The following is a 47397-nucleotide window of genomic DNA, read 5'->3' as shown; positions in this document are numbered from 1 at the left end:
GCGGGAGTAGCTCAGCTGGTAGAGCACTACCTTGCCAAGGTAGATGTCGCGAGTTCGAATCTCGTCTCCCGCTCCACCCTCACCCCACCCGCCCCGGTGGGGCTTTTTGGTTGAACTTGCCGGGAAGCCGCGGCTCAGGCGTGAGTGCGCCTTCCTCGCTTCTCGGCTTCGATGGCCCGCTGGAGTTCGCCGATCTGACGCAGCAGGGCCATCTGTTCTTGTGCGGAGGCTCCGGCAACCTGACGCTTGAGCAGGTCCACCTCGGCGCGCAGGGAGTCGATGCTGATCCCGGTCTGGATGTCATCCACAGCGGCGGCGGCGTAGGCAGTGACTTTCTGCTCATAGAGTTCGTTGGCGGTGCGGGAGATCGCGCCCGTGTCCCGTCCCTCGAACATCAGGCGAATCAGGAGCTGTTCCTCGGGCTGGCCGCGAAAGACCTCCAGAATCTCGTCGGGGCTGCGGGCACCCTGGGCGGCGAGCATCACCCGGCGCACGGCCTCGTTGCGCCAGGGGGTCGTGCCGTCCAACTTGGCAAGCAGGCTGGGGTCCACGAGGAGCTGGCGCAGCAGGGCGAGTTCGCGGTCCTCCTCGGCGCGCACCGCGCTCATGCCCGCGAGGTGGGTGTCGGTCAGGGTGCGGCGCTTGGCCTTGCTGCCGATCCACTCCAGCAGCGCTTCGGGCTTGATGCTCAGGCGGTGGCAGGCGATGGTCCGCATCTGCTCGGCGCCCTCGTCCAGGGGGTCGAGATTTTGCATCCGGGGCAGCAGCGCCATCAGGACGCGCCTCTTGCCCTCCGCCGTCTCCGTTCCATAGGCCTCCACCGCCGCCTGCACGCGGTAGTGCACCTCATCCAGCCCGCTGCCGAGGGCGGTTCGCAGGCCCTCCTCGTCCCCGGCAAACAGGGCGTCGGCGGGGTCCTTGCCGCTCGGCACGCTCGTCGCGCGAACCCGGAACTTGGCCCCGAGCACTTGATCGAGCCCCGCGAGGGTGGCCCGCAGCCCCGCCTCGTCGCGGTCGAACATCAGGGTCAGCCGGGTGGCCCCCAGCCGTTCGAGCAAGGTGGCGTGTTCGGCGGTCAGGGCCGTCCCCAGGCTTGCCACCGCTCCCGTGAAGCCGTGCTGGTGCATGGCGATCACGTCCATGTACCCTTCCACCACGACGAGTTCGGCCCCGCCGCTCAGGCCTGAGCGCGCCTTGTCGAGCCCGTAGAGCAGCTCGCCCTTCTTGAACACCTCCGTCTCCGGCGTGTTGAGGTACTTGGGCTTGCTGTCGTCGAGCACCCGCCCGCCGAAGCCCACCAGGCGGCCCAGGTGGTCGCGGATCGGGAACATCACCCGGCCCCGGAAGCGGTCGTACACCCGCCCCGACTCGGGGTTCTCGGTCAGCAGGCCCGCCTCCAGCAGTTGCCGCTCGGCGAGACCCCGGCTGCGGGCCCGTCCCAGCAGACCGTCCCAGCCCCCCGGCGCGTAACCCAGCTCGAAGGCCTCGATGGTGGCGTCACTCAGGCCACGGCCGCGCAGGTAGTCGAGCGCCGGTCCAGTCAGGTGCTCACGGAAGTAGCCCAGCGCGAAGGCGTTCACCTCGTACAGGTCGCGGTTTCCGCGTTCGCCGTATTTCGCCTCGACCTGCACGCCCGCTTTTTCCGCGAGCTTACGCAGGGCGTCGCCGAAACTCAGGTTCTCGGCGCGCTGCACGAAGCTGAACACGTCGCCGCCCGCCTTGCAACCGAAGCAGTAAAAGTACCCCTGCTCGGTGTCCACCTGAAAAGAGGGGCTCTTTTCCTTGTGAAAGGGGCACAGGCCCTTGAGACGGCCCTTCCCGGCAGGGGAGAGGCGCACGTATTCCCCCACGACCTCCGCGATGTTCAGCCGCGACCGAACATCCTCCTTGGTTCCCACGTTGCCCCTCACCCCCTCCCGCGCGTCCCCTCGTCCCGGGGTCCCGGGAACGGAAGACCTTCAGTGTACTCGCCCCGACCCCACCCGCACAGTTCCCGAACGGTCGGACAGGAACGGCTCAGATCGGCCAGGGGAGCTCGACCATCCCCGTGAGCGGCGCGTGGTCGCTGAGCCTCACCGTGCGGTCTACCGAGAGGTCCCGGACGGTCACGCCCGCCGCGAGGAGATAGTCGATCCGCCAGCCCACGTCGTTGGCGTAGGCACCCGCGCGGTTGCTCCACCACGTATACTCCGCCCGCTCGCCGAGGTGCGCGCGGTGGGTGTCGGTCAGGCCGGAGGCGAGGTGGGCCGTCATCCACGCGCGCTCGTGGGGAAGGAAGCCGCTGCTGCCCCGGTTCGACCGCCAGTTCTTCAGGTCGACCTCGTGGTGCGCGACGTTGTAGTCGCCGCCGATGACGAGGGGCACGCCCTCCGCCAGGGTGGCCGCCGCCCACGCGTGGTAGTCGGCGAGCACGCGGTCCTTGAAGTCCTGGCGCCCCTGGCCGCTGCTCCCGCTCGGCAGGTAGACGCTGGCGAAGCGCACGCCCGCCAGGACGGCGCTGAGCACCCGGCCCTCGTCGTCCATCTCGGGGTGTTCCATGCCGACCCGCACGTCCGCGAGGGGATGCGGGCTCAGGAGAGCCACGCCGCTATATCCGGCCCGCCGGGCGGGAAACCACGCGCCCGCGTAACCCAGGTCCGCCAGGGCCTCGGGCATGGCGTCGGCCCGCACCTCCTGAAGCAGGAGCACGTCGGGCCGCTCGCGCGCCACCCAGTCTCTCAGGCCCTTGCGAAGGGCGCTGCGCAGCCCGTTGACGTTCAGGGTCGTGACCTGAAGGGGGAAAGGATCAGGCGCCATCGGCGGGAGGATAGCCCCACGGGCGGGGGCGGGCAAGCGGGAGCGGGGGCCTTTCGAACTGGCCTTTCCGGACATCATGGCCCCGGGCCAGCGGGCATCGGGTACGCTGGGGGTGTTATGGCCGAGATCAAGTTCCGCAACGAGCAGGACGGCAGCGAATTCGAGATGACCCACCCGAAGGCCGCCCGCGTCCTCGCGGACGTGCAGACCTGGGCGCAGCGCAACCAGTACGAACACGTCGTCTTCTGGCGCGACGAGGAGGACGCCCACAAGTTCTGGGTGCAGCTCGGCGAGCACCGCCTGAACTACTGGATTCACGACTCCACCTTCACCGAGGGCAAGCACGAGACGGTCGAGATGCAGCTCGACTACGCCCGTGGTGCCCAGCGCCGTAGTGCCGCCGGGTACGAGAAGTTCGACAAGTAAGTGGGAGGTGGGGGGTGCGCGACCACGCGCCTCCTCCCGAACGTCTCAGAACCGCGCCGCGCAGAGCGTCAGGTGCAAGGTGTCGTGGATGGGCGGGTCCGTCTGCGGCACGTCCTCCAGATGGGAGGCAGTCACCAACGCCGCTGTGTCCGCCGCCGCTAAGGTGACGGGAAGGCGGGCGTCGAGCCGCAGGGCCACCCCTCCCGCCTGGATGAGGGCACTCCGCAGCGCCTCTTCCGGCCCCGGCCCACCGGGGGGGCTCCCCAGCGCCCGCCACATGTCCCGCAGGTGTTCGTCCCCGTGGGCGGCCAGCACCTCCCGACCTCCGGGCCTGAGAACCCGTCTTGCTTCCTCTCATACTGCCTGAGTGTTCGGCAGGTGGCCCAGCACCCGCACCAGGGTCACCACGTCGAAGGCCCCGCCCGCGAAGGGGAGAGCGTTGGCCTCTCCCACCGGCACGTCCGAGCGACCGGGCTGCGGATCGAGGCCCACCGGGCGGCCGATGTGTCCCTGTGCCCACAGGGTCCGCAGCAACCGTCTCCCTCTGGCCCCCACGTCCAGCAGGTCGGCCGCGGGGGGAGGGTTGAGCAGACCGAGCAGGGGGCTGAACGGCCACTCCACCCCGACCAGACGCGAGAGCACCCTGTCGCGGGCCGCAAGAGCGGCGCTTTCACTGAGGCTGCACCTTCTCTCCATGTTCGTCATAGCGGCAATTTAAGCGGTCTTCAGAAGGCGGTAAAGGTCACTTTTCGGGAGGGGGGCGCACATCAGAGTCAGGACAGTTCGGGCAGAGCACTCAGGGTCCCACCGCTCGGTCCGGCCTCGTCGGTTTTTCCATCTCTTCCGTTCTTGCAGAAAGAGGTCTCGCATGAAGCTCTCGAACATCATGTACATCCTCGGCTTCGCCTCCATCCTCGCGTCGGCGGCCAACTTCGTCTCGGGCAACACCAAGAGCACCTCCAAGGAGGAGAGCGAGAAGGAGCGCGACGCCCTGTTCGTCGGCTTCTGGCCCCCCACGTTCTTCATCCTCGGCAAGATCATCGAGGACCGCGAGAACGCGGGCAAGAACATCATCACGGGCTGATTTCAGGACGGGAAAGGGACGTGGCAGCGACGCCGCGTCCCTTCTCTTTGGATGCTCCGGGCACCCTTAAACTTCCAGACGGGTCCTCAGAAAGTTCGTCATCACCGCGCCCCGGCGGTAAAAGGGATTGTCCATGATCTTGATGTAGAGCGGCACGGTGGTCTTGGGACCGTGGATGACGGTCTCCTCGAGCGCCCGCTTCATGCGAGAGATCGCCTGGTCGCGCGAGTCGTGCCACACGATGAGCTTGCCGATCAGCGAGTCGTAGTGGGGCGGGATCACGTAGCCGCTGTAGGCGTGGGAATCCACCCGCACGCCGGGGCCGCCCGCGAAGTGGATGTCCTCGATCTTCCCGGCCGCCGGGCGAAAGTCCTTGTCGGGGTCCTCCGCGTTGATGCGGCACTCGATGGCGTGGCCGCGCAGCCGCACGTCCTCCTGCCGCAGGGGCAGCCCCTCGCCCGCCGCGACCCCGAGTTGCAGCCGCACGAAGTCGAGCCCCGAGATTTCCTCGGAGACGCAGTGCTCGACCTGGATGCGGGTGTTCATCTCCATGAAGTAGTAGTTGCCGTCGCGGTCCACGATGAATTCGAGGGTCCCCGCCCCGGCGTAGTTCACGTGCCGTGCCAGCCGCACCCCTGCGTCCAGAATCTCCTGCCGCAGCGTGTCGGGCAGCGTCGAGGGCGCCTCCTCGATCAGCTTCTGGTTGCGGCGCTGGATCGAGCAGTCGCGCTCGCCGATGTGGATGACGTGGCCCTGCCCGTCGCCCATGACCTGCACCTCGACGTGGCGGAACTCCTCCAGAAACTTCTCCATGATGATGGCGGGGTCCCCGAAGTACAGCCGCGCCTCTTCCTGCGCCTGCCCGAAGGCCGAACGCAACTCCTCCTGGGTGCGCACGATCTTCTGCCCGCGCCCGCCGCCGCCCGCCGACGCCTTGAGGAGCACCGGGTACCCGATCTGCTTGGCGGCGAGGAGGGCCGCGTCCACGTTTTCGAGCACGCCCGTCCCCGGCACGACGGGCACGTTCGACTGCGCCGCGATCTCGCGCCCGCCCGCCTTGGAGCCCAGCGCCCGCATCGACTCGGGCGTGGGCCCGATGAAGACGATGCCGTGCTCGCGGCACATCTCGGCGAAGTCGGGGTTCTCGGCCATGAAGCCGTAGCCGGGGTGGATCGCCTCGGCACCCGTCATCATCGCCGCCGAGAGGATATTGGGGATGTTGAGGTACGAGGCGTTCGACGCGGGCGGCCCGACGCAAACGGCCTCGTCGGCGATGAGGACGGGCAGGCTCTTCTCGTCGGCGGTGGAGTGGACCACGACCGTCTTGACGCCCATCTCGCGCGCGGTGCGAATGACGCGCAGGGCGATCTCGCCCCGGTTGGCGATCAGGATTTTCTTGAACATGGGATGCCTCCGGCAAGGTTTTAGGAGTTAGGGATTAGGGGTTAGGAAGGCTTTTCCTAAGTCCCAACCCCTAACTCCTAACCCCTTTACTCGATGATGAACAGCGTCTGCCCGTACTCCACCGGCTCGGCGTTGTTCACCAGAATTTCGCGCACGGTGCCGCCGAGTTCGGCCTCGATCTCGTTCATCAGCTTCATCGCCTCGATGATGCACAGCACCTGCCCGGCCTGCACCGTGTCGCCGACCTTCACGAAGGCGGGCGCGTCCGGGCTGCTCGCCGCGTAGAAGGTGCCCACGATGGGCGCCTTGACGGGCGTTCCGGTGGAGCGGGCGGGGGTGCTGGGGGCCGCCGTCGCGGGCTCAGGCGCGTCGGTGGGTGGGGCGACCGGGGTGAGGGATTGCGTCGGGGCCGGGGTGGGGGCGGGCATGGGAGCAGGTTGGAAGGCCGCAGACGGCGCGGGGCTGCTCATGCTGCTGCCCGCCGTGGGGGTGCTGCCCCCCGCCGTCACCGGGCCGCGCTTGAGGTCGAGCGTGTAGCTGCCGGTCTGGAGGCTGAACTCGCGTACGTCGGCGGCGCTCAGGGCGTCGAGGATCTTCTTGAGGTCGTCTGGATTCATGGCCCCTCCTAGTGGTGAATTCACGGAAAGTCGCCCCCCATCATGACGCGGGCGGCGCGTCCATAGGCGGTCACCCGCCGCTGAACAGTCGTGAGGCTGCACCGAGTCTAAGGGCAAAAGGCAAGTGCCGCCCCTCCTGACACGGTGGGCGGCACGGGGACCGGCTTGCTCTTACGCGCGGCTGAGGTAGTCGCCCGTGCGGGTGTCCACCTTGACGTTGGTGTCCTGCTCGACGAACAGGGGCACCTGCACGACGGCGCCCGTCTCCAGCGTGGCGGGCTTGGTGCCGCCGGACACCGTGTCGCCGCGCACGCCGGGGTCGGTCTGCACGATCTTCAGGATCACCTGGTTGGGCAGGGTGATCTTGAGGGGCTTGTCGCCGTACATCTGGACCTCGACCTCGGTGTTCTCCTTCATGAACTTGGAGGCGTCGCCGACGAGGCGACCGGGCAGGTGCACCTGATCGTAAGTCTCCAGGTCCATGAACACGTAGTCCTGGCCGTCCTTGTAGAGGTACTGCATCGTCTTGCCGTCCACGTAGATGTCCTGGAGCTTCTCGCCGGAGTTGAAGGTGCGGTCCACGATAGAACCGCTTTCCATGTTGCGGAACTTGGTGACCACCTTGGCGCCGCCGCGCCCCATCTTGAGGTGGGAATATTCCAGGCACTCCCACAACCCGCCGTCCATCTCCACCTTCGTGCCGTTTCGCAGTTCAGTCACGCTGATCATGTCGCTCTGTCTCCTCGCTCGGGCCGGGGCGCGTGTCTCCCCGTGGGGGAATTCAGGGGGCCGCGCCGCGTCGGCAACAGGCACGATTCTAGCAGATGGGCTTGGAGGCGGCGGGCGCGGGAGCGCCGTCAGCCCTTTCCCGCCCTGGCCGGGATTTGCTACACTTCCAGGGTTGCTTGGCCCCCGCCCCGTTTCCCCGCGCTGCCGGGGCTTTCGGCGAGACAGAGGCGGCCACGGGCATTCGGAGGAAACCCCACATGGAACTGAGAGCCGTCCCCCGCAAGAGCCAGGAGAAGCTGGCCGAAGGCATGATCGCCGCCGTCGCCTACAACAAGGAGCACAACGTCTCCTTTGCCCTCGACCGCAAGGCCTTTGACCGCGCCTTCCGTCAGCAGGGCACCACCGGCCTGTTCGACATTGCCATCGAGGGCGGCGAGACCTTCCCCGCGCTCGTGAAGACGGTGCAGATGGACAAGCGCCGCCGCCAGCCCATTCACGCCGACTTCTTCATGGTGACGTACGGCGAGCCCATCGAGGTCAGCGTGCCCGTGCACACGTCCGGCAAGAGCCGCGGTGAGACGATGGGCGGCTTGGTCGATGTCGTCGTCCACAACCTCGCGGTGATCGCGCCCGGCCCCCGGCGCATTCCGCAGGAGATCACCGTGGACGTGACCCGCCTCGACATCGGCGACCACCTGACCGCCGGGCAGATTCGCCTGCCCCAGGGGGTCAAGCTCGCCGCCGCCGAGGACCTCGTGGTGATCAGCGTGCTGCCGTCCCGCCTCAGCGAGGAGGAGCTGGCCGCCGAGACCCAGGCCGCCCAGGTCGCCGGGCTGGTCGCCGCCGGCGAGCTCTCCGAAGAGGCCGCCGAGGCCGTGCTGGAGGGCGACGCCACCATCGAGGAGGCCCGCGCCGAGACCACGGGAGAGCCCGCGACCGACGAGGCCTCCGGGGAGGACGGCACCGTTCAGGAGCAGTAAGGGCAGGCGTCGGAGGCCGGGGCACCCAGACGGGGCTCCGGCCCTCCTTATGGCAGGCGAAGAGGCGTCCAATCCTGCGCGGGTTGAACGCCTCTGCCCTTGAGCCCCTATGCGCCGGGCGCCGGGCTGGCTCCGGGAGCCAGGGTGGGCCGGGGGGCCGGAACCTCCGCCTCGACCTCGCGCGGGGCGGGCTGGCCCTTCGCCGCGCGGCCCCGCTCGAAGAGGTAGAAGGCGGCGGGCACGACGTAGAAGGTCATCAGGGCCGAGACGCTGATGCCCCCCACGATGATGATCGACAGGCTCTTGCCGAACTCGCTGGCGCCGCCCGTGTTCAGCAGGAGGGGGATGCTGATCACGAGGATCGTCAGCGTGGTCATAATGATCGGGCGGAAGCGCAGTCGGCTCGCCTCGATCAGGGCTTCCCGCAGGGGCCGTTCCTGCATCTGCTCGACCACGAACTCCAGGTAGATGATCGCGTTCTTGGCCGACAGGCCGATGAGGAGCAGGAAGCCCAGCACCCCGAAGATGTCGAGCGTGCCGCCCACGAGGAAGATCATCCAGTAGGCCCCGGCGACCGCGAAGGGCACCGGCAGCAGCAGGTAGAGCGGATAGCGGAACGAGTTGAACTGCGCGCCCATCACGAGGTACACGAGCAGCATCGAGATGGCGAAGGCCTGGAGGCCGAGCGCCCCGATCCGGTTGCCGAGCGCGAAGGCGCTGTTGCTGTCGGCCGTGCCCACCGACACGAGGTTGTCGATCACGCCCGCCTGGGTCAGCGACGTGACGAGCTGCGTCTGAAGCTGGGCGTTCGTCAGCCCGCTCGCCGGATCGGGCTCGACCGAGAGGTCCAGGCTGTAGAGGCGGTTGGTGCGCTGCACGCTCGTCGGGGTGCTCGCCTGCACGATGCCGCCGAGCTGGCCGACCGTCACGCTGCCCCCTAGGGACGGGCTGGAGATCGGCAGCGACAGCAGCGACTGGTCGTCCTGAAGGTACTGGGGATCGAGCCCCACGGTGACGGGGTACGTCACCCCGCCGATCTCCACGTTGCCGCCGCTGCTGCCGCTGCCGTAGGTGGCGAGCGACTGGGCGACCGTGCTCGCCGTCAGCCCCGCCTGGGCGAGCAGGCTGGGATTGGGCACGAACTGGTTTTCCAGCGTCGTGTTGTCGAGGCTGCTGCTCGCGCTCAAGACGTTCGGGTTCCCCTCGATGACGTTCACGGCGGTGGCCGCCCGGCGCTTGAGCAGGTCGTAGTTGCTCGCCACCAGGGTCAGGCTTTGGGAATTGCCCTGCCCCCGGAAGCCGCCCCCGCTGAAGATGTTCGCCCGCACCTCGGGATAGTCGCTGAACATGCCCCTCAGCGCCTGCTGGTAGGTGGAGGTCAGGGCGGCGCTGCCCTCACGCTCCTCCTTGTCCTTGAGGGTGATGTTGAGGTTGGTGCCGTTCGAGGTCACCGACGCCTGCACCGTCTGCACCTCGGGCCGGGAGAGGAAGTAGCTTTCCATGCGGCTCACGAGTTCGTTGCGGGTGTTCAGCGACAGGCCGCTCGGCAGCCGCAGCCCCGCGCGCAGGGTGCCCGAGTCGGTGCTTGGGGTGAACGTGAAGTTCATGCGCGGCACGACGAGCAGCACGGTGGCGACGAGGAACGCGGCGGCGATCAGCAGCACGCCGACGCTGTTGCGCAGGGCGCCGTCCAGGCTGCGCGCGTAGCCTTCCCGCACGAACGAGAGCCCCCGGTCGGTGACGCCGTGCAGGGTGGTCGTCAGCGCCTCCAGCACGGCGAGCAGGAGGCCCCAGAGGTAGCGCACCACCATCAGCGCCACGGGCAGGAGCAGCAGGCCGAGCAGCAGCAGCCGGTTCTCCACCCGGGTCCAGATCAGAGCGGCGAGCCCGGCGGCGAGCACCCAGAACCACCACGTCCGCACCGAGGCGAGGCCCCAGCGCACGGCCTGCGGCAGCCGGGCAAAGGCGCGCGGCACGTCCCGCCAGCCCAGCGGCTCGGCGTCGGGCGTGTACGCCATGCGCACGGTGAGAAAGAGCAGCGCCTCCAGCCACGAGAGCAGCACCGCCGCCGCGAGCCCCAGCGCGAACTGCCGCACGTACTCGCCGATGATGCCGCCCAGGAAGCTCACCGGGATCAGCACGGCGAGCAGCGAGAGGGAGGCCGCCGCGACCGCGCTGAAGACCTCCGACGCCCCGCGCAGCACCGACTGAACGCGGTCAAAACCCATCGCCCGGTACCGCTCGACGTTCTCGGCGACCACGATGGAGTCGTCCACCACGATGCCGATGGCGACGATCAATGCGAGCAGCGAGACCTGGTTGAAGGTGAAGCCCAGCAGGCTGTAGAGGATCGGCGCGGCGGCGAGCGAGATCGGGATGGCGAGGATCACCGTGAAGGCGGTGTTCAGCCGCCCCAGGAAGAGCAGCGTGACGACGGCCACCACGAGCCCCGTGACCCACAGCTCGTGGGTGGTGGACTCGATGCTCGACCGGATCGGGCCGGTGGTGTCGTTGCTGAAGGTGACCGCGTACCCGGCGGGCAGGGTGGTCCCCGAGATGAGGGCCCTCACCCCGTCCACGACGGCGACGGCGTTGCTTCCCGAGGTCTGCTGGATGGAGACGAGCACCACGGGCAGGCCGTTCACGCGGGTGACCCCGGTGGTGGCGGTGGCGTCCCGCACGCCCGCCACGTCGGCGACGCGCACGCCCCTGTCCGCATCCAGAATCACGTTGGAGATGTCTTCGAGGCTGGTCAGCCGCGCGTTCGTCGTGTAGTTCAGGGTGTTGCCCTCGCGCGTGACCGTGCCGATGGAGGAGCGGACGTTGCTGCCGCTGATCGCCGAGGACACGCTCTGCGGGTTCAGGCCGTAGGCGGCGAGCTTGTTGGGGTCGAGCAGCACCTCGATCTCCCGCTGCGACCCGCCGCTGAGTTCCACGTCCGCCACGCCCTCGACCCGCTGGAGGCTGGGGACGAGCTGGTCTTCCACGTAGTCGTACACGTCGGCCTGACTCGCCGTGCCGCCCGAGACCCCGAATTCGAGGATCGCCTGCGCGTTCGGGTTGAAGGTCCGCACGCTGGGGCTGCCCGCGTCGTCCGGAAGCTGCCGGGTGGCCCCCGACACCAGCGAGGCGACCTGGTTGGCGGTGGCGTTCTGATCGGTGCCGTCCTCCAGTTGGAGGGTGACGCGGCTGCTCCCCGTGCTGCTCGTCGAGCTGATCGAGGTGACGTTGGGGACCTGCGCGACCGCGCTCTCGATGACCTGCGTGACCTCCTCGTCCACCGAGGTGGGGCTCGCGCCGGGATAGGAGGTGCTGACGTTGACGACGGGGATGTTCACGCTCGGCAGCAGGTCCACGCCCAGCGAGCGCATCGACACGACGCCGAACACCACGATCCCCACGAAGATGCCGATGGCGAAGACATACCGCGCGACCGAGAAGCCCACGATGGGATTCACGCGGTCGAAGACCTTGCGGCCCACGTTGCGGATCACGGCGCACCTCCGGGGGGCGGGCTGCCCGCGCCGGGTCCCGTCTGGCTGCTCCGCTGACTGCTGCCGCTCGCGGTCGTCACGCTCGCGCCGTCGAGCAGGCCGGTCGGCGGCTGGGTGATGACCGAAGCCCCCGCTTCAACCCCGTTCACGGCGGACTGGGTGCCCGCCTGTCCGAGGACGGTGACCTGCTGTTGCTGGGCCTTGCCGGCCTCGACCGTGAAGACGTACGTCTGGTCCCCGTCCACCTGGAGCGCGGTGCTGGGCACCAGGGCGCCCGTCGCCACCTTCGCGGTGTAGACCACCGAGCCGACCGCGCCCAGCGCGGGAGGGGTCGTCTCCACGAATCGCGCGACGAGCGGCACGCTGCCGCTGACGGGGGCGCCCGCATTCTGCGACACCTTGAGCGGGTACTTCTGCCCCCCGACGACGAAGGTCAGCGCCGCGCCCACGGGCAGCGAGGAAGCCTCCGTGGCGGGCACGTTCACCGCCACCTGCCGCTGGCTGCTGACAAGTGAGAAGGCCTCGCTGTTCGCCGGGAGGTACTGGCCCTCGCTGACATTCAGCGCCGTGACCTGCCCCGCGAAGGGAGCGGTCACGCGCACGGCCGCCGCCGCCTGCTGCGCCTGGTTGAGCGTGATCTGCGCCCGCTGGACGGCGAGGCGGGCCTCCGCCAGCCCCTCCGTCTGGGCGCGGGTGTTCTCGGCGAGGTTGGCCTGCGCGGTCGTGAGGGTCGTGCGGGCCGCCTCCACCTGCGCGAGCTGGTTGTTCACCTCCACCCGCGACGCCGCCCCGATGGCCGCGAGGCGCTGGAGGGCGTCGAGGTTTTGCTGGGCGTTGTTCAGGGCCGTCTGCGCCGCGTTGACCTGCTGCTGGAGCTGCGCCCGCCCGCTCTGCACCGTGTTCGTCTGGGTGCGGAGCTGCACCTGCGCCGTCTCCAGCGCGTTGCGCGCGCTCTCCACGCTGGTGTTGAGGTCGCTGTTGCTGAGCGAGAGGACCGTCTGCCCGGCGTTGACCTGCCCGCCCACGTCCACCGCGATGTTCGTCACGGTGCCCGACGTGCGTGCCGACACCGTGACCGCCTGCGCCGAGGCGACCGTGCCCGTCAGGCGCCGCTCGGTGCGGAGGGTGCCCGTCTGAACGGTCGTGGCCTGGACGGGGGTGACGACGCCGGTTCCGCCGGGCGTGCCGCCTGCCCCCTGTCCCTGGCCCGCCCCCCGGCCGCTCCCGGTGCCGGAGGCCCCAGCGGCGGCACTGCCCTGGCCTCCTGCGGCCTGCCCGGTACCTGCCTGTCCGCTTGTCCCGGTCCCCTGACCGCCTGTCCGGGCCCCTGCTCCCTGAGCCGAGCCCGCCTGCCCCTGCCGGGAGCTGGAACCTCCCGCACCACCTGCTGCAAAGCCTCCGCCCGCGCTTGCCGCGCTGCCCGCGTCGTCCTGCCCCAGCCGATAACCGACGTACCCGACCCCACCGAGCAGCAGCGGCACGAGCAGCCACCCCCAGGGGAAGGCACGGCGTTTCCGGTCGGTAGGAGCGGGCGAGCGGCCCGGCGAGGAGGCAGGCAGGCTCTCTGCGTCTTTGACTGGCCTCGATGCCTGATCCATGCTGTTTATGGAACCACCTTTTGACGAAGGAACATCGAAGAGGGGTCACCATGTTTGGTCGTCCTGCCTACCGTGGACCGCGGCCAACACGTCCAGCCCACCTCGCCGCCTCTTCGAGAAATCTTCACGGTGCGAGGTGACCCCCGAAGAGCCGCCTCTACCCTGGGTCATGGAGCCCGAACCCCTCACCCTGCCCCTCGGCGGCCCCGTCCCCAACAACCCCCTGCCCGCCCGGCTCTACCGCGCCGCCCTGAAAGGCCGCACGCCCGCGCAGATCGAGGGGCACCTCGCCGAACGCGGCTGGACGAACGCCTGGCGGAACGGCATCTACCCCTTTCACCACTACCACTCCACCGCCCACGAGGTGCTGGTGATCGCGCGGGGGCAGGCCCGCGTCACCCTGGGCGGCGAGGGCGGCCCGCAGGTCACGGTGGGGGAGGGCGACGTGCTGCTCCTGCCCGCGGGCACCGGCCACCGCAACGACGGCAGCAGCCCCGACCTGCTGGTGATCGGCGCCTACGCCGGGGGCCGCGACTGGGACCTGTGCCGCCCGGAGGAGACGGACGTGGAGGAGGCGCGGGCGCGGATTGCGGGGATGCCTGTGTGGGAGCGGGAGCCGGTGGACTGAGGCGACTTGGCTGAGCACGCCGGGAGACGCAAGATGCAGGACGACGTGAACGAGGTGCTGACCGACTTCCTCTCCCGCGACCGGCACCGTGTCCTCACGGCCGTCGGCGTGGTGAACAACCTTCACAACCCGCAAGCCCTGGCCGCGCTGGCCCGGCACCTTCCCGAGATCGAGCGGGCCACGGCGGGCCTGGAACTGGGGGGCGCCCTCTTCCCCAACAGCGAGCATCTGCGCCGGGCGATCTTCACGTTGCAGACCTGGCGCGACGGCCGCTGCCGCTGCTGGCTCTACCCGCACTTCCTCAGCTACGACCCCTTACGGGAGGAGCAGGCGGGCGACGTGACCGTGCTGTCCTCCGACCCGCCCGACTGGCATATGGACTACCACTGCCGCTGCACCCACTGCGGCGCCGAGTACAAGGTCGAGCAGCGGGAGGGGCATCTGACGTGGTGGAAGTGGCAGAGGTTGAGCTAAACCGGTGCCGCCCAGGGGAGACGGACTTGGAGGAGGCGTAGGGGTCAGTGTGAAGCATAATCTTGAGGGATTTAACATCAAGTAGTAGAATGCATAAACAGGGGAGTTTGGGGCTGAGTCAGTGTGCTGACGCCTTAACGGGGGGTTTATGCCTATTTATGAGCCGTTCCACAAACGTAAAAAACGTGAGCGTGGAGAATTTCCAGAGTTGTTTCAAACTGAGAAAATGCCGCTAAAGTTGAAGATGCAGATAGAAGCGATACTCAAAGATTCCTTAGGGGCTAGAAACGGTTTAAGATATAGTTATATAGCACAGCAGATTGTTTCTATAATGGCTCGTGAAGAACCAGAATTATATGGAGGGTCCACGAGCGAATATTTTTATAATCTTATCTTTGATACCGATGCAAACGATGAACATTTGTTGTCGGTTGTAGAGCTGGCCTTTGGTATGGTTAGTGAAGGGTCTAATGTGGGTCTTTCCTACATCGCTGGGTCCTCTGTGTATAGTGCTGCTGCGCCCCTTCAGGAATGTGTCGAAGAGCTAAATATTAGGTTCCGGGAAAGTGGTTATGGTTATCAGTTCGAGGACAATTCTTTTATCCCAATCGATAGCACTTTTACACATGTATCGGCAGTAAAACCCGCAATACTTTTGATGAATAATTTGGAGTTTAAAGGTGCGCTTGATGAGTTCCTGTCAGCTTTCGACGCTTATAAATCTGGTAATCAGTCAGAATGCATAAGGCTGTGTGGTAACTCTATTGAAAGCGTGTTGAAACAGATTATAGTGAGTAAGAATTGGACTATGGCAAACAAATTGGGTACATCTCACCTTCTTGATGCAGTTGCAGACGCTGGGCTGATAGAAGCTTCATTAAAAAGCCACTACACCAGTCTTTTCTCTATGACTAAGAGTGGTGTACCAACTATCAGGAACAATGTGGGCGGTCATGGGCAGGGGATTGAGGTCAAGAGGGTGCCTGATTACATGGCTAGATACGTTGTTAATATGACTGCCGCCACAATACTTTTCCTTATCCACGCATACCAAGACGTTAGTTAAAATGAAACAAAGCTAGGCGGCCAGCCCTTCCCCAGGACTGACCGCCGACGGCTGAACTTTACCCTTCCCCTTACGCCGCCCCCACCTTCTCCGCGATGATCCCCTCGATGTACTCCACCACGCTCCTGAGCGGCACGCGCGTCAGCACGTCCTCCAGAAAAGCGGTGACGAGCATCTTCTCGGCGATCTCCTGGCGGATGCCGCGCGAGCGCAGGAAGAACAGTTGCTCCTGATCGACGGGGCCGGTGGTCGAGCCGTGCGAGCAGCGTACGTCGTTGGCGTTGATCTCAAGCTGCGGCACCGAGTAGTTGCGCGCCTCGCTGGAGAGCATCAGCGTCCGGTGCTTCTGGTAGGCGTCCGTCTTCTGCGCCCCCAGGTCCACCTTGATCATGCCGCTGAACACGCCGACGCTCCGGTCGTCGCCCACGCCCTTGTACAGCAGGTCGCTGTGCGCGTGCGGCGCGGCGTGGTGCTGGAGCGTGTAGTGGTCGAAGTGCTGGTCCTCGTTGGCGAAGTACAGCGCCAACATCTCGGAATCCGAGCCCTGCCCGCGCAGGTAGGACTGCATCTCGGTGCGGCTCAGCGTCCCTCCCATCGTGACGACGAGGCTGTTCAGCGTCGCATCCCGGTGAACGTCGCCGCGCTGGCGCTGGATGTGCGTGACGCCCTTGCCCCAGTTCTGGATGGAGACGTAACGGACCCGTGCCCCCTGCTTGACCACCAGTTCGACCGCGCCGATGGCGTAGGTGCCGGGCAGCTCTTCCGAGTCCTGCTCGTCGATGAAGGTGACCTGCGCGTTCTCCTCGGCGACGACCAGGGTGCGGGTGGCCGTGTAGGTGCCCGCCTCGCTCATCACCCGGAAGGAGCCCAGGGGCAGTTCGACCTCCACCCCGCGCGGCACGTACACGAAGGCGCCGTTCGTCCACAGGGCCGCCGCCAGCGCGCTGAACTTGCCCTCGGAGGGGTCGGGCGACTTGCTCGGCGTGGTGCCGGGCGCGGCGATGGTGGTGTCGTCGGGCACCTCCGCCGGGACCACCGAGTAGAGGTACTGTTGCACCTTGTCCGCGTGCTGCTCCACAGCGGTCTTCAGGTCGGTGAAGATCACGCCCTTCTGGGTCAGCTCGGCGGGCAGCTCGGTCGCGTACACCACGTCCGGGCCGTCCAGCACGAGGAAGGCGCCCACGTCGGTGCGGCTCAGGCGCTTTTGCACGCTCGCCGGAAGCTGAGCTGTGTCGGTCGCGCGCTCGCGCTTGGGGTGGGGGCGGAGCTGGTCGAAGTCCACCTCGACGCGGGTGTACTTCCACGCCTCGACCTGTTCGGTGGGCACTTCCAGCGTGTTGAACAGGTCGAGCGATTCACGCCGCTTGGCGGTCAGCCACTCGGGGCCGCCCGCCTGGGTGATGAGGTCTTGGGTGAAGGGTTGGGTCATGGGATGGGGTTCTCCTGTTGCCAGTTGAAGAGGTTCAGGCCGGGAATGCGATCAAAGTGTCTGGTGTTGTGTGTGACGAGCGTGGCCCGGTGGCGTAGAGCTGTCGCTGCAATGATGAGGTCGGCGTCCTCAATCAAGTTTCCACCCGCTCGCAGGTTCTCGAACAAAAGAGCGGCAATATCGGTGGTCTCGGCATCCAGATCGAGGGTTGGATGGAGGCTGAGCAATCCGTCGAGCACGGTCAGCCGCCGGACATACAGTGGATTGAGGAGTTCCTTGCGGGCCTCGTAACGGACGAGAGCGGGAACGGCGATCACCTCGTCTCGCTCCAGCGCCCGCTCGTACTGTGCCAGCACCTGCCGGTTCCTCTTCTGGAAGGCGATCAAAACGTTGGTGTCGAGAACGAGCATCAACGCTTTGCTGTCTCAGGATCGGCACTTCGCAACCTGACGCGGCGGCTCAGGGCCTGCTCGAAGGCCGCCTCTTCCTCTGGCGTCCAGCCGGTGGCAAAGGCTTCCACAGCAGCCATGTGCCGCTCGATTTTCTCCTGCCGCTCCAGAAAGGCCCGCAACCGCTCCTGCCCTTCCGGCGAAAGTTGGTCGATACGCTCGTGAAGTTCCTTGGGTGCCGTCACGTCAACCCTCCTGCCGGTCTTCCCGTGATACGCCGTCCGAGATCACCAGAAACTCAGCGTCCCCTTCGCCCTCGTTGCGGGCCTGGTGCGCCTTCTCCGGCGCGACCTCCAGCCCCTGCCGCGGCCCGAGCTGGTGCGCCGTGCCCTCCACCTCCAGCGTCAGAACGCCGCTCAGCACGAAGAAGAACTGCCGCACCCGCGAGTGTTGGTGCCGCTCCTCCGTTGCGCCGGGCGGCATCCGCTCCTGAATGACGCTGAGGGTGGGAGCGGACGCGAGGCGCCAGCCGTCGCACACGTCGGCCCAGGTGTAGTGGGGGGCGTTGGAGGTGGAGATCATCGCCACATATCCTGCCCGTCAGGCCATATAAAGCGGGGAGGCCCATCAGGGAAATTACTGTCTGGCTCCAATACCGGAGTGACAGTAATTTCCTTGTCCAAGGCCTCTAGGAGTTCAGCCTTGGCTCTGTTCCAGGCTGCTGCAACAGCTTCCTCCGCACTTCGGGCCTCAGCAGCCCAGCTAACTTGAACTCCACCAATGGCATAGAGAGGACTAGCTGCACGGTAGAAGTCCCCCGGTGGCTTGGAACTTTCCCTATCCACCCCAATGACAAGCCGCCGCTTAACGCCACCCCGCTGATAGACAACTGTTACTGCATCGCCCGTAATGTGGTTCCACACGTCATGAACGGACTCTCCAGCAATAAGTTGCTTCAGCAGGGCGTCGTTCATCCTTACCCCACCGAGCCTTCCATCTCCAGCTCGATCAGGCGGTTCAGCTCCACCGCGTACTCCAGCGGGAGTTCCTTGGCGATGGGCTCGATGAAGCCGCGCACGATCAGGCCCGCCGCCTCGTCCTCGCTCAGGCCGCGCGACTGGAGGTAGAGAATCTGCTCGTCGTTGATCTTGGAGACGGTCGCCTCGTGGCCCACGCTGGCGGTCTTCTCCTCGATCTCGATGTAGGGGTAGGTGTCGGTACGGGCTTCCTCGTCCAGCAGGAGGGCGTCGCACTCGACGTTCGTCTTGGCACCCTTCGCGCCCTCGTAAATCTTGACGAGGCCACGGTAGCTGCTTCGGCCCGAGTCCTTGGAGATGGACTTGGAGACGATGGAGCCGCTGGTGTGCGCCGCGAAGTGGACGATCTTCGCCCCGGCGTCCTGGTGCTGCCCGCGGCCCGCCATGGCGATGCTCAGGACCTCGCCGCGCGCGCCCTCTTCGAGGAGGTAGCAGGCGGGGTACTTCATCGTGACCTTGGAGCCCAGGTTGCCGTCCACCCACTCCATCACACCGTTGCCATACACGGCGGCGCGCTGGGTCACGAGGTTGTAGACGTTGTGGCTCCAGTTCTGGATGGTGGAGTAGCGGAAGCGCGCGCCCTCCTTCACCACGATTTCGATGACGCCCGAGTGGAAGGAGTCGGAGTTGTAGGCGGGGGCGGTGCAGCCCTCGATGTAGTGGGCCTGCGCGCCCTCGTCCACGATGATCAGCGTGCGCTCGAACTGGCCGCTGCTCTCCGCGTTGATGCGGAAGTACGTCTGGAGGGGAATGTCCACCTTGACGCCCTTCGGGATGTACACGAAGGACCCGCCCGACCACACGGCCGAGTTGATCGCCGCGAATTTGTTGTCCTCGGGCGGCACGATGGTGGCGAAGTGCTCGCGGAAGAGGTCGGGGTACTGCTTCAGGCCGTCCTCGATGCTCAGGAAGACGACGCCGAGCTTTTCCCACTCCTCCTTGAGGTTGTGGTACACCATCTCGCTCTCGTACTGGGCACCGACGCCCGCCAGCGCCGCACGCTCGGCCTCGGGGATGCCCAATCTCTCGAAGGTCTTCTTCACGTCGTCCGGCACGTCGTCCCAGGAGCGGGCGTTGAAGCCTTCCGGCTTGATGTAGTAGTAGATCTCGTCGAGGTCAAGGCCCGAGAGGTCCGCGCCCCACTGGGGCATGGGCTTGCTCAGGAAGATGTCGAGCGCCTTGAGGCGGAAGTCGAGCATCCACTGCGGCTCGTCCTTGGCCTTGGAGATCATCTCGACGACCTCGCGCGACAGGCCCTTGGGCGCCTTGATGGCGTAACGCTCGGGGTTGGACCAGCCGTACTCGTACTCTTTGTTGATGTTGGCAACTTCGGGGTTGGTCATTTGGAGTGCTCCTTAAAAGAGGGCAGAGCGCCGATGGAAGACGGTGAGGCTTACGCCCCCGCGACCGCCAGCCCCTTCACCCAGTCATACCCCTCGGTGTCGAGGCGCTGCGCGAGTTCGGGGCCGCCCGTCTGCACCACGCGCCCGTCCACGATGATGTGCACCTTGTCGGGCACGATGTAGTTCAGCAGGCGCTGGTAGTGGGTGATGATCAGGCCACCCAGATTCGGGCCGCGCAGCGAGTTCACGCCGCGCGCCACGATCCGCAGGGCGTCCACGTCGAGGCCGGAGTCGGTCTCGTCCATGATGATGTAGCTCGGCTCCAGCATCAGCATCTGGAGAATCTCGTTGCGCTTCTTCTCGCCGCCGGAAAAGCCCTCGTTCAGGTACCGCTCGACGATGCTCTCGTCCCACTCCAGCACCTTCAGCGCGTTCTGGAGCTTGCCGTAGAACTCGGTGAAGGAGACCTCCTCGCCCTCCGGCTTGCGGGCCTGCATGGCGAGGCGCAGGAAGTTGGCGATGGTGACGCCGGGAATCTCGACCGGGTACTGGAAGGCCAGGAAGACGCCGAGGCGGGCGCGCTCGTCGGGCTCCATCTCCAAGATGTTCTGGCCGTCCACCAGCACCTCACCCTCGGTGACGGTGTACTCGGGGTCGCCGACGATCACCTTGGCGAGGGTGCTCTTGCCGTTGCCGTTCGGCCCCATGATGGCGTGCAGCTCGCCGCGCGGGACCACGAGGTTGACTCCCTTGAGGATGGGCTGGTCGCCCACGGAGGCGTGCAGGTTGCGAATCTCGATTCTATGGGGCTGGTCGGTCATGGGAACTCCTTGGGGCTGCTTCTTGAGAATGGTTCCTACTTACCCGGCCATTGTACCCGGGAGGCGGGGGAAAGTCGAGTGATCCGGTGAGGATGAACGCCAACTGGAGCGTCACTCGTTGGCGTGCAGGACGACGAAAATCCTCGTACTCCCGGCGAGGTGGAAGGCAGTCTCGCCACGGTGGACGGTCTCCCATGAGGCGCGCGTCAGCTTCTTTCACGCTTGCCACCGTGCCGCGTGCTAACGGTGAGGAGCATGAATGTCCTCGACCTGATTCGCGCCGCCGGGCCGATCCTGTGGGTGATCCTCGCCCTGTCCGTGTACGTCGTCTACACCGCCGCCGTGCGGGCGCAGGTGCTGGGCCGGCTGGGGCGCGACCCCTCCGCCCTGATCGAGCGGGCGCGGGCCGTCACCGCCGAGAGCGGGCCCGCCGCCGCGCTGGCCGAGGTGGACCGGGCCGCCGACCCCAGCCCTGCCGCGAACGTGCTGCGCGCCGGGCTTGCTCGTGCCGACCGGGGCACGGGCGCTCCCCAGGCCGCGATGAACGCCGCCCTCCTCGCCGAGGACGCGCGGCTGTACGCGGGGCTGAGCGCGCTGGGCACCGCCGCCCAGATCGCGCCGCTGCTGGGGCTGCTGGGCACGGTGATCGGCATGGTGCGCTCCTTTCTGGTCTTCAGCACGACGAATTCGCCCACGCCGACGCAGCTCGCCACCGGCATCAGCGAGGCGCTCGTGAACACGGCGGCGGGGCTGATCGTGGCGATCATCGCGTATGTGGCCCGGAATGCCCTGCGCGCCCGCGCCGACCGGATCGCGGTGCAGGCCGAGCGGGTGCGGGAGGAGCTGCCCTCCTGGCTCGCCCCGCGCACCGCGCCCACCGTCGTCACGGCCCGCCCGGTGCCCGAGGTGGCGCTGAGCTTCGACGGCACGGCCCCGGTGACGCGGTGAGGCGGCGGCTGCGGGAGAGCGGGGAGGGCGTGACCTTTGACTTTGCCCCGATGGTGGACATCGTGCTGCTGCTGCTGATTTTCTTTTTCCTGACGAGCAGCCTGGGGGCTCGGCAGAGTGCCCTGCCCCTCGACCTGCCGCGCGCGAGCACCACCGTGCAGGAGACGCCCGCCCTGCCCATCGTGAGCGTGACACAAGACGGCAAGGTCTACCTCAACGGGAAGGAGACGACGCTGACGAAGCTCGGCGGGCAGCTCAGGCCCCTGCTGGCCGCGTCGGGCGGCGTGGTCGGTCTGCGCGGCGACGAGCGGGGCAACTACGGGACGGTCGTGCAGGTCATGGACGTGGTGAAGAGGGCGGGCGGCGAGCGGCTGGCGCTGGGCACCCGCGCCCCGGCCGGGAGCGGCCAGTGAGGCGGGCGTGACGACGCTGCCCACGCCACAGCGCAGCCCCGAGCGCGGGGACCGGGCGCGCGCCGTGGGCGTGACGGTCGCCCTGCACGCGGCGTTGCTGCTGGGCCTGATCGCGGCCCGGCCCGAGGTGCGCGCCCCCACCCGCACGCCCGACCCCGGCCGCACGCCGCTGGAGGTCGTGGCCCTGGCTCCGCCGCCCGAGAGCAGACCGGCCCAGGCCGCCGTCCCCGCCGCGCCCAGGCGCGAGCAGGTCACGCCTCCACCGCGCCCGCAGCCGCAGCGCCCCCAGGTGCCCCAGGCCCGCCCGCAGAGCCCGCAGACTCCGCCGCCGTCCCGGACGGCGCCGACGCCCACGCCGCCCATTCGCCCGGTGCAGCCCGCCGCACAGCCGACCCCGCAAGCCCCCCCCCGCGCCCCTGCCCAGGCCGCGCCCCAGCTCGCCGCGCCGCCTGCCCCGTCGGCGTCGCAGGTTCAGGTCCGGACGCCTGCCAGCACACCCGAGCCGACCCGGCCCGAGAGTGCGCCCGTCGCTCCAGTCCCGGCCACCACGCCGACGCCGAGCGAGGCGGCGCCACCCACGGCCGAGCCCGCGCCTGCCCCCGCGCCCGAGGAACTTGCGCCCGAGACGACGACCGCCGCCGGGGAGGGGACCCTCGACCCGGAACCCGGGGCGACGGCGCAGAGCACGCCTGCGGAGCCCGTGGCCGCCGCTCCCGCTGCCCCCGCACCCGACCCCGAGCCCGTGACCGCGCTGCCCCGCCGTGAGGACGCCGCGCCCGCCAGCACCGAGGAGACGGCCGCACCCGCCCGGGGAGAGGCGAGCGCCGAGGAGCCTCCTGCCCCGGCACGCGGCGCGGCGAGCAGGACGGGCGGGGTGGGGGAGACGGTCACGGCCCGCCCCTCCGCCCGGACGGCGACCCCGCCGGAGGAAAACCCTGCCGAGACGCCCAGCGTGTCGCGGGGGACGGGAGCCAGCACGGGCGAGGCCAGTGAGACCGTTGCCCGCCTGCCCGCCCGCCCGGAAAGCGCACCCCAGGGGAGCACCCCGGAGACGACGCCCACCGCGCGCGGCACGCTCGCCCCCGGGAGCGCCGAGGCTGTGGAGGGCCGGGCGGGGACGACCGCGAGCGCCCCTGCCCCAACCGCTCCCGACGCGCCCGCCACCTCTCGCGGGAGTGCGGCGGCCTCCGCGCCCACCCCCGAGGCCGCCGCCCCGGTGCGCCCGTCCAGCCCGCCCCCCGCCGCGCCCGCTCCCGCCCCCGCCGCCGAGCCGACGCGGGGCGCCTCTGGGACGGGTGTTTCCACGGCCCCGGAGGCGGAAACCGCCCGCCCCGCGTCCACCCCCGGCACGCCTGCCGGAACGGGGGAGGGCACGGCGAGTCCCGCCGCCCGCACGGGCGTGATCCCCGGCGCCGACCGCCCCGGAGTTCAGACGGACGCGCCCTCTCGCGGCACGGCGGGCGGCGGGGGCGCGACGCCCGAGGCCCCGGCCGCTCCCCGTGAGTCCTCAGGGGGGCCGGGAGCTGGGGCGGGAACCAGGCCCGAGCCTGGACAAAGCGCCGGGCGTGGGGGGGGGGATGGGGCGGGGACCGGCAACTCCCCAGCGGGCGACGAGCCCGCCTCGGGCCGCCCCGGTGGCGACGGCGCGGGCTCCGGCGCTCCCGGCGGGGGCGGCACGGGTGGAGGCGAGGTCGCCCGCGCGGGCGGGGGTGGGGGCGGCGCGGCGGCCGGGAACGAGAACCGGCCCCTGAACTGCACGGTCGTGGTCGATGTGCGCGGCCTGGGTCCCTTCCAGCGCGACATGACGAGCTTCGTGTACGACGAGGGAGGCACCCAGCTCTGGCCCGATGCCACGCTCGTGCGGGGCGTGAGCTCCCAGCTCGTGCAGGAGGGCAGCCTCCACACCTACATCACCTCCGAGGGCGAGATCGGCGGCTTCAAGAGCGTCACCCGCGTCAAAGCCGCCCGGGTGCGGCCGCCGCGCATCGCCCCCAACTCGCAGGTCTTCACCGACGCCGTGCTCGGAAGCGCGGCCGCCACCCAGTTCCGCTCGGCGGGGGCGGCCTGCCGGGTCGTGTACCTCAAGGATTAGTCAGCCCCCCGTCACCCCCAACCGTTAAGAGGTTTCCTATGCGCAGACCCACCCTCCTCGCCCTCACCGTGCTGCTCTCCGCCCCGGCCCTCGCGTGGGTGCCCAGGCTGGAGGAGAACACCGCCCGAAACGTCATCGACGGAGCCTACGGCCGCCGCGACCCGGTGCCCACCTACCAGACCCTCGACCTGAGCGTCAAAGACGGCAGGTTTGCCGCCGGGGCGGGAGCGGTCAGGGTCTTCGACGGCGGCGACGCGTGCCTGACGGGCTGGCTCGCCGCGCCCACCGACTACAGCCGGGGAAGCCGCCCCGTCTCCGTTACCGTGAGCGGGCAGGCCGACCAGCTCTACTTCCAGGCGGTCGAGGCGCGCGACAACTTCCGCAACCTCAGCGCGCAAGACGCCCTGGGCGCCGACCTCGCCGCGAAGCGCCTGCCTGAGGGCCAGCTCCGCGTGGACGTGCAGGTGCGCGGCCTGCCGAGCGAAAAGGCCCGCAGCGCCTACCTCGTGCGCCTGCGCGCGCCCGACGGCAAACTCGTCGCCCCCGTGCGGACGAGCTACGTCAACGACTGGAAGCCCGTCGCCGGGGCTGCCGCGCCCCAGGCGGCGACCGCTCCGGCCACCCCCGGCACGACCGCGACCACGACGCCACCGGCCAGCCCCGCCCCCTCGGTCGGCCCGCTGGAGGGCACCCTCGTCTACTACTTCGAGCCGCTGAAGGTCGGCGTCGGCGCGAGCGACAAGATCGAGCTGTTGCTGCGGACTGAGGCGGACACGAACTGCGCCTACAGCGTGGCACTCGACCTGGGCAGCTTTCAGTAGGGCGGGGGCGAGCCGACGGGCAGGGGGTGTACGTTCTGCTTCCCTTCCTGTGCGTTTCGCGGCCCCTCTGCTGGGGACCGTGAGGACCACACGGACGGAGAAGCGTCATGCTGGGTGAGCTGGCGAACGTGGTGGCGCTGTGGCTGGAGGAACTCTTCGAGCTGCTCTCCGCGCTCACCATCGCCCTGGGGCTGCTGATGGCCCTGCGCCGGGTGGGGGCGGGCGGCGCAGCTCGACTTCGCCCGCTCTCTGCTCCTGGCCCTGGAATTCCTGCTTGCGGCGGACATCCTCGCGACCCTGCGCGCCCCCACCTGGCAGGACATCCTGCGGCTGGGGGCGGTGGCGCTCATCCGCACGGGCCTCGACTTCTACCTGTCGCGCGAGCTGGGGGACAAGGCCTCGGGACCCGACCCGGAGGTGGGCCGGGGTGAAAACCGCGTGTCCTAGAATGCCCGCGTGCCCGCCTCCTTTCCCCTGCTCGCCGTGGACATCGGCAACACGAGCACCGTCCTGGGGCTCGCCGAAGAGGGCCTGAACCTCACCCACACCTGGCGCGTGCGGACCAACCGTGACGTGCTGCCGGACGACCTCGCGCTGCAACTCCACGGCCTGTTCACCCTGGCGGGCGCCGGGCCTCCCCGCGCCGCCGTCCTGAGCAGCGTGGCGCCCCCGGTCGGCCAGAACTACGCGCTGGCGCTGCGCCGTCACTTCGGGGTCGAGCCCTTCGAGGTCAGCGCGGCCAGCCTCCCCGACGTGCGGGTCGAACTCGACCAGCCCGACGCCATCGGAGCGGATAGGCTATGCAACCTCTTCGGGGCCGAGCGGTATCTGGGTGCCCACGAGTACGCCGTCGTCGTGGATTTCGGTACCAGCACCAACTTCGACGTGATCGGGCGGGGGAGGCGGTTCATCGGCGGCATCCTCGCCACGGGCGCGCAGGTGAGCGCCGACGCCTTGTTCACCCGCGCTGCCAAGCTGCCGCGCATTGCCCTCGAAGCGCCGAGGACCGCCATCGGCAAGAACACCGTCCACGCCCTGCAATCGGGCCTCGTTTTCGGGTACGCCGAGATGGTGGACGGCCTGCTGCGCCGCATCCGCGCCGAATTGCCGGGCCCCGCCGTCGCCGTCGCCACCGGGGGCTTCGCCCGCACCGTCGAGGGCATCTGCCGCGAGATCGACCACTACGACGAGACGCTGACCCTGCGCGGGCTGGTGGAGCTGTGGGCGAGCCGGGAGCGGGTCGGGAGCTAGAGACTCACGAGCGGTTGCGGTCCCGGACGTACTCGTCGTGGTCCATCTCCAGGAGGGCCGCCCGGGAGGCGCGGGGATGGTTTCGGCGTTTGGCCGTGACGGCGCGTTCCATCGCTCCACGGTTGCCGCGCGTCTGCCGGAGCACCTTCTCCTCCCAGAACAGCTCGGCCGTCCTGCCCGTGGATGAGGCCCGCGGCGCTCCACCCCGGGGCCGGGTCGCCAGCAGCCCCGCGAGCAGCGCCAGAGCCAGGACGATGAGGAGAAGGGCGCTCAACATGCGCCGTCGTGTAGCGGGCCGTCCGGAGCCCTCCCGCACCGGTGCGCCCCAACCGAACGGAGAGGGCGCCCCTCCCCGGGAACGCCCCCCTCTGTCCTCGCTGACCGCTTCCCCCTCAAATCCCCAGCGTCAGCAGCATCAGCTTGTGAATCGCCCAGCCCAGCGCGATGCACACGGGAATCGTGAAGACCCACGCCTGCACGATGCGCCCGGCGACCTGCCACTTGACCTTCTTGAAGCCCTTGGTGGTGCCCACGCCCATGATCGAGGTGCTGATGGTGTGGGTGGTGCTCACCGGGATGCCCAGGTGGGTGGCCCCTACGATGATGGCGGCGGCGCTCGCCTCGGCGACAAAGCCGTCCACGGGTTTGAGGTCCACGACCTTGAAGCCCATCGTCTTGATGATGCGCCAGCCGCCCACCGACGTGCCCAGGCCCATCGCCAGCGCCGCCGAGAGGATGATCCACAACGGCACCTCGCTGACCTGGGTGCCCAGGTAGGCGCTGAGCGCGAAGGTCATGATGCCCATGGCTTTTTGCGCGTCGTTGCCGCCGTGCGAGAAGGCCATGAACGCCGCCGAGCCGATCTGGAGCCAGCGGAAAGTGCGCGTGACGGTGCGCGGGCGCATCAGGCGCAGCACCAGCCACGACAGCAGCGCCATGAACACGATGGGCACGAGAAAGCCCAGCGCCGGACTCGTCACGAGCCCAATCAGGGTCTTCTGGACCCCCCGGGGGATGATGATGCCCCAGCCGCCCGCCGCCACACCCGCCCCCACCAGGCTGAAGATCAGCGCGTGGCTGGAACTGCTCGGCAGCCCCCTCCACCAGGTGAAGAGGTTCCAGATGATCGCGCTCAGGAGGGCCGCCCCCGTCAGGCCCAGGGTGGCGTACTGCTGCGGCACGATGTCGGTGGCGATGGTCTTGGCGACCGCCGTGCCCGCGAGCGCCCCGACCACGTTCAGGATCGCGGCCATGGCGATGGCCTGCGCGGGGGTCAGCACCTTGGTGGCGACCGAGGTGGCGATGGCGTTGGCGGTGTCGTGAAAGCCGTTGATGAAGTCGAAGGCGAGCGCCAGCGCGATGATGGCGACGAAACCGATCAGGGCTGCTTCCATGCGTCACAGGCCCCGCTTCACGCGTTCTTGAGCAGGATGCTCTCGACGGTCTTCGCCACCCGCTGCGCCTGGTCGGAGGCGTCCTCGATCAGGTTCACGATCTCGCCGCCGCGCATCGCCCGGATCATGCCCGGCACGTCGGTGACGCCCACGTAGAGCTGGCGCTGCACCTCGTCGCTGATGGTGTCGCCCTCGTCCTCCAGCGTGCGAATCTGCCGCGCGAGGCCCGCGAGTTCCTGAATCCGCCCCGAGTCCTCGATCAGCGGCATCCCCTGGGCCAGCAGGGCGCACTGCCGCTCGACCACCCGGGCGAGCTGCGCCATCTGCGGCAGGGGACGCTCGATCCCGTAGAGGCTGAGCTTGCGGGCGGCGTCCTCCATGTCGTCCACGAGGTCGTCGAGTTCGTCGTTCAGCGCGATGATGTCCTCGCGGTCAAAGGGCACGATAAAGGACGCGGCGAGCATGTTCGTGATCTCGCCCGTGATGCGGTCGCCCTCGTGTTCGAGGTCGCGCACCCGGCTCACCTTGGCCTCCACGTCGGTGTAGTTCTCCAGCAGGTCCACCAGGGCCTGGGCGGTGGCGTGAGCGTTGCGGGCAGCCTCGGCGAATTTCGCGCTGAACTGCGGGTTTTTCGGCATGAATCTTGACAGCACCATGACAATCCCCTCCCATTCTCCGCCGCTTTGTCAGCCCGGTGTCAGGCTGGCGCGGGCCAGGCAGAGCGGCGGGAGGCCCCGGCGTGGAAGCCTCCCGCGTCGCGCCCAGTGTAAGGGGTTACCTCACGTTGAGGGGGGCCGTGAAGGTCGCGCGCCGACTCTCCGCCTCCGTCCCGGTGGTGTTCGCGCCGGGGGGCGTGCTGCCCGCGTCGGGAATGATGTCGCCCGCCCCGTATCCCGCCCCGCCGAAGATGCCGCCCACCACGTTGACCCCGCTCGCGGGCGGGCCGCCCAGCCCCAGCGCCGCCCAGGGAATCGCCAGCTCCATCGTCTGGGCGGGCAGGGTGCCCCGCGTGGCGACGGAGTAGGCGGTCGTGGCGACCTCCGGAGTGGCCGTGTCGCTCTGCACCAGCCGCAGTTGCGCGGGCTGGTTCTCGTACCGGGCGACGAAGGCGTCTGCCCCCGCCATCCCCCCGCCGAAGGTCGCCGCCTGCTTCCACGCCTCGAACTTGTCGGCCTGCGCCGCGCCGCCCGTCCCCGTGTCGAGGTACACGATGGCGCTGTTGCCCGAGACCCGGTAGGTGTAGGCGAGGTAGAGGTACTGACTGTCGCTGTCGGCAAGCAGGCTGAGCCAGTTGTTGTCCGGGCCGAACACTCCGGCATTCGGGCTCTGCGCGCTCACCTTGGGCACCGTCCAGTCGCTGAGGTCGCCGTCGAGCGTGTACTTGCCGACGACCGGCCCGCCCTGGGACGCGCGGGTGAGGTCGAAGTCCGCCCCCGTCCCCGGCGAGGTCGCCTGCCGGGTCGCCTCGGCGTAGCCCTCCGCCGTCGCCTTGAGGGTCTGCGCGCCCGCCGGGGCGAAGAGGGTGTAGGTGCCGTCGGGGAAGGTGATCGCGTAGTTCAGGTCGGGGTTGGCCGTCGTCGCGGTGACGAGCGCCGCGCCCAGCGGGCTGCCCGCCCCCGTGACCCGGCCCTCGACCGTCGGCGGCACGGGCTGGCTGATGAAGTCGTAGGTGCCGCTGTAGGTGTTGTTGTTGGTTCCCACGATGGACGAGCGGTCGCTCTGGCCTGGCCCCTCGTAACCGCTGTTCTTCGCCCCTGCGCCGTCGTTGCCGAACTTGAACTTCACCTCGCGGAAGAGGGGGAGGTCGATGTCCGTCTTCCAGACGCCCCGGCTGACCTGCGTCATCGGGTACTCGACCTGCGAGCCGGTGTCGAAGCGGCGAAGTTCAATCGGCCCGTTCCCCTGGCTGCGGGCGTCCACGGTGAACGTCACCTTGACCGTGTTCTTGCTGCTCGGCGTGGCCTTGACGCTCGCCCCCCGGCTCTCCGCCCCCTGCGCGTCCACCGTGACCACCCGGAAGGTCGCCTCCACGTCGTTCGTGACGCCGGGGGCGAGGTAACTCGTCTGGTCTTTCGGCAATGGCGCGAAGTTGAGCAGCCGTTCCTGCCCGCCGCCCGAACGCGCGTAGACGCGGTAGCCCGTCACGCTGGCGTCGGTGGAGGCCGTCCAGGTCAGTTGCACGGCGTTGTCCCCCGCCTGCGCGTTCAGGCCCGTGACCTCGGGGAGGCCGGGGTTGACCGTTCCCGCCCCGCCGCTTCCCGCCGGAGCCGTCACCGCGAGGGCGCTGCGGGCGGGGACCGTGCCGACGAGCCTGCCGCCGCTGACCGAGAGGCCGCTGGCCCGCCCGGTGATCTCGGTGAGTGTCCCAGCCCCGAAGGTGCCCAGCAGGGGAATGCCGCCCCCGCCCAGTGTGGCGAGGTCCACCGGCGTGTCCCCGTTGTTCATCACGACGACGACGGGCTGCCCGCCCTTCCCGTCCGTCGCCACCCGGCGGTAGGCGAAGATGGACGCGCCCCCGTTCGGACGCCACAGCTCCTGCTGGGCGCCGCGCGTGAGGACCCGGTACTTGGACCGGGCGGCGGCCAGCGCCGCGAGCCGCTCGTCGAGGCTGCTCCCCGCGAGCGCCGCGAAATTCATGTCCTCGCGGTTGCCCTGCCCGAGCACGTAGTTGTAGGGGTCGCCCAATCCGGGTTGCGCGATCTCGGTGCCCTGGTAGACGCTCGGGGTGCCGCGCGAGGTGTAGAGCAGGCTCAGCGCGAGGTCGAGGCGCTCGGCGGCCTGCGCCGGGGTGCCGCCCCGCTCGGTCACCTCGCTGACAAATCTCCGCACGTCGTGATTGTCCACAAAGGTCGTCAGGCGGGTAGGGTCCCGGTACACGCCGTCTTGTGCGAACACGTCCGCGAGGCGGCCCAGGTCGCCCCCCGCGCTCGAAAGCTGATCTTTGATGCCGTAGTACAGGGCGAAGTCGAACACGCTCGGCGAGCCCAGGTCGTTCACGAAGTGCGCCAGCCGCGCCGGGTTGCCGTCGAACACCTCGCCGACCGACCAGATTTTGGAGGGATCGCCCGCGCCGCCAGCCTTGAAGAACTGCGTCCAGTAGCTGTCGGGCACGTGCTTCATCGTGTCGATCCGCAGGCCGTCGATGCCCGTCTGATCCCGCCAGTACGTCACGAAGTCGTTGAGGTACTTCGTGACCTCGGGCAACTCCTGCTTGAAGTCGGGCAGGCCCGCCAGGGGGCAGTCGACCTCCTTGTTCGTGCTCGCGTCGCACTCGGCCTGGGTGTGAAACCACTCGGGGTGCGTCTTCGTCAGGGTCGCGTCGTAGCCCGCGTGGTTGACGACCACATCCTGAATGATCTTGATGTCGTTGCGGTGCGCCGTCTCGATGAGCGACTTGTACTCGGCGAGCGTGCCGAAGTGCGGATCGACCTTGAAGAAGTCCTCGGCCCAGTAGCCGTGATACCCCGCGAAGGGCTTGCCCTGGTTGGGGCCGTCGTTCACCGGGATGGCGGGCACCTGCACGACGACCGGGCTCACCCAGATCGCGGTGAAGCCCATCCGCTTGAAGTAGCCCTCCTCGATCTTGGCCCTGAGCCCCGCGAAGTCGCCCCCGTGCCACCCGAGGGGATTGGTGCGGTCGGCGCGGTCGCCCCCCTGCTGGTTCGCCCCGTTGTCGTTCGCCGTGTTCCCGTTGGCGAAGCGGTCGGTCATGGCGAAGTAGATCACGTCGTCGCGCCAGTCGCGCGTGCCCGTCCCCGGCCCCGGCGGGTTGAGGAGGCCGCAGGCGGACAGAGACATCGTGAGGGCCGTGACGGCGCCGACGCGCCCCACCCGTTGGAAACGTTTCATTTGACCTCTATTGAGCATTCATCCGCCGCCCTTGTCAACTGGGCAACGGTTCATCCGCGTCGCGTACCCTGGAGGCATGAAAGCGATCTGGCAGGGGCAGGTCATCGCCGAGTCGGACGACATGGTGGTCGTGGAGGGCAACCATTACTTCCCGCGCGCGAGCGTGGACACCGCCGTCCTGAGGCCGAGCGCGACCCACACCGTCTGCCCGTGGAAGGGGACGGCGAGCTACTTCACCCTGGAGGTGGACGGCCAGACGAACCCCGACGCCGCGTGGTTCTACCCCGAGCCGAAGGAGGCCGCGCGGCAGATCAGGGGCCGTGTCGCCTTCTGGCGGGGCGTGCAGGTCACTCCGGGCTGAGGGGCGGCGTTGACACCCCGGCCCCCCGCTGCTACAGTGTCACCCGCTTGTCCGGAGGGATAGGTGAGACACGGGAGTAGCTCAGTTGGTTAGAGCGCACGCCTGATAAGCGTGAGGTCGGCAGTTCAAATCTGCCCTTCCGTACCAGCAAGAACCTCGCCCGGGGCGGGGTTTTTCCTTTTGCGCTCCGGTGGCGTTCCAGCAAGAGAACGGCTGGAGGTGGTGAGGGTCTGTCCCCGGGCTCACCTCCAGCCGCCGCTCCCCGGGGGCATTACGTCGCCGGGTCGAGCTGGCCGCGCAAGAGCAGCTTCATGCGCTGGCCGACGCGCTTGTAGAGGGGCGGGGCGTGGTGGGCGCGGAAGTCGCGGGTGGCCGCCTCGCTGCCGACATCGTGGCCGTACTTCCCGGTCAGGAAGTAGCGGTGGTCCATGATCCAGAGGTACAGGTCGGCCTCCGTGCGCCCCGGGAAGCGGCTCATCACGTCATGCTTTTCCAGGTTCTCGACCACCCGCAGGTACAGGCGGCGGTACCAGCTCTCCACCGCCTCCTCCCAGGTGACGGGCGGCAGCCCCGCGCGCTCCGGCTTGCGGTCGAGGAAATACTGTCGGGTGCGGATGTGGTCGAGCAGGCGGTCGTAACGCCCCGGCGTGGTGAAGAGGATCTCGCGGTGCCCCGGCACCACCCGGTCGAGGTTGGTCTGGTGCAGGAAGCGGGCGTACTCGCCCTTGATGATCAGGTCGCGCAGGGTGTCGTGCTCGTCCGGCGGCACGGTCACGTCGAGTTCGATGACGTGCGCGTCGATGAACTTCTGGCCCTGGCGGCGGGCGACCGAGACGCGGTGGTTGCCGTCCTTGACGAAGTACACGTCGCCCACCTTGTAGACCTGGATGGGCGGCAGCTCCTTGCCCTGGAGCTGGGCGGAGCGAACGCCGATCCAGCGTTCGTCTAGGTGCCGCTCCTTGGGCAGGTAGTGGCGGTCGAACTCGCGGTACCGGTCCACCGAACCGATGATCTGCTCGACGGGAATGGTCTGGAGCCCGAGCGAATGCTCGCCCTGCGGAGCGAGGTGCCGCACCCAGTCGAAGGGCAGCAGCTCGTTCGGTTCGCGCCGCAGGATCGCCAGCAGGTCGCGCACGTCGCCTGCAAAGCGGGCGCGCTCCACCTCGTGCCGGGCCTGATCGGTTGGTCTCATGCAGGGTCTCCTCGCGCCGCAGCGGGCGCTTGACCGGGGCATGGCATACCGGGGAAGAGAGGAAGCCCCGGTCTTGGTGTACAGTGTACACCTATTCCTCTGACGACGTTCTGACCCCCGGGCTTGAGGGTGGGTTGGGGCGGCGCTCATGTGCCCCTAGCGGATTCCTTCACCGAGCCTGGAAAGGTGGCGCGTCCCCATACCGCCGCCGCCCGCAGGCCGTCAAATACACCCATGCTCGGCAAGTTCTTCAAGAAACCCGAAGGCGATATGGGCGGGCGGGTGCCCCCCAGCCAGACGCTCACCACCCGCTTCCCGGTCCTGACCTACGGCCCCACCCAGCACTACGCGCCGGGAGATGTGGTCGTGCGCGTCTTCGGCCTCGCGGAGGAGAAGACCTTCACCTGGCAAGACCTCCTCGCCCTGCCGCAGACCACCCTGACGTACGACATCCACTGCGTGACCCACTGGAGCAAGCTCGACACGACCTGGACGGGCGTGCGGGTGGTGGACCTGATGGAACACCTCCAGCTCAAGCCGGGCGCCACCCACGTCATGCAGCACAGCGTGGGCGGGTACACGACGAACCTCAGCCTCGAAGACTTCACCCGGCCCGAGAACCTGCTCGCCCACACCTTCGGCGGGGAACCGCTCGACGCCGAGCACGGCGGGCCGCTGCGCCTCGTCGTGCCGCACCTGTATTTCTGGAAGAGCGCGAAGTGGCTGACCGGGCTGGAGTTCATGGCCGCCGACCAGCCCGGCTTCTGGGAGCGCAACGGCTACCACATGCGCGGCGACCCCTTTAAGGAGGAGCGGTACGACGACGATTGACGATGGGCGGCCAGCGTCCAGCGGCCAGCCGCCAGCGGGGGAGGGGTACCTCGTCCCCGACGTGCTGGCGGAGGGCCTGACGCTCGTGCTGGTGGGCACCGCGCCGAGCCGCATCAGCGCGCGGGCGCGGGCGTACTACGCCAACCCCGAGAACAAGTTCTGGCGGGTGCTGCACGAGGTCGGCCTGACTCCGCGCCAACTCGCCCCCCGCGAGTACCCGACCCTGCCGACGTACGGCATCGGCCTGACGGACGTGGCGAAGCGGCACAGCGGGGTGGACGCGGCCCTGCCCGGCGAGGCGTGGGCCCCCGACGCACTGCGCGCCAAGCTTCGGCATTACCGGCCTGCCGTCGTCGCCTTCACCTCCAAGCGCGGCGCGTCCGAGACGCTGGGGCTGCCGACCGGCAAGCTGCCCTACGGCCCGCACCTCCTGCCGCTGGAGGGGGCGGAGGTGTGGGTGCTGCCCTCGACGAGTCCGCTGGGGCACAACCACTTCCAACTGGGGCCGTGGCGGGCGCTGGCGAGCCGGGTGCGGGAGCTGCGGGGAGAGGGGCCGCCCGAAGCCCCCGGGGAGCCGGGAACGTGAGGCGTGCGGGAACCGGCCCGGCGTTCGCCGCGTACCCTGAAGAATCATGGCGCCCGTGAATCCCCTCACCGTCTTCACCGCCGCCCGCACCGGCTCGCGGGTGGTGCGGTACCTGATTCGGCCCGCCCGGCGGCTCTCCCCGGCGAACCTCGACCTCTCGGGGCGGGACCCGTGGTTGCCGTCCGGGCGACCGGGGGAAAGGCCGGGGGGAACGCTGCGGCGCGGGGCGAGTGTGGCGCGGCGGGCGGCAGGCCTCCTCGTGCTGATCGCGCTGGGTGTGCTGGGGGCCCTGCTGCTCGGGCCGCTGCTCTTGCTGCTCGGCGTGGGCACCGCTTTCGGGAGCGACGTCGCCGGGTGGCTGCTGGGGTTTACCCTCCTGCTCGCCGCCCTCGGGGCGGTGTGGACGGCGCGGCGGGCGGCCCTCCTCATCCGGGCCCGGGAGGAGCAGGAGGGTCTCGTGACCCTGGAGTCGTCCGGTGGGTCGGGGAGGGCATCTGGGGCAGACGACGAGGCGGGGCTGCTCGCCCTTCTGAGGGGCAGCGAGCGTGCCCTGCCGTCTTCTACCCGCACCGCCCTCCACGCGACCGTGATCGCCACCCGCGACGCCCTGCGGGTGACGGCGAACGACCTCTCGCTGGGCCGCGACGCCTTCGACGCCCGGCAGGCCGCCCGCGAGGACCTGCCCGAACTCCTGCGGACCTACCGCGCCGCCCCCCGCACGCCCGAGGCCGACCGCCTGCTCCTCGGCCAGCTCGCCCTGATCGAGCGCCGGATGAGCGGGGTCGTCCGCGAGCGGCAAAGGGCGCAGGCCCGAACCCTCGACGCCCACCGCCGTTACCTGGAGGGCAAGTACGGCGAGCGCCGGGACGAGGGGTAGGAACGTCGGCGCTTTCGCTCCGCCTTCACCTCGTGTGGGGGCGGTTTTCCTTCTTCCTCACAACGCCGTCCGCACCTGCCACAGCTCGGGAAACAGCACCGTCTCCAGCGCCCGGCGCAGGTACCCGGCGCCGCTCGTGCCCCCGCTGCCCGTCTTGAAACCGATGGTGCGCTCCACCGTCGTGAGGTGGTTGTAGCGCCAGCGGCGGAAGTTGTCCTCCACGTCGAGCAGCTTCTCGGCGAGTTCGTACAGCTCCCAGTACCGCTCGGTATCGCGGTAGACGGTCAGCCACGCCGCCAGCACCTCGGGGTGGGGGGTGGGCGGCAGGGTGCGGTCGCGGTGCAGCACCTCGTCGGGGACAGGCAGACCGCGTTCGGCGAGCAGGTGCAGGGCGAGGTCGTAGAGGCTGGGCGCGTGGAAGTCGGCTTCGAGCGGCCCGTGGATGTCCGGACGGTGCGCGTGCGGGCGCAGGAGTGCGGCGTGCCGGTTCCCGAGCAGGAACTCCATCGTGCGGTAGTTCGCCGACTGAAAGCCGGACGCCGCCCCGAAGGCCCCCCGGAACTGGAGGTAGTCGGCGGGCGTCATCGTCTTCAGGACCTCCCACGCCTGGGTCAGTTGCTCCAGCGCCCGCACCACCCGGGTCAGGCCCTTGAGCGGCGCGTCCACCACGCCCGCCTCCAGATCGCGCATCGCCGCCCGCAACTCCACGTTGATGAGGTGCAGCCAGACCTCCGAGACGTGGTGGACGGCGATGAAGAGGTGTTCGTCGTGGGCGCCCGTGAGCGGCTGGTGCGCGCCCAGCAGCGTGTCGAGGTGCAGGTAGTCGCCGTAGGAGAGCGAGCGGGTGAAGTCGGCCTGGGCCCGTTCCGGGGAGTCGGGGTCGGGGGTGTGGGTCATCTCAGGTCACCGCGTTCCTCTCGGCGTAGCGGGCGTCTTGCCAGCGGCCCTCCCGCATGATGGTGTCGAGGGTCTGGACGGCGTGCCACACGTCCTCGTGGCTGGTGTACAGCGGCGTGAAGCCGAAGCGCAGCAGATTCGGCGCGCGGAAGTCGCCGATCACCCCCGCCGCGATGAGGGCCTGCATGACCTCGTAGCCGTGCGGGTGGGCATAGCTGACCTGGCTGCCGCGCCGTTCGTCGTCCTCGGGGGTGACGAGGCGGAAGCCGTGCCGGGCGCAGAGGGGCCGCATCAGTTCGATGAAGGTGCGGGTGAGGCCCAGCGACTTCTCACGGAGCTGGGCGAGGTCCACGTCCCCGAAGACCTCCAGCGCGGCGTCGAGGGCACTCAGGCCCAGGATGCTCGGGGTGCCCGTCTGGTACTGCCGGATGCCGGACGCGCCCGTGTAGCGCGAAGTGAACTCGAAGGGGGAGGCGTGACCCATCCACCCGCTGAGCACGTTCGGCGCGTGGGGCTGGTGACGGCGGGCGACGTACAGGAAGGCGGGCGCCCCCGGCCCCCCGTTGAGGTACTTGTACCCGCACCCGACCGCGAAGTCCGCCCCCGCCCCGTTCAGGTCCACCGGGAAGGCCCCGGCGCTGTGGGCGAGGTCCCAGATGATGAGGGCGCCGCGCTCGTGGACGTGCCGGGTCATCTCGCGCAGGTGGTGGCGCTCACCCGTGCGGTAATCGACCTGCGTGAGCATGACGACGGCGGTGTCGTCGTCCACGGCGTCCGCGATGGCTTCCGTAGACACCAGCCACACCTCCGCCCTCGCCTCTCCGACCAATCCGGCTAATCCCTGGGCGATGTAGAGGTCGGTGGGGAAGTTGCCCTCGTCGGCGAGGATCACGCGGCGGCTGGGGTCCCGTCCCGCGCTGACGTGCATCGCCGCTGCGAGCACCTTGAACAGGTTGACACTCGTGCTGTCGGCAGCCACCACCTCGTCCGCGTCCGCGCCGATCAGGCGGGCGATGCGGGCGCCGACTCGGGCGGGGAGGTCGATCCAGCCGTGCGTGTTCCACGAGCGGATGAGGTTCTGGCCCCATTCCTCGCGCACCACCTTCTCCACCCGCTCGGGCACGCGGGCGGGCAGTACGCCGAGGCTGTTGCCGTCGAGGTAGGTCACGCCGTCGGGGATCAGGAATTCGGCGCGCTTGGAGGCCAGGGGGTCGCGGGCGTCCAGGGCGCGGAGGGTGGGGAGGTCGGGAGGGGTCATGGGTTCAGGGTAGGGGAAAGCGGGTGGGGGTGTGGTGGGGACCTTGGTTGGTTTTCTGGGTGGAGAACTGGCTTCTGTTGTTGGCCGGGTGTCTTGCGACGGTTGGCCCCCACCCCCCAGCCCCCTCCCCCCAGAGGGGGCAGGGGGAGCGGCGCTGCGCTGGGCAAGGGCATACGGACAGCGCGGGTGGACGGGTTCTTCTGAGCGCAAGGTGTGGTCTTGTCGCATCCCATCGGCTTACCCACCGTCTCGCTGCGCGAGCAAGGCGGGGCCGTGGGCCAGGAGCGTTCAATCACCGGCAATCAGAGGGCGTGCAGATTGACGGTTTGAAAGCGCAAAAGCCCTTGCTCTTTTTGCTCCTCCCTCCTCGTGGGGGAGGCTGGGAGGGGGGGCGTGTGACCAACCCCACCGCCAGCAAGATGCCTGCCCTCGTCTCCCTCGCCCCTCCCACCTTTGAGCCGTCGTCTCCCCTGAGAAACCGCTCCAACAAAAACCCCCGCACAAGGCGAGGGCTTCTGCTCACTGTTCCTGCTGGTTTCTGGCGGCTGGAAGCTGGCCGCCTACCTCAGCCGCCCCTGAATCCACCCCGCCAACTCGCTGATTTTCACCCGCTCCTGCTGCAAGGTGTCGCGGTCACGCACCGTCACGGTGTCGGTCAGGCTCGCGTCCTCCCCCTTGCCCACGGTGTCGAAGTCCACCGTTACGCAGTAGGGCGTGCCCACCTCGTCGTGGCGGCGGTAGGCCTTGCCGATGTTGCCGCTGTCCTCGTACAGCACGCGGCCCAGGCCCAGGCCCTGAAGCTCGGCCTTGATCGCCCTGGCGACCGTGGTGATCTCCTCGCGGTTGCGGGCGAGGGGGATGACGGCCACCTTGATCGGCGCGAGGTGGGGCCTCAGCTTGAGGACGATGCGCTCCGAGCCGTTCTCCAGCGTCTCCTTGGTGAACGCCTCGCTCAGCACGGCCAGCATCGCGCGGTCCACGCCCGCCGACGGCTCGATCACGAAGGGCACGACGGGCTTGTTGGTCTCGGGGTGGGGGATGGTCAGCTTGGCGATGGAGTCGGCATTCTCCTCCACCCGGGCCTGGAGACCCAACTCACCCTGCGCCTTGGTGTGCGAGCCCAGGTCGAAGTCCGTGCGGTTGGCGATGCCCTCGATCTCCTCGTAACCCAGAGTGGGATAGTCGTACATCAGGTCGTAGGTGCGCTTGGAGTAGTGGGCCAGGTCTTCTTTGGGCACGTCGAGAATCTGGATTTTCTCGCGCGGCACGCCCTGGGCCTCCCACCAGGCGAGGCGGGCCTGGAGCCACTTCTCGTGCCAGTCCTCGTCGGTACCGGGGACGCAGAAGAACTCGATCTCCATCTGCTCCAGCTCGCGCACCCGGAAGATGAAGTTGCGCGGCGTGATCTCGTTGCGGAACGCCTTGCCGATCTGCGCGATGCCGAAGGGGAGGCGGCGGCTGGTCGAGTCCACCACGTTCTTGAAGTTGGTAAAAATCCCCTGCGCCGTCTCGGGCCGCAGGTAGCCGTAACTGTCCTCGTCGGCGACCGGGCCGATGGTCGTCTTGAACATCATGTTGAAGGGCTTCGGAGCCGTCCAGTCGCCCACCTCGCCGGAGAAGGGGTCGCGCACGCCCGCGGCGATCAGGGCTTGAGAAGCCTGACTCGGGTTTTTGACAAGCGCCGCCACCACCGCCGCGAAGTTCTCGACGCTCTCGCCGATGCCTTCGGCCACCCGCGCGATCACGTCCGGCTTCTGGTCTTTCACCAGATGGTCGAGGCGGTAGCGCTTGTTGTTCTTCTTGTTGTCCACCATCGGGTCGCTGAAGGTGGCCTCGTGGCCGGAGTGGCGCAGGACGAGGCGGTGCATGATGATGGAGGCGTCCAGGCCCTCCATGTCGTCGCGCTCGTAGACGTTCGTGCGCCACCACGCGGCCTTGAGGTTGTTCTTCAGCTCCACGCCGAGGGGGCCGTAGTCGTAAAAACCTTGCAGGCCGCCGTAAATCTCGGAGCCCTGAAAGATGAATCCCCGGCGCTTGCAGAGGCTGACGAGTTCTTCCATCGACTGTGCGGGCATAACCTCTCCTTTCCCGCCCTCACCGGGAAAAGAAAACGGCCCCGGCGAAGGCTCGCCTGGGGACGCAGGTATCTACGCGGTTCCACCCCAGTTCCGAGTGGGGCAGTCGGCCCACACCGGCACTTTTGTGTCTGATTCAGCTCCCCGCCGCCCTTCCCGCACCTCTGCCCGCCTGACTCTCACCGTCTCAGGCTCGCTCGTGGGTGACCGCTGCGGTACTCCTGCGGATCAACGCCTGTAGAAAGTCTGCCGCAGGTGAGCGGCAGGGGTCAAGCGGCAGGCACAGCGCTCATACTTCATTTCATAAAGCGGTGTGATTTGCAATCCGCCCTGGGGAGCGCGGTCATACTCGCTGCTCAAGAGAGGAGCACCACCGATGACCACACTGGAATCGAAGTCGGACACGGCCACCTCCACCCCAACGGTGCTGACGCCCTTTCGCCTCGGGCCGAACGAGCTGAAAAACCGCATGGTGGTCGCCCCCCTGACCCGCAGCCGCGCCGATGAGGGGACGGACGTGCCCGGCGCGCTCGTGCGGGACTACTACGCGCAGCGGGCGGGCTTCGGCCTGATCCTGACCGAGGGCTCGCAGATCAGTCCGGTGGGCAAGGGCTACCCGCGCACGAGCGGCATCTACAGCCCCGAGCAGGTGACGGGCTGGCGGGCAATCACGGAGGAGGTCCACGCGCGGGGCGGGCATATCTACCTGCAACTGTGGCACGTCGGGCGGCTCTCCCACCCCGATTACCTGAACGGCGAAACGCCCGTGGCCCCCAGCGCCATCCCGGCGGGGCCGCCCGACAAGAGTTACGACGGCGGCTTCCACCCGTTCGTGACGCCGCGCGCCCTGGAGACCGCCGAGATTCCCGGCCTCGTCGCCGACTACCGCAAGGCCGCCCAGAACGCGAGGGACGCGGGCTTCGACGGCGTGGAGATTCACGGGGCGAACGGCTACCTGCTCGAACAGTTCCTGTTGACGGGGAGCAACGCCCGCACCGACGAGTACGGCGGCTCCCTCGAAAACCGCCTGCGCCTCCCGCTGGAGGTCACGCGCGCCGTGCTGGAGGTCTGGGAGCCGGAGCGGGTCGGCTACCGCATCTCGCCCACCGGGAGCGCTGCCCAGATCGGCGACGAGCACCTGGAGGCGACGTACACCCGGCTGCTGGAGGAGCTGAGCGCCCTGGGGCTCGGTTACGTCCATGTCGCCGAGTTTGGGCCTACGCGCGGTGAGTCGCTGCCAGAACGCACCCTGCTCCCGCTCGTGCGCCGGACCTTCGGTGGGGCCGTGATGGCGAACGGCGGCTTCCACGACCTCCGGGGGGCGAACTGGATCATCGAGCGGGGGCACGCGGACCTCGTGTCCTTCGGGTCCGCCTCCATCGCCAACCCCGACCTGCCCGAGCGCTTCCGCCATGGGGCGCCCCTGAATGCCCCCGACCGCGCCACCTTCTACCAGGGCGAGGAGAGGGGCTACACCGACTACCCGCTGCTGGACTGAGGAGGGTTTCACGGCCTCCCACGCCGAAAGGGTGTGGGAGTCTTCGCCGTCGGAGGGCCCGTAACGGGGGAGATCAATCAGACCTGACGGCTGTGTGGGCTCATCTCTCCGTCTCCGCCGATGTGCAGCAAACACAGCTTCCCCTTGCCGGGATGCAGGTCGATCTGAAGGGCGGCTTTCCCCTCATCGTCGGGAATCTGGTGGAGGTCCGGTGTTTCCATATGTCCGTGGACACTCGCACGGAAACCCCCGGGCAAGGGGTGGAGTCGCCGTGTGGAGGGGTCGCCGGGCAACGCGAGGGGAAACCACACCACGTCGTCGTCCGCGTCGCTGGGCCAGAGGTCGGCGGCGCGGTTCTTTCCGCTGGCGAGGCGTTTCGGACCGGGGCGGGTGGCGTGCGAGAACAGGACCTGTGCCTCCGGTGGACCGACCTCCAGCCACAGCCGCCCGTGTTCCCTGAGCCAGCGCAAGTCCCCCGCCAGGGCGCCCGCGTCCCCCTTGCCATTCCAGCCGTAGGACGCGGCGGCCTCGCGCCCACCGACCTTCCACCACAGGTTCATCAGCGCGCGGTCGTCGTCCAGCACGGCGGCAGCGGCCATAGCTTCGTGATTGCCGAGCAGGACTTCGGCCCGGCCCGACTCGACGAGGGTGCGGACCGTTGCAAGCACCTCGCGCGAGTCGTCGGCGCCGCCTGGATTGGTTGCAGCTCGCCTTGCCTCCCGCCTGCGGGGCGAGTCGTCGATCAGGTCACCCAGGAAGATCAGGCGGGCGGCCGGAAAGGTCCGGTCCGCCACGTCCAGCGCCGCCCGCAACCGCGCCCCGTGCCCGTGCAGGTCGGGGATAACGAGCCAGGAGCCGTCCCAGTTCTCCAGTGACCAAACCATAGGCACCCAGGGTAGAGGCCGGACCACTCCAGGCCAACCAAAGCCGAGCGGCCCGGGTACGTGTTGCCCGGGCCGCCTAAAAGCCCTTCCTCAGTTCAGGTTCCGGGGGTCGGTGCCCTGTCCTTTTTGCTTGTCCTCGGCGCGGCGGCGCAACTCGGAGGCAAGGTCGCTGAAGTCCTGCGCGCTGGGCAGCACGCGGCGGGTCTGCTCCTTGGCCTCCTGCACCACGCGGACCTGCTCCCTGCGCTCGAAGGGAAGGCCCGCGCGCTTTTGCTCGAAGTACCGCTGCGCGACCCGGCCTAGCGCGAAAGTCCAGCCGTACACGGCGGGAGCGGTGATCAGGCCGCCGATGACGGGCAGGGCGATTTTGGCGAGCCCGCGCATGACCTGACGGGCCAGGACCCCGTAGGCGACGGTGGCGCCGAGTTCCTGCGCGATCTCGCGGGCGCGGGCGGGGTTGATGTCGAAGCCGTAGATCTTGCCGATGTGCAGCACCATCTTGGCCTGAAGGGGCGTGATGAGCAGGATGTCGGCGAAGGGGACGGGCTCAACGGCAATCGCGCCCGAGAGCAGGGCCGCGCTCTTGATGACCTCCTCGATATTCTCGTCTTCGGAGAGGGCCGGGTCCACGTCGAAGTTGAAATTGTCGAGCACCTGCTTGACGAGGGGCAGCATGGGGCGAGTCTACCGCCGCGCCCCCCGCACGGGTGAGGCGGGGGTGACCCGGCGTTTATTTGCCCCACGCCACAGCCAGAAGACGCGCCGGGGAGGGGTGGCGCGTCTTCAGCGGGGAGGGAAGAGGGTGAAAGGTTCACCACTCGCCCTCAGGATAGGCAGGGGGCTCTGACAATGTTCTGACATCCTGCCGGGAGAGGCTCAGCGCCGCCAGCGCGGCCCATCCTTGGTGTCTTCCACCGTGACGCCGACCGCGCTCAGGGTCTCGCGCAGTTCGTCGGCCTGGGCGTACTGCTTGTTCAGGCGGTAGTTCTGCCGCGCCTTGAGCACCAGCTCCATCAGCGCGCCCACGACCGGCGTGTCGTCCTCTCTGGCCGGGCCGCCCTCCGCGAAGAGCCCGAGCACGTCCCCACCGAGGGTGCGGTAGGCGTCCCGCGCCGCCTCCAGCGCCTCCCGCCCGACCTCCCCACCGTTCAGCGCCGCGTTCACGTCGGTCGTCAGGCCGAAGAGGGCGGCAATTGCCCGGGGCGTGTTGAAGTCGTCGCGCAGGGCGTCCTCGAACTCCCGCACATGGCCCCCGATGTTCGCCAGCAGGGCCGGGTCGGGACGGTCCGGGGCCGAGGGCAGGCGGCGCTCGACCTCGTGCAGGGCCTCCGAGAGACGTCGGTACCCGCTGCGGGCGCTCTCGAAGGCGGCGCCACTGAACTCGGTGACCGAGCGGTAGTGGCTCGACACGAGGAGGAAGCGCACCACCATCGGGTCGTGGCGTTCGAGCACGTCGCGGACGGTGGTGAAGTTGCCCTTGCTCTTGCTCATCTTCTCGCCGCCGATGGTCAGCATGTTGTTGTGCATCCAGTAGCGGGCGAAAGGATGCCCCGCCGCCTCCGATTGCGCGATCTCCGCCTCGTGGTGCGGGAACTGGAGGTCGAGGCCGCCCCCGTGGATGTCGAAGCCCTCGCCGAGGTACTTCAGGCTCATCGCGCTGCACTCGATGTGCCAGCCGGGAAAGCCGACCCCCCACGGCGACTCCCAGCGCATGATGTGGCCGCTTTCCGCCCGCTTCCAGAGGGCGAAGTCGCGCGGGTCGCGCTTCTCCTCTCGCACCTCCTCGCGGGTGCCCTCCTCCTGGTCGTCGAGCCTGCGCCCCGAGAGCTTGCCGTACCCGGGCCAGCTCCGCACGTCGAAGTAGACGCTGCCGTTCGCCTCGTAGGCGTGGCCGCGCCCGATCAGCTCCTCGATCAGTTTGATCTGCTCGGGGATGTGGCCGGTCGCGCGGGGGTTGATGCTGGGCTTGAGGACGTTCAGGGCGTCCATGTCGCGGTTGAACGACCAGAAGTACTTGTCGGCGACCTCCATCGGTTCGAGGCTCTCCAGCCGCGCTCGGGCGAGCAGCTTGTCCTCGCCGTCGTCGGAGTCGTTCTGGAGGTGGCCCACGTCGGTCACGTTGGTGACGTAGCGCACCGCGTACCCGAAGTGCATCAGCGCCCGGCGGATCACGTCGAAGGCGACCTCCTTCTTGGCGTGCCCGAGGTGCGCGTCGGAGTAGACGGTCGGCCCGCACAGGTACATGCCTACCCGGCCCGGCGTGGTGGGGATAAAGCGCACCTTCTGGCGCTGCATGGTGTCGTACAGGAAGAGGTCGGGGTCGGGTGATCCGGGAACTTGCGTCATGGGCAATCCTCTCGGGGGAACAAAGGAAAGCCGCCGCGCCACATCGAGGGGGGGGCGCGGCGGCAGGATCGCTGCTTCACCGCTAGGGGAGGCAACAGGTGAACGTCATGGGGTCACTGTAGCAGAGTGGGGCGGTGCCAAAGGTCCGGTCTGTAACCCTTGGCGGCGCCCCAGCCCAGGAGTTCATATGATGGGCGGCATGATTGCGCCCCCCAAACCACTCAACGCTTTCCAGTACGTGTGGCGCAGCCCGTGGGTTCGCGCGGCCGTGTTCCTGCTGCTCTTCTACGCTCTGTACCGCCTGTTCGGCCAGGTCAGGACGGTGGTGGTGGTGTTCGCGGTGGGGTACCTGATCGCGTACCTCGCCAACCCGCTGCTGAACTGGCTGGAACGCGGGCGGGTCAAGCGCGGCCTGGGCGTCTTTTTCGTGCTGCTGCTCTTTGTCGGCATCTTCGCGCTGGCGGCGGCGCTGGTCGTCACCGTGTCCACCCAACTGATCGCCCTGCTCACGGGCCTGCCCTCGCAGGTGGGTCGCCTGAACGACCTGCTCAACGGCGTCTTCGACTGGGTGGGCGCACGCGGCATCCCCGGAACGGAAAACGTGCGGGCGCGGCTCACCGAGGCCATCCAGGGCTCCTTGCAGAACCTGGGGCAGAACATCGTCCCGATCCTGCAAAACCTGCTGAGTTCCACCGGCACGGTCTTCAACAGCCTGATCTCCATCGGCGGCGTTCTCGGCCAGGTCGTGCTGAGCCTGCTGCTCGCCGTGTACCTGATGCTGGACTACAGCCGGGTCAATGCCGCCCTGCTGCACGCCTTCCCCCGGCCCTGGCAACCGCGCGTGCTGGAGTTCACCGGGCTGGTCGGCACGGCGGTCGGCGGCTACGTGCGCGGGCAACTGGTGATCGCCGTCTTCATCGGCGTGTTCGTGTGGCTGGGCCTCACCTTGATCGGCATTCCCAGCGCCGCCGCCATCGGCTTCCTGGCCGGGGCCTTCAACATCGTGCCGTACCTGGGCCCGATCATCGGCGCGACGCCCGCCCTGCTGCTCGCCCTCCCCTTCGGCTGGGTCAAGATGCTGCTGGTGATCGTGATCTTCGTCGCCGCCAACCAGATCGAGAGCAACTTCCTGAGCCCCTACATCCTCAGCCGGACCACCGACCTGCACCCCGTCACCGTGCTGATCGCCATCCTGGTCGGGGCGTCCCTGCTGGGCTTCGTCGGGGCGCTGCTCGCCGTGCCCGTCGTCGCCCTGGGCAAGCTGGCGCTGGAGAAGTACTACTACCCCAGCCGGGTGTACACGGAAGGGCCGTAGACGGGGGGCAGAAGGTGGGAGCGTTCCTGAGCCATCTGCCTCCCGCTTTCATCCTTCCGCCTCCAGCAGCTCCACCTGCCGCCCGTCCGGGTCGAGCACGAAGGCCATGTCCCGCCCGCCGGGGCTGGGCTGGAGACCCCGGGTGACGGTCACGCCCGAGGCGCGCAATCCAGCAAGGAGGTCCCGCAGGCCGGGGACGTGCAGGGCGACGTGTTCGGCCCAGTGCCCGTGCGGGGCGGGTCCTTCTCCCTCGATCTGGAAGAACTGGAGCCGTCCCTCCCCCAGCCGTACCACGCCGCGCCGGAAGCCCTCGGGGGTCGCCACGTCCTTCTCGACCACGCCGCCCAGCCGCCCGTAGAAGGCGAGGGTGGCGGTGAGGTCCCGGGTCAGGAAGGAGACGTGCTTGAGCATGGCGGGCAGCCTAGCGCGTACCCTGCCCCCATGACGCCGCCCCCCTGGACGCTGCGCGGGCACGGCCTCGTCGCGCTCTACGCCCCCGCGCCGGGCTCCCCGCTCGGGGTGCTGATGCTGCTGCGCTACGTGTCTTCTCCCGTCGGCCCCTACGACGAGTTGCTGTGGGTGGAGGCCCCGGTTGCCAGCCCCGCCGGGCCGCGCCCAAGGGTCCGGTCCACCCTCGTCAGCACGCGCGAGAGCGTGGAGTGGGGCCGCCGCAACTGGGGCATCCCCAAACGTCTTGCCCGGTTCGAGTGGGAAGGGGAGCCGGGGCGCGGCCAGGTGCGCGTGACCGGGGAGGACGGGCAGGCGGTCGCGCACCTCGCCTTTCGCACGGGGAGACGGAGCCTGCCCGTGACCACCGCGCCCATCCCCGCTGCGCTGCGAACGCTCGCGCAGCCTGCCCTGGACGGAGGCTCAGGCTGGCTCCTGACCACGCCGAGTGCGACCGGGCACGTCAGTCCCGCTCGCCTCACCGTCCTGCACGCGGACGGCCTGTCCCCGTCCCTCGTCCAGGCCCGCCCGCGCCTGACGCTGGGGGTGCCGGACTTCCGGTTGGTGTTCCCCTTGCCTGAGTGGGCATAAAAAATCCGCCCTCTCGGGCGGTGATGGGAAAAAGATAGCGTGGGATGCAGGGGGTGTCAAACGTATGCAGCCCAATCCCGTCGCCCACCCGGCCTACTTGCCGCCCTGTTCCTTCTCGAACCGCTCCATCGCGCGGCGGACGGCGGGGGGCCAGTCCACGTGCTGTTCCCCCTCCTTCGAGCCGCTCACCTTGCTCTGCTCGGCCTCGCGGCGCTCCTTGGGGGTCAGGGCTTCCCAGACGGCCCTGGGCAGGTAGCGGCTCACGCTGTCCCCGTGCCGGGCGTGTTCGTCGCCGTCCACCGTCTGCCAGTCCTGCTCGGTCCAGTGTTCGAGCGAGCGGGCCGCCTCGTCCTTCTCGCCGAGGTAGCCGCCGCCGTGCGCCTCGTACTCGCGGACGAGCAACTGGCTCTTGCGCGCCGACCACTGGCCGGGAGCGCCGCCCTTATCGGACTGCATGATCTCGTCCTTGAGGCGTTCGCGGAGTTCGGGGTCGGTGTACTTCTCCTCGGGTTTCTTGTTCATGGGGACCTCCTGGGCGCAGGGTGAGGGATGGACGCGCCTCATTTCCGCAAGCCAGCACGTGATTTCAAGGTTTGATGATCGCGGCGCAGGAGAGGCAATAAAAAAGCCGCCTTCTCGGGCGGTGATGGAAGGAAACCAACGTGAGCTGCGGAGTAGTCAGGTTATGCGTCCGGCACACCCCGTGCCCGCAGCTCGCGCAGGAAGGCGTCCGGGTCGGCGGGCGTCAGGAAGTACCGCCTGCCCTGGGAGGTCACCAGCACGCCGCCCCGGGGGGACGAGGACAGGGCCAGGATGGTGTTCGGGCCTTCCCCCGGCCACGCGAAGGCCCCGGAGAAGTAGCCCGGTGCATTCACGCCCCCCTGCTTGACGCCCAGGGCATGAGGGGTGGCGCTGGCCCGCAGGTCGCGGTAGGGCCAGACGAAGGTGCCGGACGCCCGGCGAATCTCCAGCCCCTCGTCAGTCAGCGCGTAGCCCAGGCGGCGGGGCAGCCAGATGAACAGCGCGAGGAGCCCGGCGGCCATCAGCGTGAAGAGGAGGCGGACGGGCAGGGGCATGGGGTCGCCCACCGGCAGCCACGCGGCTCCCAGCAACACCAGGGGTGTCAGCCACGTCAGTGCCGTGAGCCATGCGGAAG

Annotated in this window: 48 protein-coding genes, 2 tRNA genes and 1 pseudogene (1 of these 51 cut by a window edge); 21 read left to right on the top strand and 30 right to left on the bottom strand. The window is 68.7% G+C overall.

The window, feature by feature from the left end:
- Positions 1-76 (top strand) — tRNA-Gly (locus IC605_RS14530).
- A gap of 58 nt (positions 77-134) precedes the next feature.
- On the opposite strand, the gene dnaG is transcribed toward IC605_RS14530, so the two are convergent.
- Both dnaG and IC605_RS14520 read right to left on the bottom strand, forming a co-directional pair.
- Positions 135-1898, bottom strand: coding sequence for a DNA primase (gene dnaG / locus IC605_RS14525; RefSeq protein ID WP_216325566.1), 1764 nt, complete (start codon positions 1896-1898; stop codon positions 135-137).
- A 118-nt stretch (positions 1899-2016) separates the two neighbouring features.
- Positions 2017-2796, bottom strand: coding sequence for an exodeoxyribonuclease III (locus tag IC605_RS14520; RefSeq protein WP_246580845.1), 780 nt, complete (start codon positions 2794-2796; stop codon positions 2017-2019).
- 117 nt (positions 2797-2913) lie between these two features.
- On the opposite strand from IC605_RS14520, the gene IC605_RS14515 reads away from it, so the two are divergent.
- Positions 2914-3222, top strand: a complete 309-nt coding sequence (locus IC605_RS14515; RefSeq protein WP_216325560.1) for a hypothetical protein — start codon at positions 2914-2916, stop codon at positions 3220-3222.
- Positions 3223-3267: 45 nt separating this feature from the next.
- On the opposite strand, the gene IC605_RS14510 is transcribed toward IC605_RS14515, so the two are convergent.
- Entirely contained in the window at positions 3268-3537 is a 270-nt protein-coding gene (locus IC605_RS14510; protein WP_216325557.1) for a hypothetical protein, read from the bottom strand.
- A gap of 39 nt (positions 3538-3576) precedes the next feature.
- Positions 3577-3927 (bottom strand): class I SAM-dependent methyltransferase, encoded by a 351-nt coding sequence (locus IC605_RS14505; RefSeq protein WP_216325553.1) that lies wholly within the window; start codon positions 3925-3927, stop codon positions 3577-3579.
- Positions 3928-4090: 163 nt separating this feature from the next.
- Between IC605_RS14505 and IC605_RS14500 the strand changes: the two genes are divergently transcribed.
- Positions 4091-4306, top strand: coding sequence for a hypothetical protein (locus tag IC605_RS14500; protein WP_216325550.1), 216 nt, complete (start codon positions 4091-4093; stop codon positions 4304-4306).
- 66 nt (positions 4307-4372) lie between these two features.
- Here IC605_RS14500 and accC read toward each other — a convergent pair whose 3' ends face one another.
- The 3 genes from accC to efp form a co-directional block, all read right to left on the bottom strand.
- The gene (gene accC / locus IC605_RS14495) at positions 4373-5710 is read right to left on the bottom strand and encodes an acetyl-CoA carboxylase biotin carboxylase subunit (protein WP_216325547.1); all 1338 of its coding nucleotides are present in this window, start codon (positions 5708-5710) and stop codon (positions 4373-4375) included.
- A gap of 86 nt (positions 5711-5796) precedes the next feature.
- Positions 5797-6327 (bottom strand): acetyl-CoA carboxylase biotin carboxyl carrier protein, encoded by a 531-nt coding sequence (gene accB / locus IC605_RS14490; protein ID WP_216325545.1) that lies wholly within the window; start codon positions 6325-6327, stop codon positions 5797-5799.
- Between the two features lie 171 nt (positions 6328-6498).
- Positions 6499-7056 carry an elongation factor P gene (efp, locus tag IC605_RS14485; protein WP_216325540.1) on the bottom strand — a complete coding sequence of 186 codons (558 nt, stop codon included), beginning with the start codon at positions 7054-7056 and terminating at the stop codon, positions 6499-6501.
- 257 nt (positions 7057-7313) lie between these two features.
- Between efp and IC605_RS14480 the strand changes: the two genes are divergently transcribed.
- Positions 7314-8036, top strand: coding sequence for a 50S ribosomal protein L25/general stress protein Ctc (locus IC605_RS14480; protein ID WP_216325538.1), 723 nt, complete (start codon positions 7314-7316; stop codon positions 8034-8036).
- A 107-nt stretch (positions 8037-8143) separates the two neighbouring features.
- Here the strand turns inward: IC605_RS14480 and IC605_RS25400 are convergent, their stop codons facing one another.
- Together IC605_RS25400 and IC605_RS14470 are read right to left on the bottom strand one after the other, a co-directional pair.
- Positions 8144-11530, bottom strand: a complete 3387-nt coding sequence (locus IC605_RS25400; RefSeq protein ID WP_216325535.1) for an efflux RND transporter permease subunit — start codon at positions 11528-11530, stop codon at positions 8144-8146.
- On the bottom strand, positions 11527-13128 hold the full coding sequence (locus IC605_RS14470; protein WP_216325532.1) for an efflux RND transporter periplasmic adaptor subunit: 1602 nt from the start codon (positions 13126-13128) through the stop codon (positions 11527-11529). Before IC605_RS14470 ends, IC605_RS25400 begins: the two co-directional genes overlap by 4 nt.
- A gap of 169 nt (positions 13129-13297) precedes the next feature.
- Here IC605_RS14470 and IC605_RS14465 point away from each other — a divergent pair, with 169 nt between their 5' ends.
- The 3 genes from IC605_RS14465 (at position 13298) to IC605_RS14455 (ending at position 15296) form a co-directional block, all read left to right on the top strand.
- Positions 13298-13756, top strand: a complete 459-nt coding sequence (locus tag IC605_RS14465; protein ID WP_216325529.1) for a cupin domain-containing protein — start codon at positions 13298-13300, stop codon at positions 13754-13756.
- A gap of 6 nt (positions 13757-13762) precedes the next feature.
- Complete coding sequence (locus IC605_RS14460; protein WP_216325526.1) at positions 13763-14230, top strand: hypothetical protein; 468 nt, start codon at positions 13763-13765, stop codon at positions 14228-14230.
- 148 nt (positions 14231-14378) lie between these two features.
- Positions 14379-15296: an STM4504/CBY_0614 family protein gene (locus tag IC605_RS14455; protein WP_216325523.1), complete on the top strand. Its 918-nt coding sequence runs from the start codon at positions 14379-14381 to the stop codon at positions 15294-15296.
- A 70-nt stretch (positions 15297-15366) separates the two neighbouring features.
- Here IC605_RS14455 and sufD read toward each other — a convergent pair whose 3' ends face one another.
- The 7 genes from sufD to sufC are packed head-to-tail and all read right to left on the bottom strand — an operon-like array spanning position 15367 to position 20315.
- A complete protein-coding gene (sufD, locus tag IC605_RS14450; RefSeq protein ID WP_216325520.1) occupies positions 15367-16725 on the bottom strand; it encodes a Fe-S cluster assembly protein SufD in 1359 nt (452 codons plus the stop codon).
- Complete coding sequence (locus tag IC605_RS14445; RefSeq protein WP_216325517.1) at positions 16722-17135, bottom strand: PIN domain-containing protein; 414 nt, start codon at positions 17133-17135, stop codon at positions 16722-16724. The genes sufD and IC605_RS14445 overlap by 4 nt, the downstream gene beginning before the upstream one ends.
- Positions 17135-17359, bottom strand: a complete 225-nt coding sequence (locus IC605_RS14440) for a hypothetical protein (protein ID WP_216325513.1) — start codon at positions 17357-17359, stop codon at positions 17135-17137. Before IC605_RS14440 ends, IC605_RS14445 begins: the two co-directional genes overlap by 1 nt.
- Position 17360: 1 nt before the next feature.
- A complete protein-coding gene (locus IC605_RS14435) occupies positions 17361-17696 on the bottom strand; it encodes a cupin domain-containing protein (RefSeq protein WP_216325510.1) in 336 nt (111 codons plus the stop codon).
- Positions 17693-18088 (bottom strand): hypothetical protein, encoded by a 396-nt coding sequence (locus IC605_RS14430; protein ID WP_216325507.1) that lies wholly within the window; start codon positions 18086-18088, stop codon positions 17693-17695. The genes IC605_RS14435 and IC605_RS14430 overlap by 4 nt, the downstream gene beginning before the upstream one ends.
- Before the next feature lie 2 nt (positions 18089-18090).
- Positions 18091-19494, bottom strand: coding sequence for a Fe-S cluster assembly protein SufB (gene sufB / locus IC605_RS14425; RefSeq protein ID WP_216325505.1), 1404 nt, complete (start codon positions 19492-19494; stop codon positions 18091-18093).
- A 50-nt stretch (positions 19495-19544) separates the two neighbouring features.
- A complete protein-coding gene (gene sufC / locus IC605_RS14420; RefSeq protein ID WP_216325502.1) occupies positions 19545-20315 on the bottom strand; it encodes a Fe-S cluster assembly ATPase SufC in 771 nt (256 codons plus the stop codon).
- Between the two features lie 255 nt (positions 20316-20570).
- Between sufC and IC605_RS14415 the strand changes: the two genes are divergently transcribed.
- The 6 genes and pseudogenes from IC605_RS14415 (at position 20571) to IC605_RS14390 (ending at position 25840) form a co-directional block, all read left to right on the top strand.
- Positions 20571-21263: a MotA/TolQ/ExbB proton channel family protein gene (locus IC605_RS14415; RefSeq protein ID WP_216325499.1), complete on the top strand. Its 693-nt coding sequence runs from the start codon at positions 20571-20573 to the stop codon at positions 21261-21263.
- Positions 21260-21676, top strand: coding sequence for an ExbD/TolR family protein (locus IC605_RS14410; RefSeq protein ID WP_216325496.1), 417 nt, complete (start codon positions 21260-21262; stop codon positions 21674-21676). Before IC605_RS14415 ends, IC605_RS14410 begins: the two co-directional genes overlap by 4 nt.
- A gap of 7 nt (positions 21677-21683) precedes the next feature.
- Positions 21684-23768, top strand: a complete 2085-nt coding sequence (locus tag IC605_RS14405) for a hypothetical protein (RefSeq protein WP_216325493.1) — start codon at positions 21684-21686, stop codon at positions 23766-23768.
- A 38-nt stretch (positions 23769-23806) separates the two neighbouring features.
- Positions 23807-24589 (top strand): hypothetical protein, encoded by a 783-nt coding sequence (locus tag IC605_RS14400; RefSeq protein ID WP_216325490.1) that lies wholly within the window; start codon positions 23807-23809, stop codon positions 24587-24589.
- A gap of 249 nt (positions 24590-24838) precedes the next feature.
- Positions 24839-24916: pseudogene (locus IC605_RS25395) on the top strand (DUF1622 domain-containing protein); the annotation flags it as partial.
- 129 nt (positions 24917-25045) lie between these two features.
- Positions 25046-25840 carry a type III pantothenate kinase gene (locus tag IC605_RS14390; RefSeq protein ID WP_216325487.1) on the top strand — a complete coding sequence of 265 codons (795 nt, stop codon included), beginning with the start codon at positions 25046-25048 and terminating at the stop codon, positions 25838-25840.
- Positions 25841-25844: 4 nt separating this feature from the next.
- Here IC605_RS14390 and IC605_RS14385 read toward each other — a convergent pair whose 3' ends face one another.
- From IC605_RS14385 to IC605_RS14370, 4 genes are all read right to left on the bottom strand, one after another.
- Positions 25845-26117: a hypothetical protein gene (locus tag IC605_RS14385; RefSeq protein ID WP_216325484.1), complete on the bottom strand. Its 273-nt coding sequence runs from the start codon at positions 26115-26117 to the stop codon at positions 25845-25847.
- 115 nt (positions 26118-26232) lie between these two features.
- The gene (locus tag IC605_RS14380) at positions 26233-27234 is read right to left on the bottom strand and encodes an inorganic phosphate transporter (RefSeq protein ID WP_216325482.1); all 1002 of its coding nucleotides are present in this window, start codon (positions 27232-27234) and stop codon (positions 26233-26235) included.
- A 17-nt stretch (positions 27235-27251) separates the two neighbouring features.
- The gene (locus IC605_RS14375; RefSeq protein ID WP_216325480.1) at positions 27252-27890 is read right to left on the bottom strand and encodes a DUF47 domain-containing protein; all 639 of its coding nucleotides are present in this window, start codon (positions 27888-27890) and stop codon (positions 27252-27254) included.
- 118 nt (positions 27891-28008) lie between these two features.
- A complete protein-coding gene (locus IC605_RS14370) occupies positions 28009-31083 on the bottom strand; it encodes an alpha-amylase family glycosyl hydrolase (RefSeq protein ID WP_216325478.1) in 3075 nt (1024 codons plus the stop codon).
- A 76-nt stretch (positions 31084-31159) separates the two neighbouring features.
- Between IC605_RS14370 and IC605_RS14365 the strand changes: the two genes are divergently transcribed.
- Together IC605_RS14365 and IC605_RS14360 are read left to right on the top strand one after the other, a co-directional pair.
- Entirely contained in the window at positions 31160-31444 is a 285-nt protein-coding gene (locus tag IC605_RS14365; RefSeq protein WP_216325475.1) for a DUF427 domain-containing protein, read from the top strand.
- 70 nt (positions 31445-31514) lie between these two features.
- Positions 31515-31591, top strand: a tRNA-Ile gene (locus IC605_RS14360).
- Between the two features lie 124 nt (positions 31592-31715).
- On the opposite strand, the gene IC605_RS14355 is transcribed toward IC605_RS14360, so the two are convergent.
- Entirely contained in the window at positions 31716-32636 is a 921-nt protein-coding gene (locus tag IC605_RS14355; protein ID WP_216325473.1) for a DUF4032 domain-containing protein, read from the bottom strand.
- Positions 32637-32870: 234 nt separating this feature from the next.
- Between IC605_RS14355 and IC605_RS14350 the strand changes: the two genes are divergently transcribed.
- The 3 genes from IC605_RS14350 to IC605_RS14340 all read left to right on the top strand — a co-directional run bounded on the left by IC605_RS14350 (position 32871) and on the right by IC605_RS14340 (position 34930).
- Positions 32871-33467 carry a sulfite oxidase-like oxidoreductase gene (locus tag IC605_RS14350; protein WP_216325603.1) on the top strand — a complete coding sequence of 199 codons (597 nt, stop codon included), beginning with the start codon at positions 32871-32873 and terminating at the stop codon, positions 33465-33467.
- 61 nt (positions 33468-33528) lie between these two features.
- The gene (locus IC605_RS14345) at positions 33529-34053 is read left to right on the top strand and encodes a mismatch-specific DNA-glycosylase (RefSeq protein WP_343216623.1); all 525 of its coding nucleotides are present in this window, start codon (positions 33529-33531) and stop codon (positions 34051-34053) included.
- 46 nt (positions 34054-34099) lie between these two features.
- Positions 34100-34930 (top strand): hypothetical protein, encoded by an 831-nt coding sequence (locus IC605_RS14340; protein WP_216325471.1) that lies wholly within the window; start codon positions 34100-34102, stop codon positions 34928-34930.
- A gap of 57 nt (positions 34931-34987) precedes the next feature.
- On the opposite strand, the gene IC605_RS14335 is transcribed toward IC605_RS14340, so the two are convergent.
- The 3 genes from IC605_RS14335 to IC605_RS14325 form a co-directional block, all read right to left on the bottom strand.
- Positions 34988-35827, bottom strand: a complete 840-nt coding sequence (locus IC605_RS14335) for a tryptophan 2,3-dioxygenase (protein ID WP_216325468.1) — start codon at positions 35825-35827, stop codon at positions 34988-34990.
- 1 nt (position 35828) lies between these two features.
- Positions 35829-37085 (bottom strand): kynureninase, encoded by a 1257-nt coding sequence (gene kynU / locus IC605_RS14330; RefSeq protein ID WP_216325464.1) that lies wholly within the window; start codon positions 37083-37085, stop codon positions 35829-35831.
- 560 nt (positions 37086-37645) lie between these two features.
- A complete protein-coding gene (locus IC605_RS14325) occupies positions 37646-39160 on the bottom strand; it encodes a glycine--tRNA ligase (protein WP_216325461.1) in 1515 nt (504 codons plus the stop codon).
- A gap of 376 nt (positions 39161-39536) precedes the next feature.
- Between IC605_RS14325 and IC605_RS14320 the strand changes: the two genes are divergently transcribed.
- Positions 39537-40658: an alkene reductase gene (locus IC605_RS14320; RefSeq protein WP_216325458.1), complete on the top strand. Its 1122-nt coding sequence runs from the start codon at positions 39537-39539 to the stop codon at positions 40656-40658.
- Between the two features lie 77 nt (positions 40659-40735).
- Here IC605_RS14320 and IC605_RS14315 read toward each other — a convergent pair whose 3' ends face one another.
- From IC605_RS14315 to cysS, 3 genes are all read right to left on the bottom strand, one after another.
- Complete coding sequence (locus tag IC605_RS14315) at positions 40736-41542, bottom strand: metallophosphoesterase (protein ID WP_216325454.1); 807 nt, start codon at positions 41540-41542, stop codon at positions 40736-40738.
- 90 nt (positions 41543-41632) lie between these two features.
- Entirely contained in the window at positions 41633-42217 is a 585-nt protein-coding gene (locus IC605_RS14310; RefSeq protein ID WP_216325451.1) for a YcjF family protein, read from the bottom strand.
- Between the two features lie 201 nt (positions 42218-42418).
- Positions 42419-43888 carry a cysteine--tRNA ligase gene (cysS, locus tag IC605_RS14305; RefSeq protein WP_216325448.1) on the bottom strand — a complete coding sequence of 490 codons (1470 nt, stop codon included), beginning with the start codon at positions 43886-43888 and terminating at the stop codon, positions 42419-42421.
- A gap of 199 nt (positions 43889-44087) precedes the next feature.
- Here cysS and IC605_RS14300 point away from each other — a divergent pair, with 199 nt between their 5' ends.
- Positions 44088-45203: an AI-2E family transporter gene (locus IC605_RS14300; protein WP_216325445.1), complete on the top strand. Its 1116-nt coding sequence runs from the start codon at positions 44088-44090 to the stop codon at positions 45201-45203.
- Between the two features lie 48 nt (positions 45204-45251).
- Here IC605_RS14300 and IC605_RS14295 read toward each other — a convergent pair whose 3' ends face one another.
- Entirely contained in the window at positions 45252-45614 is a 363-nt protein-coding gene (locus IC605_RS14295; protein WP_216325442.1) for a VOC family protein, read from the bottom strand.
- A 30-nt stretch (positions 45615-45644) separates the two neighbouring features.
- Here IC605_RS14295 and IC605_RS14290 point away from each other — a divergent pair, with 30 nt between their 5' ends.
- Positions 45645-46241 (top strand): hypothetical protein, encoded by a 597-nt coding sequence (locus IC605_RS14290; RefSeq protein WP_246580844.1) that lies wholly within the window; start codon positions 45645-45647, stop codon positions 46239-46241.
- 93 nt (positions 46242-46334) lie between these two features.
- Here the strand turns inward: IC605_RS14290 and IC605_RS14285 are convergent, their stop codons facing one another.
- Both IC605_RS14285 and IC605_RS14280 read right to left on the bottom strand, forming a co-directional pair.
- On the bottom strand, positions 46335-46763 hold the full coding sequence (locus IC605_RS14285) for a DUF5872 domain-containing protein (RefSeq protein WP_216325438.1): 429 nt from the start codon (positions 46761-46763) through the stop codon (positions 46335-46337).
- A 161-nt stretch (positions 46764-46924) separates the two neighbouring features.
- Positions 46925-47397, bottom strand: partial view of a PH domain-containing protein gene (locus IC605_RS14280; RefSeq protein WP_216325435.1) — the 3' portion only. Its footprint extends 31 nt past the window's final position; only the last 473 of its 504 coding nucleotides appear in the window; its start codon lies off the right edge, out of view; it ends in the stop codon at positions 46925-46927.

The sequence above is a fragment of the Deinococcus aestuarii genome (assembly GCF_018863415.1).
Classification (GTDB): domain Bacteria; phylum Deinococcota; class Deinococci; order Deinococcales; family Deinococcaceae; genus Deinococcus; species Deinococcus aestuarii.
The sequence above is the reverse complement of the archived record's forward strand: the minus strand, read 5'-3'. Positions and strand labels throughout refer to the sequence as shown.

Excerpts from the sequence above, each read along its gene's own strand:
- IC605_RS14520 (WP_246580845.1), bottom strand. The coding sequence starts at position 2,796 with ATGGCGCCTGATCCTTTCCCCCTTCAGGTCACGACCCTGAACGTCAAC.
- IC605_RS14515 (WP_216325560.1), top strand. The coding sequence starts at position 2,914 with ATGGCCGAGATCAAGTTCCGCAACGAGCAGGACGGCAGCGAATTCGAG.
- IC605_RS14505 (WP_216325553.1), bottom strand. The coding sequence starts at position 3,927 with ATGACGAACATGGAGAGAAGGTGCAGCCTCAGTGAAAGCGCCGCTCTT.
- IC605_RS14500 (WP_216325550.1), top strand. The coding sequence starts at position 4,091 with ATGAAGCTCTCGAACATCATGTACATCCTCGGCTTCGCCTCCATCCTC.
- accC (WP_216325547.1), bottom strand. The coding sequence starts at position 5,710 with ATGTTCAAGAAAATCCTGATCGCCAACCGGGGCGAGATCGCCCTGCGC.
- accB (WP_216325545.1), bottom strand. The coding sequence starts at position 6,327 with ATGAATCCAGACGACCTCAAGAAGATCCTCGACGCCCTGAGCGCCGCC.
- efp (WP_216325540.1), bottom strand. The coding sequence starts at position 7,056 with ATGATCAGCGTGACTGAACTGCGAAACGGCACGAAGGTGGAGATGGAC.
- IC605_RS14480 (WP_216325538.1), top strand. The coding sequence starts at position 7,314 with ATGGAACTGAGAGCCGTCCCCCGCAAGAGCCAGGAGAAGCTGGCCGAA.
- IC605_RS14470 (WP_216325532.1), bottom strand. The coding sequence starts at position 13,128 with ATGGATCAGGCATCGAGGCCAGTCAAAGACGCAGAGAGCCTGCCTGCC.
- IC605_RS14465 (WP_216325529.1), top strand. The coding sequence starts at position 13,298 with ATGGAGCCCGAACCCCTCACCCTGCCCCTCGGCGGCCCCGTCCCCAAC.
- IC605_RS14455 (WP_216325523.1), top strand. The coding sequence starts at position 14,379 with ATGCCTATTTATGAGCCGTTCCACAAACGTAAAAAACGTGAGCGTGGA.
- sufD (WP_216325520.1), bottom strand. The coding sequence starts at position 16,725 with ATGACCCAACCCTTCACCCAAGACCTCATCACCCAGGCGGGCGGCCCC.
- IC605_RS14445 (WP_216325517.1), bottom strand. The coding sequence starts at position 17,135 with ATGCTCGTTCTCGACACCAACGTTTTGATCGCCTTCCAGAAGAGGAAC.
- IC605_RS14435 (WP_216325510.1), bottom strand. The coding sequence starts at position 17,696 with ATGATCTCCACCTCCAACGCCCCCCACTACACCTGGGCCGACGTGTGC.
- IC605_RS14430 (WP_216325507.1), bottom strand. The coding sequence starts at position 18,088 with ATGAACGACGCCCTGCTGAAGCAACTTATTGCTGGAGAGTCCGTTCAT.
- sufB (WP_216325505.1), bottom strand. The coding sequence starts at position 19,494 with ATGACCAACCCCGAAGTTGCCAACATCAACAAAGAGTACGAGTACGGC.
- sufC (WP_216325502.1), bottom strand. The coding sequence starts at position 20,315 with ATGACCGACCAGCCCCATAGAATCGAGATTCGCAACCTGCACGCCTCC.
- IC605_RS14415 (WP_216325499.1), top strand. The coding sequence starts at position 20,571 with ATGAATGTCCTCGACCTGATTCGCGCCGCCGGGCCGATCCTGTGGGTG.
- IC605_RS14400 (WP_216325490.1), top strand. The coding sequence starts at position 23,807 with ATGCGCAGACCCACCCTCCTCGCCCTCACCGTGCTGCTCTCCGCCCCG.
- IC605_RS14385 (WP_216325484.1), bottom strand. The coding sequence starts at position 26,117 with ATGTTGAGCGCCCTTCTCCTCATCGTCCTGGCTCTGGCGCTGCTCGCG.
- IC605_RS14380 (WP_216325482.1), bottom strand. The coding sequence starts at position 27,234 with ATGGAAGCAGCCCTGATCGGTTTCGTCGCCATCATCGCGCTGGCGCTC.
- IC605_RS14375 (WP_216325480.1), bottom strand. The coding sequence starts at position 27,890 with ATGGTGCTGTCAAGATTCATGCCGAAAAACCCGCAGTTCAGCGCGAAA.
- IC605_RS14370 (WP_216325478.1), bottom strand. The coding sequence starts at position 31,083 with ATGAAACGTTTCCAACGGGTGGGGCGCGTCGGCGCCGTCACGGCCCTC.
- IC605_RS14365 (WP_216325475.1), top strand. The coding sequence starts at position 31,160 with ATGAAAGCGATCTGGCAGGGGCAGGTCATCGCCGAGTCGGACGACATG.
- IC605_RS14355 (WP_216325473.1), bottom strand. The coding sequence starts at position 32,636 with ATGAGACCAACCGATCAGGCCCGGCACGAGGTGGAGCGCGCCCGCTTT.
- IC605_RS14350 (WP_216325603.1), top strand. The coding sequence starts at position 32,871 with ATGCTCGGCAAGTTCTTCAAGAAACCCGAAGGCGATATGGGCGGGCGG.
- IC605_RS14340 (WP_216325471.1), top strand. The coding sequence starts at position 34,100 with ATGGCGCCCGTGAATCCCCTCACCGTCTTCACCGCCGCCCGCACCGGC.
- IC605_RS14335 (WP_216325468.1), bottom strand. The coding sequence starts at position 35,827 with ATGACCCACACCCCCGACCCCGACTCCCCGGAACGGGCCCAGGCCGAC.
- kynU (WP_216325464.1), bottom strand. The coding sequence starts at position 37,085 with ATGACCCCTCCCGACCTCCCCACCCTCCGCGCCCTGGACGCCCGCGAC.
- IC605_RS14325 (WP_216325461.1), bottom strand. The coding sequence starts at position 39,160 with ATGCCCGCACAGTCGATGGAAGAACTCGTCAGCCTCTGCAAGCGCCGG.
- IC605_RS14320 (WP_216325458.1), top strand. The coding sequence starts at position 39,537 with ATGACCACACTGGAATCGAAGTCGGACACGGCCACCTCCACCCCAACG.
- IC605_RS14315 (WP_216325454.1), bottom strand. The coding sequence starts at position 41,542 with ATGGTTTGGTCACTGGAGAACTGGGACGGCTCCTGGCTCGTTATCCCC.
- IC605_RS14310 (WP_216325451.1), bottom strand. The coding sequence starts at position 42,217 with ATGCTGCCCCTCGTCAAGCAGGTGCTCGACAATTTCAACTTCGACGTG.
- cysS (WP_216325448.1), bottom strand. The coding sequence starts at position 43,888 with ATGACGCAAGTTCCCGGATCACCCGACCCCGACCTCTTCCTGTACGAC.
- IC605_RS14300 (WP_216325445.1), top strand. The coding sequence starts at position 44,088 with ATGATTGCGCCCCCCAAACCACTCAACGCTTTCCAGTACGTGTGGCGC.
- IC605_RS14295 (WP_216325442.1), bottom strand. The coding sequence starts at position 45,614 with ATGCTCAAGCACGTCTCCTTCCTGACCCGGGACCTCACCGCCACCCTC.
- IC605_RS14290 (WP_246580844.1), top strand. The coding sequence starts at position 45,645 with ATGACGCCGCCCCCCTGGACGCTGCGCGGGCACGGCCTCGTCGCGCTC.
- IC605_RS14285 (WP_216325438.1), bottom strand. The coding sequence starts at position 46,763 with ATGAACAAGAAACCCGAGGAGAAGTACACCGACCCCGAACTCCGCGAA.